Annotated in this window: 51 protein-coding genes, 1 pseudogene and 1 riboswitch (2 of these 53 cut by a window edge); of the genes and pseudogenes, 31 read left to right on the top strand and 21 right to left on the bottom strand. The window is 65.7% G+C overall.

From position 1 onward, the window contains the following. The 9 genes from murD to lpxC all read left to right on the top strand — a co-directional run. A protein-coding gene (gene murD / locus ACTJJX_RS07375; protein ID WP_003161468.1) for a UDP-N-acetylmuramoyl-L-alanine--D-glutamate ligase crosses the window boundary here: on the top strand, positions 1 to 455 show its end. Its footprint begins 892 nt before the window's first position; only the last 455 of its 1,347 coding nucleotides appear in the window; its start codon lies beyond the left edge, outside the window; its stop codon occupies positions 453 to 455. Then, positions 455 to 1,654, top strand: a complete 1,200-nt coding sequence (gene ftsW / locus ACTJJX_RS07370; RefSeq protein ID WP_003094125.1) for a putative lipid II flippase FtsW — start codon at positions 455 to 457, stop codon at positions 1,652 to 1,654. The genes murD and ftsW overlap by 1 nt, the downstream gene beginning before the upstream one ends. Then, positions 1,644 to 2,717 carry an undecaprenyldiphospho-muramoylpentapeptide beta-N-acetylglucosaminyltransferase gene (gene murG / locus ACTJJX_RS07365; RefSeq protein ID WP_003103107.1) on the top strand — a complete coding sequence of 358 codons (1,074 nt, stop codon included), beginning with the start codon at positions 1,644 to 1,646 and terminating at the stop codon, positions 2,715 to 2,717. Before ftsW ends, murG begins: the two co-directional genes overlap by 11 nt. Further along, complete coding sequence (gene murC, locus ACTJJX_RS07360) at positions 2,710 to 4,152, top strand: UDP-N-acetylmuramate--L-alanine ligase (protein ID WP_003094121.1); 1,443 nt, start codon at positions 2,710 to 2,712, stop codon at positions 4,150 to 4,152. The genes murG and murC overlap by 8 nt, the downstream gene beginning before the upstream one ends. Beyond that, positions 4,149 to 5,108: a D-alanine--D-alanine ligase gene (locus ACTJJX_RS07355; RefSeq protein WP_003103113.1), complete on the top strand. Its 960-nt coding sequence runs from the start codon at positions 4,149 to 4,151 to the stop codon at positions 5,106 to 5,108. The genes murC and ACTJJX_RS07355 overlap by 4 nt, the downstream gene beginning before the upstream one ends. Positions 5,109 to 5,111: 3 nt before the next feature. Next, positions 5,112 to 5,975, top strand: a complete 864-nt coding sequence (locus tag ACTJJX_RS07350; RefSeq protein WP_003094118.1) for a cell division protein FtsQ/DivIB — start codon at positions 5,112 to 5,114, stop codon at positions 5,973 to 5,975. Positions 5,976 to 5,996: 21 nt separating this feature from the next. Continuing rightward, entirely contained in the window at positions 5,997 to 7,250 is a 1,254-nt protein-coding gene (gene ftsA / locus ACTJJX_RS07345) for a cell division protein FtsA (RefSeq protein ID WP_003094115.1), read from the top strand. 50 nt (positions 7,251 to 7,300) lie between these two features. Continuing rightward, complete coding sequence (gene ftsZ, locus ACTJJX_RS07340) at positions 7,301 to 8,485, top strand: cell division protein FtsZ (RefSeq protein ID WP_003094113.1); 1,185 nt, start codon at positions 7,301 to 7,303, stop codon at positions 8,483 to 8,485. 112 nt (positions 8,486 to 8,597) lie between these two features. Continuing rightward, positions 8,598 to 9,509, top strand: a complete 912-nt coding sequence (gene lpxC / locus ACTJJX_RS07335; protein WP_003094111.1) for a UDP-3-O-acyl-N-acetylglucosamine deacetylase — start codon at positions 8,598 to 8,600, stop codon at positions 9,507 to 9,509. Between the two features lie 60 nt (positions 9,510 to 9,569). On the opposite strand, the gene ACTJJX_RS07330 is transcribed toward lpxC, so the two are convergent. Next, a complete protein-coding gene (locus tag ACTJJX_RS07330; RefSeq protein WP_003148130.1) occupies positions 9,570 to 10,031 on the bottom strand; it encodes a DciA family protein in 462 nt (153 codons plus the stop codon). A gap of 80 nt (positions 10,032 to 10,111) precedes the next feature. Here ACTJJX_RS07330 and ACTJJX_RS07325 point away from each other — a divergent pair, with 80 nt between their 5' ends. The 5 genes from ACTJJX_RS07325 to ACTJJX_RS07305 all read left to right on the top strand — a co-directional run bounded on the left by ACTJJX_RS07325 (position 10,112) and on the right by ACTJJX_RS07305 (position 17,040). Next, positions 10,112 to 11,035: a M23 family metallopeptidase gene (locus ACTJJX_RS07325; protein ID WP_003094103.1), complete on the top strand. Its 924-nt coding sequence runs from the start codon at positions 10,112 to 10,114 to the stop codon at positions 11,033 to 11,035. A gap of 133 nt (positions 11,036 to 11,168) precedes the next feature. Beyond that, complete coding sequence (gene secA / locus ACTJJX_RS07320) at positions 11,169 to 13,919, top strand: preprotein translocase subunit SecA (protein ID WP_003112752.1); 2,751 nt, start codon at positions 11,169 to 11,171, stop codon at positions 13,917 to 13,919. A 146-nt stretch (positions 13,920 to 14,065) separates the two neighbouring features. After that, the gene (gene argJ, locus ACTJJX_RS07315; RefSeq protein ID WP_440781965.1) at positions 14,066 to 15,283 is read left to right on the top strand and encodes a bifunctional glutamate N-acetyltransferase/amino-acid acetyltransferase ArgJ; all 1,218 of its coding nucleotides are present in this window, start codon (positions 14,066 to 14,068) and stop codon (positions 15,281 to 15,283) included. Positions 15,284 to 15,403: 120 nt separating this feature from the next. Beyond that, positions 15,404 to 16,039: a glutathione S-transferase family protein gene (locus ACTJJX_RS07310; protein WP_003116203.1), complete on the top strand. Its 636-nt coding sequence runs from the start codon at positions 15,404 to 15,406 to the stop codon at positions 16,037 to 16,039. Between the two features lie 53 nt (positions 16,040 to 16,092). Further along, positions 16,093 to 17,040 carry a Nudix family hydrolase gene (locus ACTJJX_RS07305; RefSeq protein ID WP_003112754.1) on the top strand — a complete coding sequence of 316 codons (948 nt, stop codon included), beginning with the start codon at positions 16,093 to 16,095 and terminating at the stop codon, positions 17,038 to 17,040. A gap of 70 nt (positions 17,041 to 17,110) precedes the next feature. Here ACTJJX_RS07305 and ACTJJX_RS07300 read toward each other — a convergent pair whose 3' ends face one another. From ACTJJX_RS07300 to ACTJJX_RS07285, 4 genes are read right to left on the bottom strand one after another with little or no spacing between them, the layout of a single operon-like run. Beyond that, complete coding sequence (locus ACTJJX_RS07300) at positions 17,111 to 17,689, bottom strand: cob(I)yrinic acid a,c-diamide adenosyltransferase (protein WP_003112755.1); 579 nt, start codon at positions 17,687 to 17,689, stop codon at positions 17,111 to 17,113. A gap of 4 nt (positions 17,690 to 17,693) precedes the next feature. After that, positions 17,694 to 19,790, bottom strand: a complete 2,097-nt coding sequence (locus ACTJJX_RS07295) for a sensor histidine kinase (RefSeq protein WP_003106517.1) — start codon at positions 19,788 to 19,790, stop codon at positions 17,694 to 17,696. Between the two features lie 50 nt (positions 19,791 to 19,840). Then, positions 19,841 to 20,752 (bottom strand): putative 2-dehydropantoate 2-reductase, encoded by a 912-nt coding sequence (locus ACTJJX_RS07290; RefSeq protein ID WP_003110160.1) that lies wholly within the window; start codon positions 20,750 to 20,752, stop codon positions 19,841 to 19,843. Positions 20,753 to 20,788: 36 nt separating this feature from the next. Continuing rightward, a complete protein-coding gene (locus tag ACTJJX_RS07285; RefSeq protein WP_003106524.1) occupies positions 20,789 to 21,889 on the bottom strand; it encodes a GGDEF domain-containing response regulator in 1,101 nt (366 codons plus the stop codon). 103 nt (positions 21,890 to 21,992) lie between these two features. Between ACTJJX_RS07285 and ACTJJX_RS07280 the strand changes: the two genes are divergently transcribed. Both ACTJJX_RS07280 and ACTJJX_RS07275 read left to right on the top strand, forming a co-directional pair. Then, positions 21,993 to 22,472 (top strand): YajQ family cyclic di-GMP-binding protein, encoded by a 480-nt coding sequence (locus tag ACTJJX_RS07280; RefSeq protein WP_016852106.1) that lies wholly within the window; start codon positions 21,993 to 21,995, stop codon positions 22,470 to 22,472. A gap of 232 nt (positions 22,473 to 22,704) precedes the next feature. Beyond that, positions 22,705 to 23,541: a mechanosensitive ion channel family protein gene (locus ACTJJX_RS07275; RefSeq protein WP_003094078.1), complete on the top strand. Its 837-nt coding sequence runs from the start codon at positions 22,705 to 22,707 to the stop codon at positions 23,539 to 23,541. Between the two features lie 55 nt (positions 23,542 to 23,596). On the opposite strand, the gene ampG is transcribed toward ACTJJX_RS07275, so the two are convergent. Beyond that, a complete protein-coding gene (gene ampG / locus ACTJJX_RS07270) occupies positions 23,597 to 25,381 on the bottom strand; it encodes an MFS transporter AmpG (RefSeq protein WP_003094076.1) in 1,785 nt (594 codons plus the stop codon). Between the two features lie 42 nt (positions 25,382 to 25,423). Next, positions 25,424 to 25,807, bottom strand: a complete 384-nt coding sequence (locus ACTJJX_RS07265; protein WP_003112757.1) for an MGMT family protein — start codon at positions 25,805 to 25,807, stop codon at positions 25,424 to 25,426. Between ACTJJX_RS07265 and ACTJJX_RS07260 the strand changes: the two genes are divergently transcribed. Together ACTJJX_RS07260 and ACTJJX_RS07255 are read left to right on the top strand one after the other, a co-directional pair. Continuing rightward, the gene (locus tag ACTJJX_RS07260; RefSeq protein WP_016852105.1) at positions 25,806 to 26,807 is read left to right on the top strand and encodes a DUF481 domain-containing protein; all 1,002 of its coding nucleotides are present in this window, start codon (positions 25,806 to 25,808) and stop codon (positions 26,805 to 26,807) included. The genes ACTJJX_RS07265 and ACTJJX_RS07260 overlap by 2 nt on opposite strands. 114 nt (positions 26,808 to 26,921) lie before the next feature. Continuing rightward, positions 26,922 to 27,929 carry a DUF481 domain-containing protein gene (locus ACTJJX_RS07255; RefSeq protein ID WP_003120892.1) on the top strand — a complete coding sequence of 336 codons (1,008 nt, stop codon included), beginning with the start codon at positions 26,922 to 26,924 and terminating at the stop codon, positions 27,927 to 27,929. A gap of 58 nt (positions 27,930 to 27,987) precedes the next feature. Here ACTJJX_RS07255 and ACTJJX_RS07250 read toward each other — a convergent pair whose 3' ends face one another. Continuing rightward, the gene (locus tag ACTJJX_RS07250) at positions 27,988 to 28,746 is read right to left on the bottom strand and encodes an SDR family oxidoreductase (protein WP_003094072.1); all 759 of its coding nucleotides are present in this window, start codon (positions 28,744 to 28,746) and stop codon (positions 27,988 to 27,990) included. Positions 28,747 to 28,854: 108 nt separating this feature from the next. Between ACTJJX_RS07250 and ACTJJX_RS07245 the strand changes: the two genes are divergently transcribed. The 4 genes from ACTJJX_RS07245 to groL all read left to right on the top strand — a co-directional run bounded on the left by ACTJJX_RS07245 (position 28,855) and on the right by groL (position 32,309). Further along, entirely contained in the window at positions 28,855 to 29,589 is a 735-nt protein-coding gene (locus tag ACTJJX_RS07245) for a HugZ family pyridoxamine 5'-phosphate oxidase (protein ID WP_003112758.1), read from the top strand. Positions 29,590 to 29,657: 68 nt separating this feature from the next. Beyond that, positions 29,658 to 30,125, top strand: coding sequence for an FxsA family protein (locus tag ACTJJX_RS07240; protein WP_003094066.1), 468 nt, complete (start codon positions 29,658 to 29,660; stop codon positions 30,123 to 30,125). Between the two features lie 196 nt (positions 30,126 to 30,321). Beyond that, positions 30,322 to 30,615 (top strand): co-chaperone GroES, encoded by a 294-nt coding sequence (locus ACTJJX_RS07235; protein ID WP_003094064.1) that lies wholly within the window; start codon positions 30,322 to 30,324, stop codon positions 30,613 to 30,615. A gap of 50 nt (positions 30,616 to 30,665) precedes the next feature. Then, positions 30,666 to 32,309 carry a chaperonin GroEL gene (gene groL / locus ACTJJX_RS07230; RefSeq protein ID WP_003094059.1) on the top strand — a complete coding sequence of 548 codons (1,644 nt, stop codon included), beginning with the start codon at positions 30,666 to 30,668 and terminating at the stop codon, positions 32,307 to 32,309. A gap of 55 nt (positions 32,310 to 32,364) precedes the next feature. Here groL and ACTJJX_RS07225 read toward each other — a convergent pair whose 3' ends face one another. Then, positions 32,365 to 33,051: a ParB-like protein gene (locus ACTJJX_RS07225; RefSeq protein ID WP_016852104.1), complete on the bottom strand. Its 687-nt coding sequence runs from the start codon at positions 33,049 to 33,051 to the stop codon at positions 32,365 to 32,367. 101 nt (positions 33,052 to 33,152) lie between these two features. Beyond that, a riboswitch (Fluoride riboswitch) is annotated at positions 33,153 to 33,215 on the top strand. Positions 33,216 to 33,279: 64 nt separating this feature from the next. Between ACTJJX_RS07225 and crcB the strand changes: the two genes are divergently transcribed. Continuing rightward, positions 33,280 to 33,663, top strand: coding sequence for a fluoride efflux transporter CrcB (gene crcB, locus ACTJJX_RS07220; RefSeq protein ID WP_003094051.1), 384 nt, complete (start codon positions 33,280 to 33,282; stop codon positions 33,661 to 33,663). 19 nt (positions 33,664 to 33,682) lie between these two features. Then, on the top strand, positions 33,683 to 34,012 hold the full coding sequence (locus tag ACTJJX_RS07215; protein WP_016852103.1) for a DUF190 domain-containing protein: 330 nt from the start codon (positions 33,683 to 33,685) through the stop codon (positions 34,010 to 34,012). Here ACTJJX_RS07215 and ACTJJX_RS07210 read toward each other — a convergent pair. Further along, positions 33,955 to 34,749: a phosphatase PAP2 family protein gene (locus tag ACTJJX_RS07210; RefSeq protein ID WP_003112760.1), complete on the bottom strand. Its 795-nt coding sequence runs from the start codon at positions 34,747 to 34,749 to the stop codon at positions 33,955 to 33,957. The two genes, ACTJJX_RS07215 and ACTJJX_RS07210, sit on opposite strands and share 58 nt — an antisense overlap. A gap of 216 nt (positions 34,750 to 34,965) precedes the next feature. On the opposite strand from ACTJJX_RS07210, the gene ACTJJX_RS07205 reads away from it, so the two are divergent. The 5 genes from ACTJJX_RS07205 to ACTJJX_RS07185 all read left to right on the top strand — a co-directional run bounded on the left by ACTJJX_RS07205 (position 34,966) and on the right by ACTJJX_RS07185 (position 38,628). Continuing rightward, a complete protein-coding gene (locus ACTJJX_RS07205; RefSeq protein ID WP_003094039.1) occupies positions 34,966 to 35,649 on the top strand; it encodes a response regulator transcription factor in 684 nt (227 codons plus the stop codon). Then, a complete protein-coding gene (locus ACTJJX_RS07200) occupies positions 35,639 to 36,919 on the top strand; it encodes a sensor histidine kinase (protein ID WP_003094037.1) in 1,281 nt (426 codons plus the stop codon). Before ACTJJX_RS07205 ends, ACTJJX_RS07200 begins: the two co-directional genes overlap by 11 nt. A gap of 79 nt (positions 36,920 to 36,998) precedes the next feature. After that, positions 36,999 to 37,682 (top strand): class I SAM-dependent methyltransferase, encoded by a 684-nt coding sequence (locus ACTJJX_RS07195; RefSeq protein ID WP_003094031.1) that lies wholly within the window; start codon positions 36,999 to 37,001, stop codon positions 37,680 to 37,682. 2 nt (positions 37,683 to 37,684) lie between these two features. Further along, positions 37,685 to 38,389, top strand: coding sequence for a lipopolysaccharide kinase InaA family protein (locus ACTJJX_RS07190; RefSeq protein ID WP_003094029.1), 705 nt, complete (start codon positions 37,685 to 37,687; stop codon positions 38,387 to 38,389). After that, a complete protein-coding gene (locus tag ACTJJX_RS07185) occupies positions 38,386 to 38,628 on the top strand; it encodes a hypothetical protein (RefSeq protein ID WP_003102660.1) in 243 nt (80 codons plus the stop codon). Before ACTJJX_RS07190 ends, ACTJJX_RS07185 begins: the two co-directional genes overlap by 4 nt. 124 nt (positions 38,629 to 38,752) lie before the next feature. Here the strand turns inward: ACTJJX_RS07185 and pncB are convergent, their stop codons facing one another. From pncB to ACTJJX_RS07150, 7 genes are all read right to left on the bottom strand, one after another. Beyond that, entirely contained in the window at positions 38,753 to 39,949 is a 1,197-nt protein-coding gene (pncB, locus tag ACTJJX_RS07180; protein WP_003102657.1) for a nicotinate phosphoribosyltransferase, read from the bottom strand. Positions 39,950 to 40,086: 137 nt separating this feature from the next. Then, positions 40,087 to 43,143, bottom strand: a complete 3,057-nt coding sequence (gene mexW / locus ACTJJX_RS07175; protein WP_016852102.1) for a multidrug efflux RND transporter permease subunit MexW — start codon at positions 43,141 to 43,143, stop codon at positions 40,087 to 40,089. A gap of 50 nt (positions 43,144 to 43,193) precedes the next feature. After that, a complete protein-coding gene (gene mexV, locus ACTJJX_RS07170; protein WP_003102651.1) occupies positions 43,194 to 44,324 on the bottom strand; it encodes a multidrug efflux RND transporter periplasmic adaptor subunit MexV in 1,131 nt (376 codons plus the stop codon). Positions 44,325 to 44,493: 169 nt separating this feature from the next. Then, positions 44,494 to 45,588, bottom strand: coding sequence for a DUF1513 domain-containing protein (locus tag ACTJJX_RS07165; protein WP_016852101.1), 1,095 nt, complete (start codon positions 45,586 to 45,588; stop codon positions 44,494 to 44,496). Between the two features lie 10 nt (positions 45,589 to 45,598). Next, positions 45,599 to 46,663 carry an imelysin family protein gene (locus tag ACTJJX_RS07160; protein ID WP_003102644.1) on the bottom strand — a complete coding sequence of 355 codons (1,065 nt, stop codon included), beginning with the start codon at positions 46,661 to 46,663 and terminating at the stop codon, positions 45,599 to 45,601. 9 nt (positions 46,664 to 46,672) lie between these two features. Continuing rightward, positions 46,673 to 48,094, bottom strand: coding sequence for a di-heme oxidoreductase family protein (locus tag ACTJJX_RS07155; protein WP_003102642.1), 1,422 nt, complete (start codon positions 48,092 to 48,094; stop codon positions 46,673 to 46,675). Between the two features lie 154 nt (positions 48,095 to 48,248). Next, on the bottom strand, positions 48,249 to 49,589 hold the full coding sequence (locus ACTJJX_RS07150) for an imelysin family protein (protein WP_003112765.1): 1,341 nt from the start codon (positions 49,587 to 49,589) through the stop codon (positions 48,249 to 48,251). 193 nt (positions 49,590 to 49,782) lie between these two features. On the opposite strand from ACTJJX_RS07150, the gene ACTJJX_RS07145 reads away from it, so the two are divergent. Together ACTJJX_RS07145 and ACTJJX_RS07140 are read left to right on the top strand one after the other, a co-directional pair. After that, positions 49,783 to 50,355, top strand: a complete 573-nt coding sequence (locus tag ACTJJX_RS07145; protein ID WP_003094011.1) for a LemA family protein — start codon at positions 49,783 to 49,785, stop codon at positions 50,353 to 50,355. 1 nt (position 50,356) lies between these two features. After that, the gene (locus tag ACTJJX_RS07140) at positions 50,357 to 51,259 is read left to right on the top strand and encodes a GIDE domain-containing protein (RefSeq protein ID WP_003116195.1); all 903 of its coding nucleotides are present in this window, start codon (positions 50,357 to 50,359) and stop codon (positions 51,257 to 51,259) included. On the opposite strand, the pseudogene bifA reads toward ACTJJX_RS07140, so the two are convergent. From bifA to ACTJJX_RS07120, 4 genes and pseudogenes are all read right to left on the bottom strand, one after another. Continuing rightward, positions 51,260 to 53,322, bottom strand: a pseudogene (gene bifA, locus ACTJJX_RS07135) (cyclic-di-GMP phosphodiesterase BifA). 180 nt (positions 53,323 to 53,502) lie between these two features. Further along, positions 53,503 to 54,084, bottom strand: coding sequence for a superoxide dismutase [Fe] (gene sodB / locus ACTJJX_RS07130; protein WP_003094005.1), 582 nt, complete (start codon positions 54,082 to 54,084; stop codon positions 53,503 to 53,505). Between the two features lie 347 nt (positions 54,085 to 54,431). After that, entirely contained in the window at positions 54,432 to 55,034 is a 603-nt protein-coding gene (locus ACTJJX_RS07125; protein WP_003094003.1) for a LysE/ArgO family amino acid transporter, read from the bottom strand. Between the two features lies 1 nt (position 55,035). Continuing rightward, positions 55,036 to 55,057 carry the 3' portion of an ACT domain-containing protein gene (locus ACTJJX_RS07120; RefSeq protein WP_003103830.1) on the bottom strand. Its footprint extends 380 nt past the window's final position, so 22 of the gene's 402 nt are visible here — the last part of the coding sequence; the start codon falls outside the window, past its right edge; the stop codon is at positions 55,036 to 55,038.

Raw genomic sequence — 55,057 nt, 5'->3', positions numbered from 1 at the left:
GCGCGCTGAAGGCGTTTTCCGGCCTGGCTCATCGCTGCCAGTGGGTACGCGAGCGGCAGGGCGTGAGCTACTACGACGATTCCAAGGCCACCAACGTCGGCGCCGCCCTGGCGGCGATCGAGGGGCTGGGTGCCGACATCGACGGCAAGCTGGTGCTGCTCGCCGGCGGAGACGGCAAGGGCGCCGATTTCCATGACCTGCGCGAGCCGGTCGCGCGCTTCTGCCGGGCGGTGGTACTGCTTGGCCGTGACGCCGAGCTGATTGCCCAGGCACTGGGCAACGCGGTACCGCTGGTGCGCGTCGCAACGCTGGACGAAGCAGTCCGGCAGGCCGCCGAGCTGGCCCGCGAAGGCGATGCGGTGCTGTTGTCGCCGGCCTGCGCGAGCCTGGACATGTTCAAGAACTTCGAAGAACGCGGACGCCTGTTCGCCAAAGCCGTAGAGGAGCTAGCGTGATGCTGTCGGTGTTGCGCCCCTTCCCGTCGCCGCTGTTGAGCCGGCACGGCATCGACCTGGACTTCCCGCTGCTGGCGGGTTGCCTGGCGCTGCTCGGCCTCGGCCTGGTGATGGTGACTTCCGCCTCTTCCGAGGTGGCGGCGGCGCAGTCGGGCAACCCGCTGTACTTCTCCGTCCGTCACCTGATCTACCTGGTGATCGGCCTGATTTCCTGCGGCCTGACCATGATGGTCCCGATGGCCACCTGGCAGCGTTGGGGCTGGAAGCTGTTGCTGGTCGCCTTCGGCCTGCTGGTGCTGGTGATCACCCCCGGTATCGGCCGCGAGGTGAACGGCTCGATGCGCTGGATCGGCTTCGGCCTGTTCAACATCCAGCCTTCGGAGATCGCCAAGGTCTGCGTGGTGATCTTCATGGCCGGCTACCTGATCCGCCGCCAGCAGGAGGTCCGGGAAAGCTGGATGGGCTTCTTCAAGCCCTTCGTGGTGTTGCTGCCGATGGCCGGCCTGCTGCTGCGCGAGCCGGACTTCGGCGCCACCGTGGTAATGATGGGCGCTGCCGCGGCCATGCTGTTCCTCGGCGGGGTGGGGCTGTTCCGCTTCGGCCTGATGGTGCTGCTGGCGGTCGGCGCGGTGGTCCTGCTGATCCAGACCCAGCCCTACCGGATGGCACGCCTGACCAACTTCACCGACCCCTGGGCCGACCAGTTCGGCGCCGGCTATCAGTTGAGCCAGGCGCTGATCGCCTTCGGCCGCGGCGGCTGGTTGGGCATGGGACTGGGCAACAGCATCCAGAAGCAGTTCTACCTGCCGGAGGCGCACACCGATTTCGTCTTCGCCGTGCTTGCAGAGGAGCTGGGCATCGTCGGCGCCCTGGCGACCGTCGCCCTGTTCGTGTTCGTCAGCCTGCGCGCGCTGTACATCGGCATCTGGGCCGAGCAGGCCAAGCAGTTCTTCTCCGCCTACGTGGCCTACGGCCTGGCCTTCCTCTGGATCGGCCAGTTCCTGATCAACATCGGGGTGAACGTCGGCCTGCTGCCGACCAAGGGCCTGACCCTGCCGTTCCTCAGCTACGGCGGCAGTTCGCTGGTGATCTGCTGTGCCTGTCTGGGGATGTTGCTGCGCATCGAATGGGAACGGCGAACCCACCTGGGTAGCGAGGAATATGAGTTCAACGAAGAGGACTTTGCCGATGAAAGGTAATGTCCTGATCATGGCGGGTGGCACCGGCGGACACGTGTTCCCGGCGCTCGCCTGTGCGCGGGAGTTCCAGGCGCGCGGCTATGCCGTGCACTGGCTGGGGACGCCGCGCGGCATCGAGAATGACCTGGTACCCAAGGCCGGCCTGCCGTTGCACCTGATCCAGGTCAGCGGGCTGCGCGGCAAGGGCCTGAAGTCGCTGGTCAAGGCGCCGCTGGAGCTGCTCAAGTCGCTGTTCCAGGCGCTGCGGGTGATCCGCCAGCTGAGGCCGGTCTGCGTGCTCGGCCTGGGTGGCTATGTCACCGGCCCGGGCGGCCTGGCTGCGCGCCTCAACGGCGTGCCGCTGGTGATCCACGAGCAGAACGCCGTGGCCGGCACCGCCAACCGCAGCCTGGCGCCGATCGCCAGGCGCGTCTGCGAGGCATTCCCGGATACCTTCCCGGCCAGTGACAAGCGTCTGACCACCGGCAATCCGGTGCGCGGCGAGCTATTCCTCGACGCGCACGCCCGCGCGCCGCTGACCGGCCGTCGGGTCAATCTGCTGGTGCTCGGCGGCAGCCTTGGCGCGGAACCGCTGAACAAGCTGTTGCCAGAGGCCCTGGCGCAGGTGCCGCTGGAAATCCGTCCGGCAATCCGCCATCAGGCCGGTCGTCAGCATGCCGAGATTACCGCCGAGCGTTATCGCACAGTGGCGGTCGAAGCGGACGTCGCGCCCTTCATCAGCGACATGGCCGCGGCCTATGCCTGGGCCGACCTGGTGATCTGTCGCGCCGGCGCGCTGACCGTCAGCGAGCTGACGGCGGCGGGATTGCCCGCCTTCCTGGTGCCGTTGCCTCACGCGATCGACGATCACCAGACCCGCAATGCCGAATTCCTGGTACGCAGCGGCGCCGGCCGCCTGCTGCCGCAAAAGTCTACCGGCGCGGCCGAACTGGCCGCGCAGCTGTCCGAGGTCCTGATGCATCCCGAAACCCTGCGCTCCATGGCAGACCAGGCACGCAGCCTGGCGAAACCCGAGGCTACCCGGACGGTGGTCGATGCCTGCCTGGAGGTGGCCCGTGGTTAAAGAACCGAATGGCGTCACCCGGACCATGCGCCGTATCCGCCGCATCCATTTCGTCGGCATCGGCGGCGCCGGTATGTGCGGGATCGCCGAAGTGCTGCTGAACCTCGGCTACGAGGTATCCGGCTCGGACCTCAAGGCCTCGGCGGTGACCGAGCGCCTGGAGAAGTTCGGCGCGCAGATCTTCATCGGCCACCAGGCGGAAAACGCCGACGGCGCCGACGTGCTGGTGGTGTCCAGTGCCATCAACCGGGCCAACCCGGAAGTGGCATCGGCCCTGGAACGGCGGATTCCGGTGGTGCCGCGTGCGGAGATGCTCGCCGAGCTGATGCGCTACCGGCACGGCATCGCGGTAGCCGGCACCCACGGCAAGACCACCACTACCAGCCTGATCGCCTCGGTGTTCGCCGCCGGCGGCCTGGACCCGACCTTCGTCATCGGCGGCCGGCTGAACGCCGCCGGGACCAACGCCCAGCTCGGCGCCAGCCGCTACCTGGTGGCCGAGGCCGACGAGAGCGACGCCAGCTTCCTGCACCTGCAACCGATGGTCGCGGTGGTCACCAATATCGACGCCGACCACATGGCGACCTACGGCGGCGACTTCAACAAGCTGAAGAAGACCTTCGTCGAGTTCCTCCACAACCTGCCGTTCTACGGACTGGCGGTGATGTGCGTGGATGATCCGGTTGTGCGTGAGATCCTCCCGCAGATCGCCCGCCCGACCGTGACCTACGGCCTCAGCGAAGACGCCGACGTGCGCGCGATCAACATCCGCCAGGAAGGCATGCGCACCTGGTTCACCGTGTTGCGCCCGGAGCGCGAGCCGCTGGACGTCTCGGTGAACATGCCCGGCCTGCACAACGTGCTGAATTCCCTGGCGACCATCGTCATCGCTACCGACGAGGGCATCTCCGACGAAGCCATCGTCCAGGGGCTGTCCGGCTTCCAGGGCGTAGGCCGGCGCTTCCAGGTCTACGGCGAGCTGCAGGTCGAGGGTGGCAGCGTGATGCTGGTGGACGATTACGGCCACCATCCGCGCGAAGTCGCCGCGGTGATCAAGGCGATCCGTGGCGGTTGGCCGGAGCGTCGCCTGGTGATGGTCTACCAGCCGCATCGCTATACCCGTACCCGCGACCTGTACGAAGACTTCGTGCAGGTGCTGGGCGAAGCCAACGTGCTGCTGTTGATGGAGGTCTATCCGGCCGGCGAAGAGCCGATCCCGGGAGCCGACAGCCGCCAGCTGTGCCACAGCATCCGCCAGCGCGGCCAGCTTGACCCGATCTACTTCGAGCGTGACGCCGACCTGGCGCCGCTGGTCAAGCCGCTGCTGCGCGCTGGCGACATCCTGCTTTGCCAGGGCGCTGGCGATGTCGGCGGCCTGGCCCCGCAACTGATCAAGAACCCGCTGTTCGCCGGCAAGGGAGGGAAGGGCGCATGAACCTTTGCCTCGATAGCCTGCTGAACGGCACCCAGGATCCCAAGGCGTTCGGCCGTGTCGCCGTGCTGTTCGGCGGCAAGAGCGCCGAGCGCGAGGTGTCGCTGAAGTCCGGCGCGATGGTCCTGCAATCCCTGCTGGCCGCCGGGGTCGATGCCTTCGGCATCGATGTCGGCGAAGACCTGCTGCAACGCCTGGTCGAGGAGAAGATCGACCGTGCCTTCATCATTCTCCACGGTCGTGGCGGCGAGGATGGCAGCATGCAGGGCCTGCTCGAGTGCGCGGGCATTCCCTACACCGGCAGCGGCGTGCTGGCCTCGGCGCTGGCGATGGACAAGCTGCGGACCAAGCGGGTCTGGCTCAGCCTCGGCCTGCCGACCCCGGACTACGCGGTGCTGGCCAGCGAGGATGACTGCCGCGAAGCGGCGCAGCGACTGGGTTTCCCGCTGATCGTCAAGCCGGCTCACGAAGGCTCGAGCATCGGCATGGCCAAGGTCGGCGGGCTCGACGAATTGATCGCGGCGTGGCGCGAAGCGGCCCGCTACGACTCGCAGGTGCTGGTCGAGCAGTGGATCAGCGGCCCGGAATTCACCGTGGCGACCTTGCGCGGGCAGGTGCTGCCGGCGATCCGCCTGGGCACGCCGCACACCTTCTACGACTACGACGCCAAGTACCTGGCCAGCGATACCCGCTACCAGGTGCCCTGCGGTCTCGACGAGGCCAAGGAACGCGAGCTGAAGGAACTCACCGCGCGCGCCTGCGACGCCCTGGGCATCCAGGGCTGGGGGCGGGCGGACGTGATGCAGGACGCCGAAGGGCGTTTCTGGCTGCTTGAAGTCAACACCGCACCGGGCATGACCGACCACAGCCTGGTGCCTATGGCCGCGCGGGCCGCCGGCCTGGATTTCCAGCAACTGGTGCTGGCGATCCTGGCCGATAGCCGCGAGGCGAGGGGATAAGCCATGAATGGCGTACTGCTCCGTCATCAGCAACCCGGTGGACTCGGCCGCGCTCCGCGCAAGCCGATGCCGCGCGGCGCCAGCCGTCTGGTGGCCAAGGAACCGCTGAGCGTGCGCCTGCCGAAAGCCGACTTCAGTTTCCTCAAGTACCTGGCCTGGCCGCTGTTGCTGGCCGTTCTCGGCTATGGCGCCTATCGCGGCGCCGAGTACATCCTGCCGTACGCCGACCGGCCGATCGCCAAGGTCAGTGTCGAGGGCGACCTCAGCTACATCAGCCAGCGCGCGGTGCAGCAGCGGATCTCCCCGTACCTGGCGGCGAGCTTCTTCACCATCGACCTGGCGGGCATGCGCGGGCAACTGGAACAGATGCCCTGGATCGCCCACGCCGAGGTGCGCCGGGTGTGGCCGGACCAAGTGGTGATCCGCCTGGACGAGCAACTGCCGATCGCGCGGTGGGGCGACGAAGCGCTGCTGAACAACCAGGGACAGGCTTTTACGCCAAAGGAGCTGGCGAATTATGAACATCTGCCCCGCTTGCATGGTCCACAGCGGGCGCAACAGCAGGTGATGCAGCAATACCAGTTGCTCAGCCAGTTGCTGCGTCCCCTCGGGTTCTCCATCGCCCGCCTGGAAATGAGCGATCGCGGCGGTTGGGCGCTGACCACGGCCCAGGGCGTCGAGATCCAGATCGGGCGCGACCACGTGGTAGACAAAATTCGCCGCTTCGTAAGCATCTACGACAAGGCACTCAAAGATCAGATTTCGAACATTGCGCGGATCGACCTGCGTTACCCCAACGGCCTCGCCGTTGCGTGGCGCGAGCCGGTCACGCCCGCGACGGTGGCCACGGCCAGCGCCGTGCAGTGAGTTGAGGAGACAGTAATAACCATGGCAAGCGTGCAGAGCGGCAAGATGATCGTCGGCCTCGACATCGGTACCTCCAAGGTGGTGGCGCTGGTGGGCGAGGTGACGGCCGATGGCCAGCTGGAGGTCGTTGGCATCGGTACTCATCCGTCCCGCGGCCTGAAGAAGGGCGTGGTGGTGAACATCGAGTCCACCGTGCAGTCGATCCAGCGCGCCATCGACGAGGCCCAGCAGATGGCCGGTTGCCGTATCCACTCGGCGTTCGTCGGCATCGCCGGCAACCACATCCGCAGCCTCAATTCCCACGGCATCGTGGCGATCCGCGATCGCGAGGTGAACCCGGCGGATATCGAACGGGTACTGGATGCCGCCCAGGCGGTGGCGATCCCGGCGGACCAGCGGGTGCTGCATACCCTGGCCCAGGATTACGTGATCGATAACCAGGAAGGCGTGCGCGAGCCGCTGGGCATGTCCGGGGTGCGCCTGGAAGCCAAGGTGCACGTGGTGACCTGCGCGGTGAATGCTTCGCAGAACATCGAGAAGTGCGTGCGCCGCTGCGGCCTCGAGGTCGACGACATCATCCTCGAGCAGTTGGCCTCGGCCTATTCGGTGCTGACCGAGGACGAGAAGGAACTGGGCGTGTGCCTGGTGGATATCGGCGGCGGCACCACCGATATCGCGATCTTCACCGAAGGCGCGATCCGCCATACCGCGGTGATCCCGATCGCCGGCGACCAGGTCACCAATGACATCGCCATGGCCCTGCGTACGCCGACCCAGTACGCGGAAGAGATCAAGATCCGCTACGCCTGCGCCCTGGCCAAGCTGGCCGGTGCCGGCGAGACCATCAAGGTGCCCAGCGTCGGCGACCGGCCGCCGCGCGAACTGTCGCGCCAGGCCCTGGCCGAAGTGGTCGAGCCTCGTTACGACGAGCTGTTCACCCTGGTCCAGGCCGAGCTGCGCCGCAGCGGCTACGAGGACCTGATCCCGGCAGGGATCGTCCTCACCGGCGGCACCTCGAAGATGGAAGGCGCGGTCGAGCTGGCCGAGGAAATCTTCCACATGCCGGTACGCCTCGGCGTGCCGTATAGCGTGAAGGGCCTCACCGACGTGGTGCGCAACCCGATCTATTCGACGGGCGTCGGCCTGCTGATGTACGGACTGCAGAAGCAGTCCGATGGCATGTCGATGTCTGTGTCAGGCAGCAGCTACAGCAGCGACGAACCCAAGGCACCTGTCCTGGAGCGGCTCAAACGCTGGGTCCAGGGCAATTTCTGATTCAACGCGGTAACAGTAGGCGACAAAACTAGAAAGGAAGGAGAGGGGAAATGTTTGAACTGGTCGATAACATCGCACAAACCGCCGTCATAAAAGTGATCGGTGTAGGTGGTGGTGGCGGCAACGCCGTCAATCACATGGCCAAGAACAACGTCGAGGGCGTCGAGTTCATCTGCGCCAACACCGACGCACAAGCGCTGAAGAACATCGCGGCGCGCACCGTTCTGCAACTCGGCCCGGGCGTCACCAAGGGGCTGGGTGCCGGCGCCAATCCGGAAGTCGGTCGTCAGGCGGCTCTGGAAGATCGCGAGCGCATTTCCGAAGTGCTGGAAGGCGCCGACATGGTCTTCATCACCACCGGCATGGGTGGCGGCACCGGTACCGGCGCCGCGCCGATCATCGCCGAAGTGGCGAAGGAAATGGGCATCCTCACCGTCGCGGTGGTGACCCGCCCGTTCCCGTTCGAAGGTCGCAAGCGCATGCAGATCGCCGACGAGGGCATCCGCGCGCTGGCCGAGAGCGTCGATTCGCTGATCACCATCCCGAACGAGAAGCTGCTGACCATCCTCGGCAAGGACGCCAGCCTGCTGGCCGCCTTTGCCAAGGCCGATGACGTGCTGGCCGGTGCCGTGCGCGGTATCTCCGACATCATCAAGCGTCCGGGCATGATCAACGTCGACTTCGCCGACGTGAAGACCGTCATGAGCGAAATGGGCATGGCGATGATGGGTACCGGCTGCGCCAGCGGTCCGAACCGTGCCCGCGAGGCCACCGAGGCGGCAATCCGCAACCCGCTGCTGGAAGACGTCAACCTGCAGGGCGCGCGCGGCATCCTGGTGAACATCACTGCGGGTCCGGACCTGTCCCTGGGCGAGTACTCCGATGTCGGCAACATCATCGAACAGTTCGCTTCCGAGCACGCCACTGTGAAGGTGGGCACCGTGATCGACGCGGACATGCGCGATGAGCTGCACGTCACCGTAGTCGCCACCGGCCTGGGCGCGCGCCTGGAGAAACCGGTGAAGGTCGTCGACAACACCGTGCAGGGCAGTGCAGCCCAGGCAGCCGCTCCGGCCCAGCGCGAGCAGCAGTCGGTGAACTACCGCGACCTCGACCGTCCTACCGTGATGCGCAACCAGTCTCACGGCAGCGCGGCGACCGCGGCCAAGCTGAACCCGCAGGATGACCTGGATTACCTGGATATCCCGGCGTTCCTGCGTCGTCAGGCCGATTGAAGTAATTAATCAGGAGTAGAGATGTGATTGGTGTTCAGCAAAGGCCGGTTCTGCTATCATCGCCGGCCATTGTTGAAAACAGTTCGCAGTCAGCGCTTAAGCGGCCAAAGCCATGATCAAACAACGCACCTTGAAGAACATCATCCGGGCTACTGGCGTCGGTCTGCACTCGGGGGAAAAGGTTTACCTGACCCTGAAACCGGCGCCGGTGGACACCGGTATCGTGTTCTGCCGCACCGACCTGGATCCGGTCGTGGAAATCCCGGCCCGGGCCGAGAACGTCGGCGAAACCACCATGTCGACCACCCTGGTCAAGGGTGACGTCAAAGTGGATACGGTGGAGCACCTGCTCTCGGCCATGGCCGGCCTGGGCATCGACAACGCCTACGTCGAGCTGTCCGCTTCGGAAGTGCCGATCATGGATGGCAGCGCTGGTCCGTTCGTATTCCTGATCCAGTCCGCCGGATTGCAAGAGCAGGAAGCTGCCAAGAAGTTCATCCGCATCAAGCGCGAAGTCAGCGTGGAAGAGGGCGACAAGCGCGCCGTCTTCGTTCCGTTCGACGGCTTCAAGGTCAGCTTCGAGATCGATTTCGATCATCCGGTCTTCCGTGGTCGCACCCAGCAGGCCTCGGTCGATTTCTCCAGTACTTCCTTCGTCAAGGAGGTCAGCCGCGCCCGTACCTTCGGGTTCATGCGCGACATCGAGTACCTGCGTTCGCAGAACCTGGCACTCGGCGGTAGCGTGGAGAACGCGATCGTGGTCGACGAGAACCGCGTGCTCAACGAAGACGGCCTGCGTTACGAGGACGAGTTCGTCAAGCACAAGATCCTGGATGCCATCGGCGACCTGTATCTGCTCGGCAACAGTCTTATCGGCGAGTTCCGTGGCTTCAAGTCCGGCCATGCCCTGAACAACCAACTGCTGCGTACGTTGATCGCAGACAAGGATGCTTGGGAAGTGGTGACCTTCGAAGACGCGCGTACCGCGCCTATTTCCTATATGCGCCCGGCGGCGGCAGTGTAGGAAAACTCTCCTTTCCATATTTGGAGGCCACCTCAGGGTGGCCTCTTTTTATTTCGGGATTTATTCTTGCCGGCTTTTCTCGGCGCGGCTTGCCAACCGCTCGAGCGCTTCCCGCAGGCGTGGATTGCCGACGATCTCGGCGGATTCGCGAAGGTTTTCCGCCGCGACGGCAGACAGGGTCAAGCTGCGACGTGCCGCACGTTGTGTGGACGTGGTGGGTTGCACCTTGAAAAGGATTTTCGCTAAGTTCGCGAATTCTTCGAAAGCCTGCAGCTGCCGCTGCAGGCGCCGCTGCTGATAGCGCAGGCGTGTGGCCCAGTGGCCATCGGTGACGATCAGCAGCAGGCAACCGCCGCGCCACGAAGCCACATGGCAGTACGGGCGCGCCGCCGGTTGCAACTGGCTTTCCAGCAGTTGCTGCAGGCGGCAGATGCGCTGGGCTTCGGCGAACAGCATCTGCAGCGGCCTGGCCTGGCGCAGCAACTGGGTCGATGCCTGGGCGGGCAAGGGACGAAAAGACATGGCGGGAAGCCTGGGGGTTACTGAGTCGGAATGGTAGCAGAAAGCGTTTCGCTACTGCCGGCCCGTATGAAGGATAAGTCATGCACATCATTTTTCTGAGCCGGCACCATGGGGCCGCTCGCTCCGTCCATCTGCAGCCGCGGTTGCTGATGCTGGCCGGGGCCTGCGTGGTCGGTGCCAGCCTGTTGGCCGGGGGCTTCATGGGCGCCTGGCTGTTCCGCGCGCCGGCTCCGGTGGCCGGCATCGAAGTCGATGCCGCGCTGCAGGCGCAGAGCGCCGAGATCAGCAGCGCCCGCGAGGACGCGCAGCGGCAGATGGACGCACTGAGCGTGCATCTCGGCGAACTGCAGGCGCGCCTGGTTCGGCTGGATGCCCTCGGCGAACGTCTCACCGAGCTGGCCGACGTCGACCCCGACGAGTTCGACTTCTCCCTGAGCGTCGGCCAGGGTGGCGTCGACGAACCGCTGGAGGGCAGCGCCTATGCCCCGCCGTCGTTCATGGCGACGCTGGACGAACTGGCGGCACGCCTGGATACCCGCGAGCAGCAGCTCGAGGTGCTGGAGCAACTGCTCGCCGACAAGCACATCAGCCAGTCGACCTACCTGGCCGGCCAGCCGGTGCGCCAGGGCTACATCTCCTCGCCGTTCGGGCGCCGGGTCAATCCGGTGAGCGGCCGCCTGAGCATGCACAAGGGCATCGACTTCGCCGCGCCGGCTGGCAGCGACGTGGTGGCCGTGGCGGCGGGGGTGGTGACCTGGTCCGGGCGCAAGAACGGCTATGGCAACGTGGTCGAGGTCGGGCACGCCGATGGCTACACCACGTTGTATGCCCATAACCAGAAGAACCTGGTCGAGGTCGGTGACCTGGTCAAGCGCGGCCAGGTGCTGGCCAAGGTCGGCAGCACCGGACGCTCCACCGGCTACCACGTACATTTCGAAGTGATGAAGGATGGCCGGGTAATGAATCCGCAAAGCTTCATCGCACGCGCGTCTGTTTCCGAGTGAGCGACGCGCATTGATCTGCTGTACTTTTCTCATACCCGTTTCCGGGTAGAATGTTCCCTTTCATGCCGTTGATCGGCACGGGCCGCCGGATGGGTGAGCCTTCCATTCCCCACGTGTGGATGACCAAGTCGATATGTTTGCGCCTTTGTTGAAGAAACTCTTTGGAAGCAAGAACGAGCGTGATGTAAAGCGCATGGCCAAGGCTGTACAGGCCATCAATGCGCTCGAGCCCCAGATGGTGGCGCTCTCCGACGAGCAGTTGAAGGCGAAAACGGCTGAATTCCAGCAGCGCTACGCCAAGGGCGAAACGCTCGACCAATTGCTGCCCGAGGCCTTCGCCGTGGTTCGCGAGGCTGGCAAGCGGGTGATGGGCATGCGCCACTTCGACGTCCAGCTGATCGGTGGCATGACCCTGCACGACGGCAAGATCGCCGAAATGCGTACCGGCGAGGGCAAGACCCTGGTGGGCACCCTGCCGGTCTACCTCAACGCGCTGTCCGGCAAGGGCGTGCACGTGGTCACGGTGAACGACTACCTGGCGCGCCGCGACGCCAACTGGATGCGCCCGCTGTACGAGTTCCTCGGCCTCAGCGTCGGCGTGGTCACTCCCTTCCAGCCGCCGGAAGACAAGCGCGCCGCCTACGCCGCCGACATCACCTACGGCACCAACAACGAATTCGGCTTCGATTACCTGCGCGACAACATGGCCTTCAGCCTGGACGACAAGTTCCAGCGCGAGCTGAACTTCGCCGTGGTCGACGAAGTGGACTCGATCCTCATCGACGAGGCGCGTACCCCGCTGATCATCTCCGGCCAGGCCGAAGACAGCTCCGAGCTGTACATCAAGATCAACAAGCTGATCCCGCGTCTCAAGCGCCAGGTCGAAGAGGTCGAGGGCAAGCCGACCGAGGAAGGCCACTACAGCATCGACGAGAAGACCCGCCAGGTCGAACTCAACGAGCAGGGCCACCAGTTCATCGAGGACCTGCTGAGCCAGAACGGCCTGCTCGGAGAAGGCGAGAGCCTCTACTCGGCGCACAACCTGAGCCTGCTGACCCACGTTTACGCAGCGCTGCGCGCGCACACCCTGTTCCACCGCAACGTCGAGTACATCGTCCAGGGCGACCAGATCCTCCTGATCGACGAGCACACCGGCCGCACCATGCCTGGCCGTCGCCTGTCCGAGGGCTTGCACCAGGCCATCGAGGCGAAGGAAGGCCTGCCGATCCAGGCCGAGAGCCAGACCCTGGCCTCCACCACCTTCCAGAACTATTTCCGCCTGTACAACAAGCTGGCCGGCATGACCGGCACCGCCGATACCGAGGCCTTCGAGTTCCGCCAGATCTACGGTCTCGACGTGGTGGTGATCCCGACCCACCGGCCGATCGCGCGCAAGGACTTCAACGACCTGGTCTACCTGACCCAGGAAGAGAAGTACGCGGCGATCATCACCGACATCAAGCAGTGCCAGGCCCTCGGCCGGCCGATCCTGGTCGGCACCGCGTCGATCGAGAGTTCCGAGTACGTTTCCAAGCTGTTGCAAGAGGCAGGCATCGAGCACAAGGTGCTCAACGCCAAGTACCACGAGAAGGAAGCCGAGATCATCGCCCAGGCTGGCGCGCCCGGTTCGGTGACCATCGCCACCAACATGGCCGGCCGCGGTACCGACATCCTCCTCGGCGGCAACTGGGAAGTCGAAGTCGCGGCCCTGGAGAACCCCACCGAGGAGCAGATCGCCCAGATCAAGGCCGAATGGCAGAAGCGCCACCAGCAGGTGATCGAGGCGGGCGGCCTGCACGTGATCGCCTCCGAGCGCCACGAATCCCGCCGGATCGACAACCAGTTGCGCGGCCGTGCCGGTCGTCAGGGCGACCCGGGTTCCAGCCGCTTCTACCTGTCGCTGGAAGACAACCTGATGCGGATCTTCGCCTCCGACCGGGTGAAGAACTTCATGAAGGCGCTGGGCATGCAGTCCGGCGAGGCGATCGAGCACCGCATGGTGACCAACGCCATCGAGAAGGCCCAGCGCAAGGTCGAAGGGCGCAACTTCGACATCCGCAAGCAACTGCTGGAATTCGATGACGTAGCCAACGAGCAGCGCAAGGTGATCTACCACATGCGCAATACCCTGCTGTCGGCAGAGGACGTGGGCGAGACCATCAAGGAATTCCGCGAGGAAACCCTCAGCGCCACCATCAACCAGCACATTCCGCCGCAGTCGCTGCCCGAGCAGTGGGACATCGAAGGCCTGGAGGCTGCGCTGTACAGCGACTTCGCCGTGCGCCTGCCGATCCAGCAGTGGCTGGACGAAGACGACAAGCTGTACGAGGAAACCCTGCGTAGCAAGATCCTCGAGCAGATCGTCGCCGCCTACTACGAGAAGGAAGAGCTGGCCGGCGCCGAAGCCCTGCGCGCCTTCGAGAAGCAGATGCTGCTGCGGGTGCTGGACGACCTGTGGAAGGACCACCTGTCGACCATGGACCACCTGCGGCACGGCATCCACCTGCGTGGCTACGCGCAGAAGAATCCGAAGCAGGAATACAAGCGCGAGTCCTTCACCCTGTTCCAGGAGCTGCTGGACTCGATCAAACGCGACACCATCCGCGTGCTGTCCCACGTCCAGGTCCGTCGCGAAGACCCGGCCGAAGAGGAGGCCCGCCTGCGTCGCGAGGCCGAGGAACTGGCCAAGCGCATGCAGTTCCAGCACGCCGAGGCTCCCTCGATGGAGCAGGCCGTGGCCGGCGAGGAAGAAGAGCTTCCCGAGGGCCCGGCTCCGGTCGTGCCGCTCGAGCCTGTGCGCAACGAGCAGAAGATCGGCCGCAACGAGCCTTGCCCGTGCGGTTCCGGCAAGAAATACAAGCACTGCCACGGGCAGCTGGACTAAGCTTCCCGCCTGGTTCACCAACGCCGCGACCGGTCCTGCCGCTCGCGGCGTTTGTTCGAATTGGCGCCAGCCCGGCGCCGATGCGTTTTCCGTCACGCCGTCGCAGACGGTATCGAGTCCACTGTTTGGTAAAGGAGCGCGTTCCCATGGCTGTCGGTCTTGGCCCCCTGTCCACCCTGCACCCGGTCCCCGGTTTCGAACTCGGCATCGCTTCCGCCGGCATCAAGCGACCGGGGCGCAAAGACGTGGTGGTCATGCGCTGCGCCGAAGGCTCCAGCGTGGCCGGGGTGTTCACCCTGAACGCGTTCTGTGCCGCGCCGGTGACCCTGGCCAAACAGCGTTTCCTCGGTGAGGTGCGCTACCTGCTGACCAATACCGGCAACGCCAACGCCGGTACCGACGAGGCCGGCCTCGCCGCCGCCGCGCAAACCTGCGCCAAGCTCGCCGAACTGGCCGGGGTCGCCGAGACTTCGGTGCTGCCATATTCCACCGGGGTGATCGGCGAGCCCCTGCCGGTGGCCAAGATCGAGGCGGCGTTGCCTGCGGCCCTGGCCGACCTGGCCGAGGACCGCTGGGCCGAAGCTGCCGCGGGGATCATGACCACCGATACCCTGCCCAAGGGCGCCAGCCGCCAGTTCGTGCACGATGGCGTGACCGTGACCGTCACCGGGATCAGCAAGGGCGCCGGGATGATCAAGCCGAACATGGCGACCATGCTCGGTTATATCGCCACCGACGCCAAGGTCGCCCAGGGCGTGCTGCAGGATCTGTTGCGCGACGCCGCCAACAAGTCCTTCAACCGCATCACCATCGACGGCGATACCTCCACCAACGACTGCTGCATGCTGATCGCCACCGGTCGCGCGGCGCTGCCGGAAGTCACCCAGGCCAGCGGCGCGCTGTTCGCCGCGTTGAAGCAAGCGGTACTGGAGGTTTCCATGGAGCTGGCCCAGGCCATCGTTCGCGACGGCGAGGGCGCGACCAAGTTCGTCACTGTTCAGGTCAACGGCGGCGCCACCCACCAGGAGTGCCTGGATGTCGGCTATGCCGTGGCCCACTCGCCGCTGATCAAGACCGCGCTGTTCGCCTCCGACCCGAACTGGGGACGCATTCTCGCCGCGGTCGGACGTGCCGGCGTGGCCAATCTGGACGTGAGCAAGATCGACGTGTTCCTTGGCGACGTCTGTATCGCCAGCCGTGGCGGCCGGGCGGCCAGTTACACCGAGGAACAGGGCGCGGCGGTGATGGCCCAGGCCGAGATCGGCATCCGCATCGAACTGGGACGCGGCACCTGCAGCGAGACCATCTGGACCACCGACCTGTCCCACGAATACGTGAAGATCAACGCAGAGTACCGCACCTGAAGCCAGGCATTCCGATCCTTCATCGATGGATGAAAATCGGGAATTTGCCATCGGTCCGTGCGCCTCTTAAGTTCTCTGGTGCATGGCCGTCCGCGTCGGGCGGCCGAAGAGGAGAGGCGCATGGCCCTGACCATCGTGATTGGCAATCGCAATGACTCGTCCTGGTCGCTGCGGGGCTGGCTGGCCCTGCGCATGAGCGGGGCGGCGTTCGACGAGATCCTCGTCCCGCTGGGGCGGCCCGATACCCGGGAGCGGATCCTGCAATATTCGCCGACCGGCAAGGTGCCCTTGCTGAAAAGCGAGGATGGCGACATCTGGGATTCCCTGGCCATCGCCGAGTACCTCGCCGAGCGCTTCCCCGAGGCCCACCTGTGGCCGCGCGGCGAGGCGGCGCGGGCGCTGGCCCGTTCGGTTTGCGCGGAAATGCACAGCGGTTTCGCCGCGTTGCGCGGCGAGCTGCCGATGGACCTGCGGCGCCAGCAGCCATTGGTGGAATTGTCCGAGGCGACACGACAGGATATTCAACGTATCTGCGAAGCCTGGGCGGATTGCCGGCGGCGCTTCGGCCAGGACGGTCCGTTCCTGTTCGGCCACGCCAGCCTGGCGGATGCGTTCTACGCACCGGTGGCGGCGCGTTTCCGCAGTTATGCGGTGGAGTTGCCGGATATCGCCCGGACCTATGTCGAGACGATTTATCAGTGGCCTGCGTTCCGCGCCTGGTACGACGCGGCATTGCGCGAGCAGGCCGGTAGTTGATGGCCGTCCGCCGCTTCCGGCGGTGCGTGACGGCAGTAGCGAGGAGATGATCCGTGAAACGAGTACATGTCGCCGCGGCCGTGATTCGTGGCTCCGATGGCCGGGTGCTGATCGCCCGGCGGCCGGAAGACAAGCACCAGGGCGGCCTGTGGGAGTTTCCCGGGGGCAAGGTGGAGGACGGCGAGCCGGTGCGCGCGGCGTTGGCCCGTGAGCTGGAAGAGGAACTGGGCATCCGTGTCGAGCGGGCCCGGCCGCTGATCCAGGTCCGGCACGACTATGCCGACAAGCACGTCCTGCTCGATGTCTGGGAGGTCGACGGGTTTTCCGGCGAAGCCCACGGCGCCGAGGGCCAACCGCTGGCCTGGGTGGAGCCGCGCGAGCTGGCCGACTACGAGTTCCCCGCCGCCAACGCGCCGATCGTCCAGGCCGCGCGCCTGCCGGCGCACTACCTGATCACCCCGGACGGATTGGAGCCGGGCGAGCTGATCAGCGGCGTACGCAAGGCGGTGGAGGCGGGCATCCGCCTGATCCAGTTGCGCGCGCCGAACATGTTCAGTCCCGAATACCGCGATCTCGCCATCGATATCCAGGGACTCTGCGCCGGCAAGGCGCAACTGATGCTGAAAGGCCCGCTGGAGTGGCTGGGCGACTTCCCGGCTGCCGGTTGGCACCTGACCTCCGCTCAACTGCGCAAATACGCCAGCGCCGGTCGGCCGTTCCCCGAAGGGCGCCTGCTGGCCGCCTCCTGCCACGACGCGGAGGAACTGGCCCTGGCTGCCTCGATGGGAGTGGAGTTCGTCACCCTTTCGCCGGTACAGCCGACCGAGAGCCATCCCGGCGAGCCGGCGCTGGGTTGGGACAAGGCCGCCGAACTGATCGCCGGCTTCAACCAGCCGGTCTACCTGCTGGGTGGCCTCGGTCCGCAGCAAGCCGAGCAGGCTTGGGAGCATGGAGCCCAGGGCGTGGCGGGTATCCGTGCGTTCTGGCCGGGCGGCCTTTGACGGTGGAATGAAGAAAAAAGGAGGCTTCGGCCTCCTTTTTTTCGTCTCGATGCCGAGCCCTCGCTCGCCGTCAGTCCGGTTTTGCCGCCGCCTCCCAGAGAATCTCCGCCACGCCCTGGCGCCGGGCGATGGCGCGGGCGGCGACGAACAGCAGGTCGGAGAGCCGGTTCAGGTAGCGCAGGCCGACGCCCTCCAGCGTTTCCTCCTGGTCCAGCGCCTGGCAGCGCCGTTCGGCACTGCGCGCCAGGCTGCGGCAGACATGGGCCTGGGCGACCGGGCGGGAACCGCCGGGGAGGATGAAATTCTTCAGCGGGCCCAGCTCGTCGTTCCAGCGGTCGATGCAGCTTTCCAGGCGTGCCACTTCCGTCTCGTCCAGGGCCCGATACTCCGGCATCGCCAGCTCCCCGCCGAGGTCGAACAGGCGGTGTTGCACCGGCGCCAGCGCCTGGACGATCTCCTCCAGGCCGGGATGTGCGCCACGCGCTTCCAGCAGCTCGGCAAGGAGCAGGCCCAACTGGCTGTTCAATTCGTCCACCGCGCCGATCGCCTCGATGCGTGGATGGCTCTTGGGCACCCGGCGTCCGCCGGCCAGGCCGGTCTCGCCGCGGTCGCCGGTACGGGTGTAGATCTTCGACAAACGATTGCCCATGGTTTCAACCTTCCTCTTCGTCGCCCCGCCGCAGGCTGCTACCGGGTTGCGGCAGAGCGGGCGGCAGGGCCTTGGCTTGTGCCGGGGCGACCGCTTCGGAGCTTTCCAGCGGCAGGCGGATGCTGAAGCAGGTGCCGCGGCCCAGTTCCGAGCGTACTTCCATCTGGCCCTTGTGATTGTTGGTGATGATGAAATACGAGACGGACAGGCCGAGACCGGTGCCCTGGCCGACTTCCTTGGTGGTGAAGAACGGCTCGAAGATACGCTTGCGCACCAGTTCGGGCATGCCGCTGCCGTTGTCTTCCACCTGGACTTCCGCCCAGGGCGGCGTCAGGCGCGTGCGCAGGACGATCCGGCCCTGTTCGCCTTCCTCTTCGTCGTCGCGCTGGTGGATGGCCTGGGCGGCGTTCTTCAGCAGGTTGAGCAGGACCTGCTCGACCTCGTTGGCGATCACCGGCACCGGGCCGAGGTTGGGGTCGAACTCGTGGACGATCTGCAACGACTTGAAGTCGAAGCCTTCGGCCAGGTCGAAGTCGTTACCGGCGATTTCCACCGCCTGTTCGAGCAGTGCGGGCAGTTCGCAAGCGGTCATCTGCCGGTGGCTGCGGCGGCTGAAGGCGAGCATGTGGGTGACGATCTTCGCTGCCCGCGAGCCGGCGTGCTGGATGCCTTCCAGCAGGCGCGGGATGTCGCGGCCGTCGAGGTAGTGATTGATGTCTTCCAGCGGCACTCCGACCTCGGCCGCCAGCTCGACGTTCTTCGCCAGCTCCGGGGACAGGCGCCGCTTGATGTTCTGCACGTTGTGCAGGATCGCGCCGAGCGGGTTGTTGATCTCGTGGGCCATGCCGGCGGCGAGGCTGCCGACCGAGAGCATCTTCTCCGATTGCACCATCACTTCTTCCAGGCTCAGCCGCTGGGTGATGTCGTCGATGCGGATCACCGCGCCGCGGCCGGTGCCGCCCATCAGCGGGTAGAAGGTCAGGGCGTAGTGGCGTGGCGTGTCGATCAGCGCCCAGGTGACCCGTTCGACACGCTCCACGCTGTGCTTCTCGGCAGCCCGGGTGAGCTGCGGAAGGAACGGCTTGAGCGAGGGAAAGGCGAGGAACACCGGCTGGTTGACCGCATCGTCCAGGCTGGTGCCGGAAAGCTGGCTGGCCTCCTGGTTCCACTGCGTGACGTAGAGTTGCTCGTCCACCGCGATCAGCGCCGAAGGCATGGAGTCGATGATGCTGTTGAGGTAGTGCTGGAAACCGGTGAGCTTCTTCTCGATCTTGCTGCGCACCTGCACTTCCAGCTCCAGCTTGCGGTTCGAGCGGCGGGTTTCCTCGGCCAGGCTCTGGGCCTGCTCGACCGCTTCCTGGGCATCGTCGCGGGCGCGCTTGAGCTGCTGCTCGCGGGCCTCGATGCGGGTCAGCATGGTGTTGAACGCGTCGGCCAGGCGGCCGATCTCGTCGCCGTTGCCGCGCTGGGCGCGGAGGGCGTAGTTCTCCTCGCGGGTGACCTGCCGCGACAGTTCCTCGAGATCGCGGATCGGCCGGGTGATCAGGCGGCGTATCTGCTGCGCCACCAGCAGCCAGAGCAGCACGCTGACGCCGAGGATCGCCAGGCTGGCGGTGAGGGTTCCGGTGTAGAACGCGCTTGGCAGTTCACCGCTGGCCACCAGCAGCAGGTAGCCGGGGCGGGCGTTTTCCTGGGGCAGTTCGATCAGCGCATTGAGGCGGTACTCGCCGCGCCTCCAGTGCTCCAGGCGGTCCAGGCGGGCCGGCAGCTTGAGGGTGTCGCCGCGTTGCAGGTCGGCCAGCATCAGCCCATTGCTGTCGTACAGGGCCGCGGCGCGCAACGGCTGGTAATCGTTGAGCTGGCGCAGCAGGACCTCGGCGGTCTGCGGCGAACTGAGTGCCGGCTGGCTTAGCGCCGGGTTGGCGATCAGCCGGCCGATGGTCTGCATCGCCTGGGGGGCGACGCTCTCCTGGGAAATCCAGTAGGCGGCGCTGATGAACGCCAGGTTGGCCACCAGCAGCACGGTAGCCAGCAGGATCAGCAGGGCGGCGAGCAGTTTCTGCCCTACGGGCAGGTTGTCGAGGCGCTGGCGCAGGTTCATGGGCTCTGGCGGTCCGCGGCGAAAAGGAATGGCGGGCAGGGTAACGCGCTTTAGCGGTCGGGCAAACCGCGCTGGCGCAGATGGGCCTGGAGGCGGGCGAGCAAGGTTCCCAGGCGCGGCAGCGGTAGTCCCAGGCGCTGCCCGTGCTGGCAGGCGTAGCCGAGCAGGTAGCCGATTTCCGTGCGCCGGCCGCGGGTGACGTCCTGATGCATCGAGGAATAGTTGGCCGCGGTGGCGTCGATCACCGCCCGGACATCCTCCAGCAGGCTCCTGGCGGCGGCGTCGTAGCCGCTGGCGTGGAGCAACTGGCCGAGTTCGTCGCAAAGCGCGGCGATCTCTTCCGGGTGCTGCCGCAGGCCGCCGTTGCGGCAATCGTGGAGGACGGTCAGCGGGTTGATCGCGCAGTTCAGGGCCAGCTTGCGCCACAGCCGTTCGAGGATGTCGTCGCTCCAGCTGTGCGGGATCCCGGCCTGGGACAGCTGCGCCAGCCAGGCGGGGGCGCTTGTGTCGCGCGGATCGCCGAGCCAGGTGTGCCCCCGGCCGGCGAAGACCACGCGGAAATCGCCATCGCGGAACGCGCCTTCGGTGCTGGAGGCGAACAGGCAGCGGCTGCGCGGCAGGCGGGCGGCGACCGCCTGCTGGCTGCCCAGGCCGTTCTGCAGCAACAGCAGTTCGGCGTTGCCGGCCAGGCGATGGGCCACGCTGGAGGCGGCTTCCTCCGCGTCGTAGGCCTTGCAGGCCAGCAGCAGGCGCTGGATGGGTTGCCCGCCGTCCGGGGTTTCCGCGGCGATCGGGTAGAGGCTGGCCTGGCCGTCTTCCACCAGGCTCAGTCCGCCGGCCTGTTGGTAGCGGCGCAGGCGCTGGCGGTCGCGCAGGATCAGGCGGACGGGCAGGCCGGCGCGCCCGAGGCGCGCGGCCCAGAGGCTGCCGAGGCTACCGGCGCCGAGGATATGCCAGGTCATGGTGGCTACTGCGAATGGCTGACGATAGGGCGAAGTCTAGCGCAGTGCCGGTAGCCGGCAGGTTGCGATCCTGCCGCTGGCATAGGCATCGGGCAACAGGGCCTCGGTGCGCTGCAGCAGTTCGTCGATGCCCAGCGGCAATGCCCCGCTGTCGAGGCCGAGCATGGCGATGCCGGCTTTCAGGCTGATGAAGCCTTCGCTGGTCTTGAAGGCCTTCAGGTTGAGCCCGTCGTGCAGCCGCTTGAAGCTGCTCGACGAGCATTCGTGCAGGTCCTCCACCAGGGTGATCAGGGCGAAATGCTGCTCGTCCAGGCGCACCAGCACATCCAGCGGCCGGACCAGCTGTTGCAGGCGCCTGGCCACGCCGAGCAGCAGCTCGCGATGGAAGGCCTCGCCGTGCCGCTGGCGCAGGACCGGTGCCTCGGGCATGCCGACCAGCAGGTAGCACAACGCTCCACCGCGGGTTTCCACCTGGCGCAGGCTGTCGGCCAGCTTCTGTCGCAGGTAGCGGGGATTGCCGAGGCCGGTGAGGGTATCCACCAGGTTGCGTTCTTCCATCCGCGCGATGTTTTCGGTGAGCAGGCGGTTTTCCACCAGCAACCGTTGCAGGGTGTTGCACAGGCGGTCGGCTGCGTAGATGCGCGGCACCAGTTGCTCGTTCATCGCGGCCTTGCTGACGAAGTCGTCGACGCCGCGGTCGAAGGCCTCGCCGAGGACGTTCTCGCCTTCCTTGCCGGTGAGCAGGACGATGTAGGTGTAGTGGTTGATGCTTTCGTCCAGTTGGCGGACCCGGGCGGTCAGTTCCAGGCCGTCCATCTCCGGCATCAGCCAGTCGGCCAGGAGCACGCTGACCGGGCGTTGTTCGAGCTGCTGCAGGGCCTCGCTGGCGCTGCTGGCGAAGCGGATGTCCTGGTAGCCGGCCTGGCTGAGGGCGCGGCCGATCATGGCGCTGGAAAACTTGGCGTCGTCGACGACCAGGATGCTGAGATCGGGGTTGGGCATGAACGGACTCGAGAAGAGGATGGGCGCCGGTACGCTGCCGGCAAGGGCCCGGTTCGTCGCGGGAGGCCGGGTCCCGGCCGCGGTCGCGCGCGCCATCGGGAAGAAATCGTCGGTCTCCGCCACACCGGCGGGCATTCGCTCGCGAGGGCTCGGTTATAATGGGCGGGCATTTTTTACCGTCAAGCCAGGCGCGGTTCCGTCTGTGAACCCTGTCGCGCCGTCCATCTGGAGAGATGACATGCCTTCGTTCGACGTGGTGTCCGAACTGGACAAACACGAGTTGACCAACGCCGTGGACAACACCATCAAGGAACTGGATCGCCGTTTCGACCTGAAAGGCAAATGCAGTTTCGAAGCCAAGGACAAGTCGGTGACCCTCACCGCCGAAGCCGATTTCATGCTCGAGCAGATGCTCGACATCCTGCGTTCCAACCTGGTCAAGCGCAAGGTCGACAGCCAGTGCATGGAGATCAAGGATGCCTACCCGTCGGGCAAGGTGGTCAAGCAGGACGTCAACTTCCGCGAGGGCATCGACAAGGACCTGGCGAAGAAGATCGTTGGTCTGATCAAGGAGCGCAAGCTCAAGGTCCAGGCCGCCATCCAGGGCGAGCAGGTGCGCGTCACCGGCAAGAAGCGTGACGATCTGCAGGAGGCCATCGCCCTGCTGCGCGGCGAATCCCTCGGCATGCCGTTGCAGTTCACCAACTTCCGCGATTGACGAGGTTTTTCGGAACCTCTCGCCATCCCGGGCATCGCAATAGGGAGTAGCGCCGCCGCGACCTCTCCCGCGTTGTCCGCCCCTGTCGGCGCAGCGTCGGTTCGTCCGCGCTGCGCCGATTCGTATCCAGGCCCGGAAACGTCGCCCCACGGCGTCCGGGCAGGAATCTGCAAGCCCGTCCCGTTTCCGTTGCGGAAGGGAGGGGTGTTTTTTCGAGAAATGGAGGTAATGCATGGAATTGAACTACGACCGACTGGTGCAGCAGACCGAGTCCTGGCTGCCGATCGTGCTGGAGTACAGCGGCAAGGTCGCCCTGGCGCTGCTGACCCTGGCGATCGGCTGGTGGCTGATCAACACCCTGACCGGCCGGGTCGGCGGCCTGCTCGCCAGGCGCAGCGTCGACCGCACCCTGCAAGGCTTCGTCGGCAGCCTGGTGAGCATCGTCCTGAAGATCCTGCTGGTGGTCAGCGTGGCTTCCATGATCGGCATCCAGACCACCAGCTTCGTCGCCGCCATCGGCGCCGCCGGCCTGGCCATCGGCCTGGCCCTGCAAGGCAGCCTGGCTAACTTCGCCGGCGGCGTGCTGATCCTGCTGTTCCGCCCGTTCAAGGTCGGCGACTGGATCGAGGCACAGGGCGTGGCCGGCACCGTGGATTCGATCCTGATCTTCCACACCGTGCTGCGTAGCGGCGACAACAAGCGGATCATCGTGCCCAACGGGGCGCTGTCCAACGGAACGGTGACCAACTACTCCGCCGAGCCGCTGCGCAAGGTGATCTTCGACGTCGGCATCGACTACGACGCCGATCTGAAGAATGCGCAGAACATTCTTCTGGCCATGGCCGACGATCCGCGGGTTCTGAAGGACCCGGCACCGGTGGCGGTGGTTTCCAATCTCGGCGAAAGCGCGATTACCCTGTCCCTGCGGGTCTGGGTGAAGAACGCCGACTACTGGGACGTGATGTTCATGTTCAACGAAAAGGCCCGCGACGCGCTGGGCAAGGAAGGTATCGGCATTCCCTTCCCGCAGCGGGTGGTCAAGGTTGTGCAGGGCGCGATGGCCGACTGAGGTCCGTACGATCCACGAAAAAGGCCGGCGAATGCCGGCCTTTTTCATTCTCGCCTCAGTGCTGCTCGGCGTTCTGGTGTCCCGGCGCCGGCGTCTCGCTGGACGGCGCGCGGCGCAGCCACAACCAGCCGATCAGCAGCAGGGTGGGAATGCCCATCACCGCGGTGACGTAGAAGAAGTGCTCGTAGCCGAGGCTCTCGACCATGGTTCCGGAGTAGCCGCCGATGAAGCGCGGCAGCAGGAGCATGGTCGAGCTGAGCATGGCGTACTGGGTGGCGGAGAACTTCAGGTTGGTCAGGCTCGACAGGTAGGCGACGAAGGCCGAGGCGGCGAGGCCGCCGCTGAAGTTGTCGAGGGTGATGGTCATCACCAGCATCAGCACGTGCGGCTCGAGCGCCATCACCAGGCTGATCACGTCATGGCTGGGCAGGGCCTCGGCGTGCAGCGGGCCGAGCTGGGCGAGCATGGCGAACAGCAGGTTGGTGGCAGCCGAAGCGGCACCGCCGATGAACAGGATGGAGAGGATGCTGAAGCGGGCGATCAGCACCCCGCCGGCGGCGGCGCCGATCAGGGTCATGAGTACGCCGAAGACCTTGCTGACACTGGCGATGACTTCCTTGGAGAAGCCCATGTCGATGTAGAAGACCCCGGCCATCACCCCCATCACCGTGTCCGACAGGCGATAGGTGGAGATCAGGCCGAGCAGCAGCAGGGCCTGCCAGCGATAGCGCTGGACGAACTCGGTGATCGGCGTCAGCACCGGGGCCATCAGCAGGCGTCCGGGTGCCGACAGGCAGGACGCGGCGATCAGCAGGAACAGCGTGCCGCGCGGCCAGGCGCCGGAGTAGTAGGCGCGGCACATGGCGGTGACGGTGACGAGGAGGATGATCAGCACCATCACCGAGACCGCCTGGTGGACGAAATCGAACAGCGGCACTTCCTTGCCGCGCGCCGCCACCAGCAGCGGCCTGCGCACGGTGGCGAGCAGTTCGCGGACCGGGCGGATCTGCTGGCGTCCCCACGGCGACAGGCAGATCCCCATGAGCAGCGCGTAGAGGCCGGCGCGCGGCCAGGCGCGGTCGAGGAGGGCGGTGATCATCGCCGGCAGCGAGATCAGCAGGATCAGCAGCAGGAGCACCGAGAGCAGTTGGTGGTTGAAGTCGAAACGCGACGGGTTGACGTGGATCGGCACGTCCACCGCCGGCTCGCGGATCAGCAGGCTGGTGACCAGCCCAGGCAGGATCAGCAGGGCGAACAACGCATAGGTCAGGCCCCAGGCCGACTGGCTGTAGTTGAGGCTGGTGGAGCCGAACCATTCGGCGAGAATCAGCGCGCCGGCGCTGGCCAGCAGGATCGCCGCGCGGTAGCCGGTCATGTAGCAGGCAGCGAGGGCGGCCTGGCGGCTATCCTCGGCGATTTCCAGGCGGTAGGCGTCGATCGCGATGTCCTGGGTGGCGGAGGCGAACGCCACCAGCAGGGCCAGGCCGATCAGCCAGGGCAGGTGGCTCTGCGGATTGCACAGGGCCATGCCGAGCAGTCCCAGGGCGATCAGCACCTGCGAGAACACCAGCCAGGAACGGCGCCGGCCGAGACGGCCGACGAAGGGCAGGCGCCACTGGTCGAGCATCGGCGACCAGACCCACTTGAAGGCGTACACCAGCCCCAGCCAACTGGCGAAACCGATGGTATCCCGCGCCACGCCGGCTTCGCGCAGCCACACCGACAGGGTGTTGAACACCAGCATGGTCGGCAGGCCGGCGGCGAAGCCGAGCAGCAGGAGGGCCAGGCTGGCGGGAGACTTGTAGGCGACCAGGGCCTCTCGCCAGGATTGCTGAGTCATGGGGTAACCGTTCCGCAAAAAATAACGCGCACTCTAACCGCTCTACTTCGCTGTAAGCCAGCCATGCCGACGTATGTCCACCCTGTCGTTGTGCAGGAGAACGCCTTCCTCGCGCAAGCGTGCGCGTTGTTCGCGACCGCCGGGACTGTCCGCCGGCAGGCTGATGCGACCGCCGGCGCCGAGAACCCGATGCCAGGGCAGGCGGGTATCCACCGGCAACTGGCTGAGCGTCCTGCCGACCCAGCGGGCGGCGCGGCCTAGGCCGGCCAGTTCGGCCAGTTGCCCGTAGCTGACCACCTGCCCCGGCGGCACCTGCGCCAGCACCAGGTACAGGGCCTCGCGGCGCGCCTGGGCACTTGCCGGGTCGCTGCCGGCCCATGCATGCTCATCGGTTTTCCCTTTCCTGTCCGCCTTGTGAACGCCCATGTCGCTCAGAGCCCTCTGTTCAATCGTCGTGATGCTCCTGGCCGGCCCCGCGCTGGCCGACACCGTATGGCTGGACAACGGCGACCGCCTGTCCGGCGAGATCGTGCTGATGGACGGCGGCAAGCTGGCGCTGAAGACCCGTTATGCCGGCCAGGTGCTGATCGATTGGAAGGATATCGACACCATCAGTTCCGACAAACCCCTGCTGATCAAGCAGCAGGGCGTATCCGGGCAGCGTAGCCGAACCCTGGAGGCGGCGGGCAAGGGCATGGTGCGGATCGTCGATGGCGGCAGCCATACCGTCCCGCTGGCCAGTATTCGCCAGATGGTGCCGCCGCGACCGCTGGTGGAGGACCTGGTCTGGGAGGGCAATCTCGACGTCAAGCTGGATAGCAAGCGCAACGACAGCGACAAGGACGAATGGAAGCTCAAGGGCGATACCCGGCTTCGCCACGGTGCCTGGCGCCATGTGCTGGCGGGGGAAGTGGAGCGGGAAAAGAAGGACGGGCGCAAGGTCGAGGACAACTGGGAGCTGGACTACGACCTCGATCGCTTCTTCGGCGAACACTGGTTCTGGCGCGGCAGCTATTCGCAGAAGCACGATGCGATCGACAACCTGGAGCGCCAGAGCGCGCTGGGAACCGGCCCCGGCTACCAGTTCTGGGACGACGAACTCGGGCGTTTCGACCTGGTCGCCGAGATCAGTCGCTGGCAACTGGAGTGGCGCGATCAGCCGCGCGAGGATTTCACCTCCTATTCGCTGGAGTGGGACTACAAGCGGCTGCTCGCCGGCACCCGGCTGGAGCTGTACAGCAAGGGAACCGTGCTGGTTCCCGGCATCGAGCGGATCGACTACCTGCTCGACAGCGAATACGGCCTGCGCTATCGCCTGAACAGTTGGGCGCGTCTTTCGTTCCTCTATGAACTGGACCAGTTGCGCACCGAGGGGGGCACCCAGTCCGACCGGCATTACCTGATCGGGGTCGGCGTCGGCTGGTGACGCGGCTCACCTTTCGGTCGATCCGGCTGAACTTTACCGCCCGTGCCCCGGTCCTTGCTCTGCCGCCCGGCATTTGGATAATGCCGGCCTCTTCGAACCCAACTCAGTTGATTTGTGCTCATGTTGTCGAGAATCCTGCTGTGCCTCGCTGCCCTTGCAAGTTCCACCTCTGCCCTTGCCGATACGGTCTGGATGAAGAACGGTGACCGCCTTACCGGCAAGATCACCCTGTTCGACGGCGGCAAGCTGCTGCTGAAGACCGACTATGGCGGCGACATCACGCTCAAGTGGGACAAGATCTCCACCTTCGAGAGCGAGCAGAACCTGCTGGTCAAGCAGGATGCCGAGACTGGCGAGCACTCCAAGGGCATCAAGGCCGCCGGGCCGGGCCAGGTGACCCTGGTCAACGGCGAGCCGAAGACCGTGGAGCTGGCCAGCATCCAGCAGATGATGCCGCCCAAGCCGATCCTCCAGGACTGGGTATGGAACGGCAACGTCGATTTCTCGCTGGACCGCAAGCAGGCCGAGAACGATGTGTCCGACTACGACATCGATTTCAAGACCAACGCCCGCCACGGACTCTGGCGCCACAACGTGCAGGGCGAGTACAACCGCGAGAAGAAGAACGGCCAGGTCAGCACCGACAATTATTCCGGCCAGTACGCGCTGGACCGCTTCATCGACGACCACTGGTTCTGGCAGGGCCAGGTCGCCTACAAGCGCGACATGATCGAGGACCTGGCGAAGAAGCGTACCGTCGGTACCGGCCCCGGCTACCAGTTCTGGGACAACGAGCTGGGCGCGTTCTCCATCGCCACCCTGGTCAACCGCAACGACTACGAGTTCGCCGATGGCGAGAAGGAGCACTTCTATTCGTCGAGCTTCAAGTGGGACTACAACCGCTACCTGCTGGCCAAGCAGTTCGAGCTGTTCACCAACGGCGAGGTCAGCAAGCCGCTGCAATCCGGCCTGGACTACGAGCTGCAGACCGAGGCGGGGATCCGCTACAAGCTGACCAGCTGGGCTTCGCTGAGCATGAAGGCGGAATGGGACAAGTTCAGCGGCAACGACGGCAACGTCAACCAGCGCCGCTATACCTTCGGCCTCGGGGTCGGCTGGTAAGCCGGCCTGCACGAAAAAGCCCCGCGATAGCGGGGCTTTTTCCTTGCGGGGCCGGGGCCTACAGGCGCAGGCCGCCGTCCAGTTCGAGAACGCGGCCGGTGTAGTAGTCGTTCTCGAAGATGTAGGCCACCGAGTGGGCGATCTCCACCGGCTTGCCCATACGCTTGAGGGGGATGCCGGCGGTCATCTTCTCCAGCGCCTCGGGTTTCATCCCGGCGGTCATCTCGGTCTCGATGAAGCCCGGCGCCACGCCGGCCACGCGGATGCCGTAGCGCGCCAGTTCCTTCGCCCAGACCACGGTATCCGCGGCCACCCCGGCCTTGGCTGCCGAGTAGTTGGCCTGGCCCATGTTGCCGGCGCGGGAGATCGAGGAAATGTTGACGATCGCGCCTTCGTTCTTCAGCTCGATCATCTTCGCCGCCACTTCGCGGGTGCAGAGGAACACACCGGTGAGGTTGACGTCGATCACCGATTGCCATTGGGCCAGGCTCATCTTGCTCAACTGGCCGTCCTTGACCTTGATGGTCAGGCCGTCGCGGAGGATGCCGGCGTTGTTGACCAGGCCGTTGATCGCGCCGAAGTCGCTGGCGACCTGGGCCACCATGTGGGTAACCTGTTCCTCGTCCGCCACGTTGCACACGTAGGCGCGAGCGTCGCCGCCGGCGGCCTTGCAGGCAGCGACGGCTTCGTCGAGACGTTCGCGGTTGAGATCGACCAGGGCCAGCCTGGCGCCCTTGCCGGCGAGATATTCGCCCATTGCCCGGCCGAGCCCCTGGCAGCCGCCGGTGATGATGATGACCTTGTCTTTCAATTGCATTGCTTGGAACCCCACGAGCAGTTTCTGGAAGCGGACCTTGCCGGCACCTGCGAACGTACTTTGATATGCCCGTCCGTTTACGACGGATTCTATGCAAGGAGTCATAAATTGAGCGTTGAAGCTGCAAAGAATGCCCGAGAATTGCTGCTCAAGGAATACCGTGCGGTCCTTTCCACCCACTCGAAGAAATGGCCGGGCTTTCCTTTCGGCTCGGTGGTTCCCTATTGCCTGGATGCCGAAGGCCGGCCGCTGATCCTGATCAGCCGGATCGCCCAGCACACCCACAACCTGCAGGCGGACCCGCGCTGCTCGATGCTGGTAGGCGAGCGCGGCGCCGAGGATATCCAGGCTGTCGGCCGCCTCACCCTGCTGGCCGAGGCGCGGCAATTGGCGGAGGAGGAGGTCGCCGCGGCGGCCGAGCGTTACTACCGCTATTTCCCCGAGTCCGCCGACTACCATCGGGTCCACGATTTCGACTTCTGGGTGCTGCAGCCGGTCCAGTGGCGTTTCATCGGCGGTTTCGGCGCGATCCACTGGCTGGCCGCCGAGCGCGTGCCGCTGGCCAATCCGTTCGCCGGAGAAGCCGAGCGCGGCATGGTCGAGCACATGAACAGCGACCACGCCGCCGCCATCGCCCACTATGTGGAACTGGCCGGACTGCCGGCGCATGCCGCGGCGCAGCTGGCGGGAATTGATACAGAAGGTTTCCACCTGCGCATCGGCCAGGGCCTGCACTGGCTGCCGTTCCCCGCCGCCTGCGGCAACCCCGGGGCCGTGCGCCAGGCGCTGGTGCAATTGGCCAGGGCCGAGCGCTGGCCTACCGTCGAGCCGGAGCAGGGTTGAATTCTTCCCCGGCTGGCGCCAACTACTGGTGGTACCGGGGGCAAACGGGCCCCGCCAAGGACTCTGAAATGCGCGCTTTCCTCTTTCTGCTGTTGCTCTTCCCGCTGGTCGAGCTGGCCGTCCTGATCAAGGTCGGCAGTGTCATCGGGGTCGGCTGGACCCTGTTCCTGATCGTCGCCAGCGCCTTCATCGGTGCTGCATTGTTGCGCGTGGCCGGCGTGGCCACCGCCTGGCGCGCCCGCGAACGACTGGCCCGTGGCGAACTGCCGGAGCAGGAAATGCTCGAAGGCCTGTTGATCGCCGTCGGCGGCGGCCTGCTGATGCTGCCGGGTTTCATCAGCGACATCTTCGGCATCCTCTGCCTGATTCCTTTCACCCGTCGCCTGATGCTCGGCGGCCTGCGCCGCCGCGTCGAACAGCAGGCGCTGCGCCGGCGCGCCTTCGCCGACGACCTGAACGCCCGCTACGGACAGGGTCCGTCGCGGCCGAACGTCATCGAGGGCGAGTACGAGCGCCGCGACGATTCGCGCAACTGAAAAAAAAATTTCACTGCATGCCCTTGAAATGGCTTGTGGCGACCTTATGTAACGGTCACCGCAAGGTCCCTGCCACAAGGGCAGGCTGTCTTACGCGGCTCGCGCGTCGAGTCGCAACCCGGCAACGCCGGCTTCAACAAAACCCGCCGGACTTCGATCCGGCCGTTGGAAACCACTGTTTGGGAGAGTTACGACTATGAAGCTTCGTCCTCTGCATGATCGCGTCGTTATCCGTCGCAGCGAGGAAGAGACCAAGACCGCAGGCGGCATCGTGCTGCCGGGTTCCGCCGCCGAGAAGCCGAACCGCGGTGAAGTGGTAGCCGTAGGTACCGGTCGTGTACTGGACAACGGCGAAGTGCGCGCTCTGGCAGTGAAGGTGGGCGACAAGGTGGTCTTCGGGCCTTACTCCGGCAGCAACGCCATCAAGGTCGATGGCGAGGAACTGCTGGTGATGGGCGAGTCCGAAATCCTCGCCGTCCTGGAAGACTGATCGGTCTCACCACTCCGTTTTCACCGAATTCGATTTAGAGGAAAGAGAACATGGCTGCCAAAGAAGTTAAGTTCGGCGATTCCGCTCGCAAGAAAATGCTGGTCGGCGTGAACGTGCTGGCCGATGCCGTCAAGGCCACCCTCGGCCCGAAAGGCCGCAACGTGGTTCTGGACAAGTCCTTCGGCGCTCCGACCATCACCAAGGACGGCGTTTCCGTCGCCAAGGAAATCGAGCTGAAAGACAAGTTCGAGAACATGGGCGCGCAACTGGTGAAAGACGTTGCCTCCAAGGCCAACGACGCTGCCGGTGACGGCACCACCACCGCGACCGTCCTGGCCCAGGCCATCGTCAACGAAGGCCTGAAGGCCGTTGCCGCCGGCATGAACCCGATGGACCTGAAGCGTGGCATCGACAAGGCCACCGTGGCCATCGTCGCCCAGCTGAAAGAGCTGGCCAAGCCCTGCGCCGACACCAAGGCCATCGCCCAGGTAGGCACCATCTCCGCCAACTCCGACGAGTCCATCGGCCAGATCATTGCCGAAGCCATGGAAAAAGTCGGTAAAGAAGGCGTGATCACCGTCGAGGAAGGCTCGGGCCTGGAAAACGAACTGTCCGTCGTCGAAGGCATGCAGTTCGATCGCGGCTACCTGTCCCCCTACTTCGTGAACAAGCCGGACACCATGGCTGCCGAGCTGGATAGCCCGCTGCTGCTGCTGGTCGACAAGAAGATCTCCAACATCCGCGAAATGCTGCCGGTGCTGGAAGCCGTCGCCAAGGCCGGCCGTCCGCTGCTGATCGTCGCCGAGGACGTCGAGGGCGAAGCCCTGGCCACCCTGGTGGTGAACAACATGCGTGGCATCGTCAAGGTCGCGGCTGTCAAGGCTCCGGGCTTCGGCGATCGCCGCAAGGCCATGCTGCAGGACATCGCCATCCTCACCGGCGGTACCGTGATCAGCGAAGAAGTCGGCCTGAGCCTGGAAGGCGCTACCCTGGAGCACCTGGGCAACGCCAAGCGCGTCGTGATCAACAAGGAAAACACCACCATCATCGATGGCGCCGGTGTGCAGGCTGATATCGAAGCCCGCGTCCTGCAGATCCGCAAGCAGATCGAGGAAACCACTTCCGACTACGACCGCGAGAAGCTGCAAGAGCGCCTGGCCAAGCTGGCCGGCGGTGTTGCCGTGATCAAGGTAGGCGCTGCCACCGAAGTCGAGATGAAAGAGAAGAAAGCCCGCGTCGAAGACGCCCTGCACGCTACCCGTGCAGCGGTGGAAGAGGGCGTGGTTCCCGGCGGCGGCGTAGCCCTGGTTCGTGCCCTGCAAGCCATCGAAGGCCTGAAGGGTGACAACGAGGAGCAGAACGTCGGTATCGCCCTGCTGCGTCGCGCCGTCGAATCGCCGCTGCGCCAGATCGTGGCCAACGCCGGCGACGAGCCGAGCGTAGTGGTCGACAAGGTCAAGCAGGGTTCCGGCAACTACGGCTTCAACGCTGCTACCGGCGTGTACGGCGACATGATCGAGATGGGCATCCTGGACCCGGCCAAGGTCACTCGTTCCGCTCTGCAGGCTGCGGCCTCCATCGGCGGTCTGATGATCACCACCGAAGCCATGGTTGCCGAGATCGTGGAAGACAAGCCGGCCATGGGCGGCATGCCTGACATGGGCGGCATGGGCGGCATGGGCGGCATGATGTAAGCCGACCGGCCCCTGTGGTTGGAAAAGCCCCGCTTCGGCGGGGCTTTTTTATTCCTCAGTGCGGGCAGTCCTGGCGGTAGCCCGGCAGCTCCCTTGCCGCCGGTTCGCAGGCCAGGCGCAGTGCCTGCTTCAGGTCGTCGGGCAGAGTGGCGCGGCTGATCGGCCGCCAGTGCATGCGTTCGCCGAAATAGCGCGCCCAGTGGAATTCGATGAAATAGCTCTGCCGATCCTTGTCGAAGGCGTTCTCGTCCTCGGCGTAGCCGGCCAGGGCGCGGTAGGGATCGTCGCCAAGCCCGGCGAGAGCGTTCGGCAGGGCCTCGGGCGGGATCTCCGCGCCACGCGCATCGTGCAGCCAGACCCAGTGGTTTTCCTGCATCTTCTCCCAGAAGTCGCTGGCCTGGGGTAGCCGGCCGATCACCTTCACCGGCACGCCCTGTTTCGGGGCCAGGCGCCAGAGCGCGCTACTCAGGTGATGGCGATCGGTGAGGTAGAAGCGGCCGCCGGGGCCGATCACCACCGGAATCTCCTTCTTGCGCAAGTAGCGCTCGAGAGCCTTGGGCTTCTTCCCGGCGAGCTTGGCCTGGTCATCCTCGACCTGCAGCAGGCCGACATTCTGCTGGGTCGGGTGGAGAGCCGCGAGCGGCAGCTCGCACCAGCTACCGACGGAGGTTTGCGGCGAGCAATCCTCGGCCTGGGCGGTGGCGGACAGGAACAGGCAACAAAGCAGCAGGACTGGGCGCATGGGGGCTCCGGCGAAGGAAGGGGAAAGGTTCCCTAGACTGGCACGCTTCGGGCGATCCGGCGTACTCCGGCCTTTGATAGGTGCCTCGCTTTGTGCCAATCTTGCCGACAGGAGATGGCATTCCTCCTTCAACCGCCCCTGGGGCTGATGATGCCTACGCATGAACCTGGAAAGGCGCGTAGGCGCTCGCCTGCCGCCTGTCCGAATCGCTCCTACAAGGACAGGACTATGTGGAAATCCATTCTCGCCATCGCCCTCGGCGCCGCCCTGGGGGCGTTGCTGCGCTGGTTCCTCGGGCTCAAGCTGAACAGCCTGCTGCCCAGCATTCCCCCCGGCACGCTGCTGGCCAACCTGGTCGGCGGCTATGTCATCGGCGCGGCGATTGCCTATTTCGCCCAGGCGCCGGGCATCGCTCCGGAATGGCGGCTACTGATCATCACCGGGTTCTGCGGCGGCCTGACCACTTTCTCCACCTTTTCCGCCGAGGTCGTCAGCCTGCTTCAGGAGGGCCGCCTGGGCTGGGCCGCCGGGGCCATCGCGACGCACGTCAGCGGCTCGTTGCTGATGACCCTGCTGGGGTTGTTCTCGATGAACTGGATGCTGGGCAAATAGCGCAGCGGGAGGACCGACCATGCAAGGCTATCAACTGACCTTCATCACCCAGCAGGGGCGCCGCCACCAGGGCCAGCCGATCTGCGACTGGCTGCTGGAAGAGGCGCGCCGCCTGGGCGTGCGCGGTGCCACCGCGCTGGCTGCCAGCGAAGGCTTCGGCCAGAGCGGCCGGCTGCATTCGATGCACTTCTTCGAGCTGGCCGACCAGCCGCAGGAAACCCTCATGGCGGTCGATCCCGAGCAGGCAGAACGGCTGTTCGAGTCGATCCGCCAGGCCGGCGTGCGGCTGTTCTACATGAAGGTGCCCATCGAGTTCGGCGTGCTGGGAGCGGACGAATCGTCTTCCTGAACGCGGTTTTCGTCGGCGCCGCCGTTGCGCTGTCCCCGCGTCTCCGGTCGGTAGAGCATCAGGCGGTACAGGCCGAGGCAGATCAGCCAGTCGAACAGCATCGTCCACAGGTTGTGCGAGAGGAAGTGCGCACCTTGCAGCATGCGCGACAGCGATAGCAGACAGCCCATGGCGAAGGCGAAGGCCAGGGCGTAGCGCGCCAGCCTGGGCTTGCGGTCGCGCAGGGCGAAGAACAGCGCGAACAGGACGAATCCGGACGATGCGTGCCCGCCCGGCCAGCAGCGTCCGGGGTGCTCGGTCGGCGGCCGTGGGCTGAGCAGCGAACTATAGGTTTCCTCGCCGCCGAACTGCGCCAGACTCCAGGGGCACTGCACGGCGGTGAGCGCCTTGAGCGGAGTGACTATGCTGGCTGCAAGGCTCATGGCGAGGAACACATAGGCCAGCGGCCTGCTCAGTGCGCGCCATGGCCGGTGGAACAGTCCGGCGATGGAGACCAGCAGGCCGAGGACGCTGATGGCGATCACCAGTTGCTTGACCCGGTCGTGCAGGATGTTCTCCAGGAACCAACTGTGCCGGCCGATGAAGCCGGCGCCCGGGTCGTACATCAGGTTGGCCAGGGCGAGGTCGAGGGTCACCGGCTCGAAGGCCAGCAGCAGTGCCGCCAGGCCCAGCGGCAGGGCGAGGAACAGCCAGGGGTTGAATGGACGGGAAGGGGAATGGACGGCGGCCTGGGTCATGCGATCTCCAACGCTGGCGTTGACGTTCTCTTGACTTCGACGCTGGTTAAATCCACCGCCGGGGTTCGTGCGCATCCGCAAAGCCGCTATGATCGGCGGCCATGGAAGACGCCATGCAGTCTCTGGTGGCGAGCGTAGAGCCGGTGTGAATCGCCGGTGAAGAATCCGTAAATGCGCGAGAGGCGCTCAATCGGTCTTCCTGCGAAGGAGTGGGACATGCGAATACTGGTGGTCGAAGACAACCGCGACATCCTGGCCAACCTGGCCGATTACCTGTCGCTCAAGGGCTATACCGTGGATTGCGCGCAGGACGGGCTGTCCGGCCTGCACCTGGCGGCCACCGAGCACTACGACCTGATCGTGCTCGACGTGATGCTGCCGGGAATCGACGGCTATGCCCTGTGCCGGCGCCTGCGCGAAGACGCACGGCGCGACACCCCGGTGATCATGCTCACCGCCCGCGACCAGTTGGACGATCGCCTGCAGGGGTTTCGTTCCGGAGCCGACGATTACCTGGTCAAGCCCTTCGCCCTTTCCGAACTTTCCGCACGCATCGAGGCGGTGCTGCGTCGCGCCCAGGGTGGCGGCCGCCGCGAGCTGAGCGTGGCCGATCTCAGCTATGACCTGGACACCCTGGAGGTCAAGCGCGCGGGCAAGTCGCTCAAGCTCAATCCGATCGGCCTAAAGCTGCTCGCAGTGCTGATGCAGAAGAGCCCCCATGTGGTGCGCCGGGATGCCCTGGAAGAAGCGGTCTGGGGCGACGACTGCCCGGACAGTGACAGCCTGCGCAGCCACGTCCATCAACTCCGTCAGGTGATCGACAAGCCATTCTCCGTGGCCTTGCTGCATACGGTGCATGGCGTCGGCTACCGCCTGGCGGAGGAGCCGAATGGAGTATAAGCAGAGCCTCGCCCGCCGGATCGTCATCGCCTTCATGCTGATGACGGTCGCCGTGGGGGGACTGTTCTCCGCCGGCATCGTCGGCGTGGTCCACATCATCGAGGAGCGCCTGATTTCCCGCGACCTGGGCGGCGAGCTGGAGCGCATCCTGCGCGACGACCTGGCCCAGGGACGCAACCCGGTGCTCGATCCCGGCATGCGCTTCTTCATCAGCGACGGCCAGGGCTCCTACGCCATGCCGCCGGCGCTGGACCAACTGGATGTCGGTTTCCACGAAGTGTTCGAGGGCGACTTGTCGTTCCATGCGCTGGTGCGCGACATCGATGGTCGCCGCTTCGTCCTGCTGCAGGACCAGAGCGATTTCGAAGCGCGCGAGCAGGTGCTCTACGCCTCGGTGCTGACCGGCTACGTGCTGAGCATCGCCCTGGCCGGCCTGCTTGGCTGGATGCTCGCGCGCAAGGTGATGGAGCCGGTGGTGCGCCTGGCGCGCCAGGTGCGGCATCGCGAACAGTTGCTCGGTCTGGCGCCGCCGTTGGCGCCGGACTACGCCAACGACGAGGTCGGCGAGCTGGCCGCTTCCTTCGACGAGACCCTTGGCCGCCTGCGCGACGCGCTCAAGCGCGAGCAATTGTTCACCAGCGACGTCAGTCATGAGTTGCGTACGCCGTTGATGGTCATCGCCACCTCATGCGAACTGCTGGCCGAAGAACCCAGCCTCGGCCCGCGCGCCCGTGGCCAACTGGAGCGGATGACCAAGGCCACCGAGGAGATGCGCGACCTGGTGCAAACCTTCCTGTTGCTGGCGCGTGCGCAGAAGGGCGAGGAAAGCCTGGCGCCCCACGGTAGCCTGGAGAGCATCGCCGACGACCTGGTCCAGGTCTGGCGCGAACAGGTCGAGGCGCGAGGACTGACCCTGCACTACCGCAACGAAGGTGCCTGCGCCGGCCAGTTCAACGCGCCACTGCTGCGCGCGGTGATGGGCAACCTGTTGCGCAACGCGACCCACTACACCGATGCCGGGAGCATCACGCTGACCCTCGACGAGCATGGTTTCAGCGTCGAGGACACCGGGGCGGGCGTCCCGGAAGAACAACGCGAACGCATTTTCATGCCCTTCGTTCGCGGCAGTTCCAGCTCCGGGCGCGGCGAAGGCCTTGGCCTCGGGCTCTCGCTGGTGAAGCGGATCTGCGCCGCCGAGGGCTGGAGCGTAACCCTCAGCGCGGTGGAGCCGCATGGCTGCCGGTTCGAAGTTTTACTCGATGTTGCTTGACGAAAAATTCACCACCCCTTGACCCGAGCTTGACGGCTGGATTCATACCGTTCGTCTCATGAATCCTGGAGTTCTCGTCATGAACAATCCGCCTGTCGACCTCGACTTTTCTCACAAGTATGATCGCGAGCATGCTGAGGCCTACCTGAAGAAGCATCAGGACGGCCTCGCCCGGAAACTTTCCCACCGGCGCGACGTCCAACTCGCCCGGCACGCGCTGAAGCTCGCGGGGCAGCCCAACCTGGTGCTCGACCTGCCCTGCGGCGCCGGACGCTTCTGGCCGCTGCTGGCGGAAAAGGACAACCGGGTGATCATCGGCGCCGACAATTCCGCGGACATGCTGGCGGTCGCCTGCGCCGGCCAGCCGGACGGTGTGGTGAAACGGGTACGGCCCTTGCAGACTTCCGCTTTCGCCATCGACCTGCCGGACAGCTCGGTGGACAATATCTTCTGCATGCGGCTGCTCCACCACATCGGCGAGGCGGACGATCGACGCGTCCTGCTCCGCGAGTTTCACCGGGTCACGCGGGACAGCGTGATCCTTTCCCTCTGGGTCGATGGCAATTTCAAGGCCTGGAAGCGTAGGCGCATGGAGGCACGGCGGGTAGCGAACGGGGAACAGACCGGCTACCAGAACCGCTTCGTATTACCAGCCGAAACGGTCGAGCGCGAGTTCCGCGACGCCGGCTTCGTCGTCCAGAAGCATCTCGATTTCATCCCGCTGTATCACATGTGGCGGGTCTATATCTTGCGAAAGGAATAACGATGGCTCCCGATCTGGCATCCCTGCAACGTATCTCCGGCGACTCCGCCATCGACCAGTGGTTGCAGGTACCCGGCAGCTGGGTCGAGGAGCCCAACGAGCGCCGTGGCGGGGCCAGCGGCGTGCAGCGGGTGTACACCGGCGATGGACGGCTGCTCTATCGCAAGCAGCAGACCGGCCACGTCTACCGCGACTGGCAGCGCCCTTTCGGCTATCCCACCGCCATGCGCGAGCGCGATGCGCTACGGGCCTTCGAGTCGCTCGGTATACGCGTGCCGCGCCTGGTCTATTCCGGCTGCCGCAAGGTCGACGGGCAATGGCAGGCGCTGCTGGTGACCGAAGCCCTGGAGGGTTTCTCCAGCCTCGACGAGTGCTATGCGCGCGGTGACCAGGACCGCTGGGGCGAAGCGAAGCACCAAAGAATTCTGCAACAAATCGGCGCTACCATTGCCCGGATGAATCTCGCCCACTGGCAGCACGGTTGTCTCTATCCGAAGCACATCTTCGTCCGCGTCGAGGGTGAGGCCATCGAAGTAGCGCTGATCGACCTGGAGAAGAGCCGCCGCCGCCTTACGGTGAACAAGGCGTCCCAGCACGACCTGAAGCAGTTGAAGCGCCGTTCGTCGTGGACTGGCGCGCAGTGGCAAGCCTTCATCTATGGTTACCAGACGGCGTTTGGCAGCGCCATCAAAGGGTTGCAGACATGAAATTAGAAATCACTCGAGGTTTGTTGCTGGTCGGCGCTCTCGCCGTGGCTACAGCCGCGGCTGCCGCCTGGCACGAACCCGCGCCGAACGTGGTGCAGATGAGCGGCGGTCATGAGTACTGCCCGACGCCTTCGGCGCTCAAGGCCGAGCGGCCGACGCGTCAGGAGGTCCAGCCGAACAAGGACATCCTGCTGCTGATGTTCGGTCTTTCCCAGGGGGGAGCCAGCCTGTCGCGCTGAGTCTCCTTGTCGAAAAAGCCCCGCCTTGGCGGGGCTTTTTCATGGGCGATGAGATCGTCGGAGGCATGGGCCGAATAAGGACCAGGCCTCATGCGCCACCCTGCCGCAGCGCGCCAGGCTTGCCCTAGGCGACCTGGAACACGTGCTTGAGGTAGTGGATGAAGTCAGGGTCCCGGCATTGCGCCTTGCCGGGCGTATCGGAGATCTTCGCCACCGGATGGCCGTTGCAGGCGCTCATCTTCACCACGATGTTCATCGGCTCGACGCCCGGCAGGTCGCAGGTGAAATGCGTGCCTATGCCGAAGCTGACGTTGATCCGGCCCTGCAGCGCGCGATAGATCTTCAGGGCCCGCGGCAGGTCGAGGCCGTCGGAGAACACCAGGGTCTTGGTCAGCGGGTCGATGCCCAGCTTGAGGTAGTGGGCGATGGTCTTTTCCGCCCACAGCAATGGGTCGCCCGAGTCGTGGCGGAGGCCGTCGAAGAGCTTGGCGAAATAGAGGTCGAAGTCGCGCAGGAAGGCATCGGTGGTGATGCAGTCGGTCAGCGCGATGCCGAGCAGCCCACGGTATTCGCGGACCCAGCAGTCCAACGCGGCACTCTGGCTGTCGATCAGGCGCGGACCGAGCTGCTGGTGGGCCATCAGCCATTCGTGGGCCATGGTGCCGAGGGGCTTGAGGTCGAGCTTGCGTGCCAGGTGGACGTTGCTGGTGCCGACGAAGCAGCCCGGAAAGTCCTCCTTCAGACCGCTCACCACCGCCTCGTGGACCCGATAGGAGAAGCGGCGGCGGGTACCGAAGTCGGCCATCTTGAAGCCGGCCAGTTCCTCGGCGCTGGCCTCCCGGCGCAGCCAATCGAACTTTTCCTGCAGGCGTTCGCGCGCCTGCTCGACGGTGGCGGCCGGGTAGCGGGCGCGGTTGCGCACCTCGCTGATCATCGCCAGCAGCGGCACTTCGAAGAGGATCACGTGCAGCCAGGGACCTTTCAGGCGCAGGAAGAATTCGTCGTTCTCGATGCCGGTCTGCACGTAGCGCGGGTTGAAGCGGAACAACCCGAGGAAGCGGATGAAGTCCGGCGCGAGGAAGGGAATCCGTTCGAGGAAGGCCAGTTGCTCGTCGCTGATCGCCAGGCCCGCCAGGTATTCCAGTTGTTCGCGGATGGCCGGCAGGTACAGGCGCAGGTCTTCCTGGTTGCGGCAGCGGAACTCCCACTCCACCTCGGCGTTGGGATAGTTGTGCAGCACCGCCTGCATCATGGTCAGCTTGTAGAAGTCGGTATCCAGCAGGTTCTGCACGATACGTTCGGAAAAAGCGCTCTCGGCCATGCTCGTCTCACCACTGCGTTTCAGCGGGCAGTCTACTGGAGGCGGCTGCCGGCGGACATAGGATCGCGCCCGGAGGGCTGTGGGATGGGGCGACAGCGCCGGCGGACAGCGCTGTTGTCGCTGTCCGCCGTTTCCGATCAGTGTGCGTTTGCCGCTTGCGTCACGCCTGGCGGGGCATCCGGCCTGGCCACCAGGGTGTAGATGCACGGCAGGACGAACAGGGTGAAGAGGGTGCCCACCGACATGCCGGTCGCGATCACGATGCCGATGTCGAAGCGACTGACCGCCCCGGCGCCGGTGGCGAGGATCAGCGGGATCACCCCGAGCACCATCGCCGCGGTGGTCATCAGTACTGGCCGCAGGCGGATCGCGGCGGCCTGCTCGATGGCCTCGCGACGCCCCAGCCCCTGTTCGTGGCGCAACTGGTTGGCGAACTCGACGATCAGGATGCCGTGTTTGCTGATCAGGCCGATCAGTGTCACCAGGCCGACCTGGGTATAGATGTTCAGGCTCGACACGCCGAGGAACAGCGGTATCAGCGCACCGCAGATCGACAGCGGCACGGTGACCATGATCACCAGCGGATCGCGGAAGCTTTCGAACTGTGCGGCGAGGACCAGGAAGATGATCGCCAGGGCCAGTCCGAAGGTGACCAGCAATGCGCTGCCTTCCTGCACGTATTGCCGGGAAGCGCCGGCGTAGTCGACGGCGAAGCCACGCGGGGCTTCCTCGCGGGCGATCTGCTGAACCGTCTCGATGGCCTCGCCCATGCTGACGATGGGGAAGCCGGAGATGATCGCCGAGTTGAGCTGCTGGAACTGGTTCAGTTGCCGTGGCCGTGCCCGTTCGTGGGTCTCGATCAGGGTCGAGAGGGCGACCAGTTGGCCGTTGCGGCTCTTCACGTAGTAGCTGCCGAGCCAGCCGGGATTGTCGCGATAGGGGCGTTCGACCTGGGCGATGACCTTGTAGCTGCGCCCGTCGATGGTGAAGCGGTTGATCTCGCCCTCGCCGAGCAGGCTGGCCAGCGCCACCCCCAGGTCCTGCATGGAGACGCCCATCTGCGCGGCCTTCTCGCGGTCGATGTCGACCACCAGCTCGGGTTTGTCGAACGCCAGGTCGAGATCGAGGAAGGCGAACTTGCCGGACTCGCTGGCGCGCTGCTTCACCCGTTGCGCCACTTGCAGCAGCGACTCGTAGTCGTTGGCGGTGTTGAGCACGAACTGGAATGGCAGGCCCTCGCCGGTGCCCGGTAGCGACGGCAGGTTGAAGGCGAAGATCTGCACGCCGGGAATCTCGTTGAGCTTCGCCTGCACCGCATGGAGCAATTCCATCTGGCTCTTTTCGCGTTCGTCCCAGGGCTTGAGCAGCATGCCGCCGATGCCGGCCTGGACGCCGTTGTAGCCGTTGATCTGGAACGCCGAGTAATACTCCGGGAAGCTGCGGAAGATGCCTTCGAACTCGGCGGTGTAGTGATTCAGGTAGTCGAGGTTGGCGGTTTGCGGCGAGTTGGTCATGAGGAACACGATGCCCTGGTCCTCTTCCGGCGCCAGCTCCTTCTTGGTGAACATCAGCAGTACCGGGATCAGCGCCAGTACCAGCACGGCGAACACCAGGACCACCGGACGGGTGTCCAGGGTGCCGTGGAGGGCGCGCTGGTAGCGTTGCTTCAGGCCCTCGAAGATCAGGTCGAGGCGATGCGCCAGGCCCGAGGGATTCTCCTCGTGGCGCAGCAGGCGCGAGCACATCATCGGCGACAGGGTCAGGGCGACGATCCCGGAAATGATCACCGCGCCGGCCAGGGTGAAGGCGAACTCCTTGAACAGGGCGCCGGTGAGGCCGGTGAGGAAACCGATCGGCGCGTAGACCGCGGCGAGGGTGATGGTCATGCTGACCACCGGTACGGCGATCTCCCGCGCGCCCTCCAGGGCGGCCTCGAAGGGCGGCTTGCCCTCCTCGATGTGGCGGTGGATGTTTTCCACCACCACGATCGCGTCGTCCACCACCAGCCCGATGGCCAGGACCATCGCCAGCAGGGTCAGCAGGTTGATCGAGTAGCCCATGGCCTGCATGAAGAACAATACGCCGATCATCGACAGCGGAATGGTCACCACCGGGATCAGTACCGAACGGAACGCGCCGAGGAACAGGAACACCACCACGATGACGATCAGCACCGCCTCGCCGAGGGTCTTCACCACTTCATCGATGGAGGCCTGAATGAAGCGCGTGGCGTCGTAGGCGATGGACACCTTGAGGTTGGGCGGCAATTGCTCTTCCAGTTCGGGCATCTTCGCCCGCACTTCCTTGATCACGTCCAGCGGGTTGGCGCTGGGCGTGCCCTTGATGCCGATGTAGACCGAGGGAATCCCATTGAACGAACTGATCGCGTCGTAGCTGGCGGCGCCCAGCTCGACCCGTGCGACATCACCCATCAGCACCCGGCGGTCGCCGTCGGTCTTCACCGGGATGGCGGCGAAGGCCTGGGGCGACTTGAGGTCGGTGGAAGCATTGACGCTGGTGACCACCAACTGGCCCTTCACCTCGCCGGCGGCGGCGAGGAAGTTGTACTGCTGCACCGCCTGGTTGATCTCGCCGGCGGTGACGCCGAACGCGGCCATCTTCACCGGGTCCAGCCACAGGCGCATGGCGAACACCTGGTTGCCGAGGATCTCCGCCTCGGCGATACCGGGCAGGGTCGCCAGCTTGGGCTGGATCACCCGCGACAGGTAGTCGGTGATCTGCGGGTTGTTCATCTGCTCGCTGTAGAAGCTGATGTACATCAGCGCCGAGGCGTCCGCGGCCTCCTTCTGCAGCACCGGGTCCTCGGCGTCCGGCGGCAGCTGGCTCTTCACTTCGTTGGACTTGGCCAGCAGCTCGGTGACCAGGCGATCGGTATTGGCGCCGATCCGCGCGTAGATGGAGATGGTCGAATAGTTCTGCCGGCTCACCGAGGTCATGTAGTCGATGCCTTCGGCGCTGGCCAGGCTCTGCTGCAGCGGCTGGGTGATGTAGCCCTGGATGGTTTCCGCGTTGGCGCCGGCGTAGAGCGTGGTCACCGTGATCAGCGCGTTCTCCATTTGCGGATACTCGCGGATCACCAGCTTGCTGAAGGCCTGCATGCCGAGCAGGACGATCAGCAGGCTGACCACGCTCGCCAGGACCGGACGACGGATGAACGGATCGGTAAAAGCCATGTTTCAGTCCCTTGGCAAGCCTTCCGCCACGGAGTGGGAAGGCGCGCGACTCAGTGCTCTTGCTGGAGGTCCCGCTCGGCGACGATGGCCACCGCGGCGCCGTTGTCGAGCTTCAGTTGCCCGGAAGTCACTACCTGCTCGCCGCCCTCCAGGCCTTCGAGCACCACCGCCAGGCCTTCGCGGCGTTCGCCGATCCTGACGAAGCGGCGCTCGACGACCCGTTGCGGCTGGCCCTTGTCATCCTTCGACACCTGGCCCTGCTCGTCCTTCTTCTGCCCGACGACGTAGATCGAGTCGCCGTAGAGGGTGAAGGTGATCGCCGTCTCCGGCACCACGACGCGTTGTTCCTCGCCAGGCAACATCACCTCGAGGTTGGCGAACATGCCCGGCAGCAGCTTGCCGTCCGGGTTCTCCAGGGCAGCGCGGACCTGCAGGTTGCGGGTCTCGTTGTCGACCTTGGGGTTGATGGCGGCGATCTCGGCGTCGAACACCTGGCCGGGGTAGGCGGCGACCCGGACCTTCACCAGCTGGCCGCGGCTGAGCAGGGGGAAGTCCTGCTCGGGCAGGTGGAAATCCAGGAGCAGGGTGGAAAGGTCCTGCAAGGTGGCGATCGGCGTCCCGGGCGAGACGTAGTCGCCGACGTCCACCTGGCGGATGCCGATGGTCCCGGCGAAGGGCGCGAGCACGCGCTTCTTCGCCAGCGCCGCCTTCAGCTCGGCGACGGTGGCGCTGGTCTTGGCCCACTGCGCGGCGAGACGATCGAATTCGCTTTTCGAGATGGCCTTGCTGCCGATCAGTTCGCGGCCGCGCTGGTACTCGGCCCTGGCCAGGCCGAGATCGGCCTCGGCAGTGCGCAGGGTGGCTTCCTCGACGTCGCTTTCCAACTGGATCAGCGGTTGGTCCAGCTTCACCTGGTCGCCGGAAAGGAACAGTACGTCGCGTACCGTGCCGGAGACTTCGGCGGTGAGGGTCACGCCCTGGAATGCCTTGAGGCTGCCGATGGCTGGCAGGCGGCTCTGCCAGGGACGCTTTTCGGCCAGGCTGGCGGTCACGCTGATCGGCGGTTTCGGTGCGCTGAAAAGGGCGATCTGCTGACGGATGGAGTAGACCTTGTAGCCGGCGAGAATCGCCACCACGGCGATCACCGCGGCGAGCATGATCAACATGCGGCGGAGCAACATAATCCTGGTCCCTGGTATGCCGAGAGCGCCCCGTTTCGGGGCGAATCCGACACATTACGTGCAGCTTTCAGGGCTTGTCAAAGCACAGGATTGGCGAAAGATTTCAAGCGTGTTGCAGGTCGCTTCCGACTTTCGCGGACCGGTATGGCGAGAGGTTGATGCCGTGCTCTCAGGCCAGGTGCAGGTGGTTGTCCCAGAGGCCGGCAGGCAGCTCCAGCGGTTGCGCGGCGATGCGCTCGCCCTGGCAGTCGTAGAAGCGGCAACGGCCCTGTCCGGACGTGACGACGAAGCCGTTCTTCACCGCGCCCACGCCGGCGCAGTCCGGCAACGGCGCGTCGAGGCGTACGGCACCGCTGTCCAGGTCCCAGATGAAGAAACGGTTGCCGCGCGGGGCGGTCAGGGCCACCAGGCGCAGGTCGTCGTGGATCGCCACGCTGGCGGTGTACTGGGCCATCGCCAGGCGCTGCTCCTCGGCCACCGGGAAGGCTTCGAAGGGACGGCCGGGGCGCTTGATCGCCAGCAGGTCGGCATGTTCGTGGGCATCGCCCATGAACTGCTGGCCGGCGACGATGGTGCCGTCGCGACCGATCGCCAGGTGGCGGACGCTGTTCATCTGCTGCGCCAGGGTTTCCTTGGACAGCAGGTTGCCGTCGCGGCGCATCAGCACCAGGCTGGGCTCCATGGCGTCGAGGTTCATCTCGACCCGGCTTTCCGCCTCGGTGCGAATGCCGCCATTGGCCACTACCAGGGTCTCGCCGTCGGGCATCCAGGAAACCTGGTGCGGCCCGAGGCCGTGGGTGGAGATCTCGCCGCTGTGCTGCAGTCGCTCGCCGTCGAAACGGTAGACGCCGAGCACGCCGCGACCGGGATCGGTAGTGTCGTTCTCGGTGGCGTAGAGCCACTCGCCGCTCTGGTGGAACACGCCGTGGCCGTAGAAGTGGCGGTCTTTCTGCGAGACCAGGGTCTGCAGCAGGCGACCGTCGTTCAGGTCGATCAGGTAGCTTTCGGTGCCTGGCCGGCGGGCGACGAACAGCGCCAGCGGCAGGCTCGGGTGCTGGACGATGTCGTGGCAGCGCTGGGCCACGCGGGTGGCGAACTGGCACTTGCCGTCCAGGCGGTAGCCCACCGCGTAATGCTGGCCATCGGCGTCGTCGCGCGCCGATAGCACCAGCGGTTGGCTACCCAGGCGGCTGAAGCTCCAGCCGCCGAAGGACAAGGCGCCGAGCAGCAGGCTGCCCAGGCCGATCACATGACGTCGCAGCATGGTGCCGACCTCAGTCGCCATCGTTGGCGTTGAAGCCCAGTTGCACGCCGAGGGCGCGGGCCAGATCGCCTTCGTGCAGGCGGTGGACCACGTTCAGGCTGTCATAGAGGGCGTTGAGCTGGTTGCGCCCGTCTTCGCTGGCGAGCAGTTCGGAGAGCGGTTTCTGTTCCAGCGCCGCCAGCTTCGCGTGGCTGTCGGCGTAGGCGGCGTCGATCTTGCCGGCCAGGTCCTTCTGTTCGGCCGGCAGCAGGGTCTTCAGGCCCTTGCCGTCGATACCTTCCCAGAGCGCCTGGGCGCCGCTCAGGCTGGCGTCCAGGCTGGCCAGCGAGGCGTTGCTGCGCCAGGCCTCGGCCTGGTAGGGCTGGGGAATGCCCTTGCTCTGCCGGCCCAGCGGAGTACCGAGTTTCTTCTTCAGCATGTCCAGGGCGGTGACCTGGACCCGCAGCAGCTCGGCGATCGCCTCGTGGGCGTCGGCGTAGCGGTCGTTGGGGAACTTGCTCATCTGGGTGAGCATGCCGCCGTCGTTCTTCCAGCGCGCCAGGATGTCCTGGGCCAGTTGCTGCTGGTGGGTGCCGATGGCTTCCAGCAACGGGCAATAGCGGGCCTTGGTGGCGGCGTCGGCGAGGTCGATCTTGCTGTCGAAGAGGATGTATTCGTAGGCGGAGAGCCCCTGCACCACCACGCTGGCCTTGGCCAGGGCCGCGGCGTCGACCTGCGGGTTGTTCTTCAGCAACTGTTCGACCTGGCGCCCGACCAGGTCCTTCTTGTCCGGCCAGAACTGCACCTGCCAGGCGCGGTTGCCCTCGGCCAGCGGGCCGATCAGCAGCGGTTGCAGCTCGGCCCAGGCCTTCTGCGCGGCGTGGAACGCGTCGCGGGCCTTGGCCAGGTCTTCCTTGCCCTGGCAGTAGGCCAGGGCGCTGCTGGCCAGGGCCTGGTCGGCCTCCACCCAGCGGCTGTAGGTCGGCAGGATCACCTGTTGCGCCAGGGCGGCACTGGTGACGGCCTGCGGGTCTTGCGGCGAGCAGGCGCCGAGGGCGATGGCGAGGCTGGTCAAGAGCAGTCGTGGGCGGAACATGTGGGCTCCTCAGAGTGAATTCAGGAAGGCCAGCAGGGCGCTGCGCTGGTCGGCGTCGAAGCCGAGTACGTGCCGCTTGGCCGCTTCGGCTTCGCCGCCGTGCCAGAGGATCGCCTCCAGCAGATTGCGGGCGCGCCCGTCGTGGAGGAACTGGGTGTGGCCGTTGACCGTTTCGGTCAGGCCGATGCCCCATAGCGGCGGGGTTCGCCAGTCCCGCCCGCTGGCGAGAAATTCCGGGCGATTGTCCGCCAAGCCGTCGCCCATGTCATGCAGCAACAGGTCGGAATAGGGACGAATCCGCTGGTTGGCCAGCTCCGGCTCGCTGGCGTCGGAACCGGTAGTGAAGGCGGGAACGTGGCAGGCCACGCAGTTGGCCTGGGCGAACAGGCGCTTGCCGGCCAGCACCTGCGGGTCGTCCACCTTGCGCCGCGCCGGGACCGCCAGGTTGCGGCTGTAGAACAGCACCTGGGCGAAGATGTTGTCGCTGACTTCCGGCTCGCCGCCGTCGGGCGCCCGGCGGCACTCGACCTGGGCGGCGCTGCAGTCGTCGTGGGGCAGCAGGCTGCTGGTCAGGCCCATGTCGTTGGCGAAGGCGTGCGCGTTCTGCTGCGGGATATCCGGCTGGCCGGCCTTCCAGCCGAAGCGGCCGAGCGCGGTGCGCTGCCGCGCTGCATCCCAGACCTGGTTGGCGCGCCCGCGGATACCGTCGCCGTTGCGGTCGTCCGGATCGGCATTGGCCAGGATCGCCTCTTCGGGAATCGCCTCGAGCAGGCCGAGCCCGATCATCGGCGGGGCGACGCGGGCGGAAAACATCGTCTGCGGATGCATCGGCCCATAGCCGAGCTGGCTGATACGCAGGATCGGCTTGCGCAGTTCGACCTCGGTGCCGTCCTCGAACCTCACCTTCAGCGGCTCGTAGTCCACCCGCACCTTGCCTTCCGGGGCGACGCCGGGAATGCCGACGTCCTGCAACTGGCCGCCGTAGGTCGGCTCGGGAATCACCCCCTGGTGCAACAGGGTCTTGCCGTCCGCAGGGCCGGCCGGGATCGACAGGCGTACCAGCATCGACACCGCGCTGACCGCGTCCGCTCCCGGCGGGTGGCCGCGGCCGTCCTTCACATGGCAGTTCTGGCAGGCGTTGGTATTGAACAGCGGTCCCAGACCGTCGCGCGCGGTGGTGGAGGAAGGGGCGATGACCCAGGGGTTGCGGAAGAAACTGTTGCCCACGCTGAAGTCCAGGCGCCGGCTCGGGGCGAGGTTGGCGGAGGGCAGGGAGAAGGCGTTGCGGTCGCTTTGCAGCACCGTGGTCGCGCCCCCGGACAGGTGTTCGCCGGGCTCGGCGCGCAGCGGTTCGTCGTCGGCGCCGCATCCGCCCAGAAGGAGCGCCGTCAGGAGACAGGCGAGCGGCATGGAAGGTGACGGCAACGACATCGGCGAACATCCCGGACTGCGTAGAAACAGCCCGCAAGCTTACCAGTTGGAGCTAATCAAAATAAGAGGGATTTGCGTTTGTAAAGGCCCGCGAAGTCCGCTTTCGAGGCCCTGAAACGCAGCGTGCGGNGCACGCTGTTGGCGCAGGAAGGAATCAGAACTCGTGGTCGGCGTTGTCCGGCTTCAGGTCCTGGATACCCAGCTTGCCCGCGGCCTGCTCGATGGCGCCGGTCTGCTTGACCAGGGCGGCGATGGCGTCGCGGATCTTCTGCTGGCCGTCCTTGTTGTCCGGAGCGATCATCTGGTCGAAGTGCACGCCATCCTTCTCGGCGCTGTCGACGATGGCCTGCAGCTTGGCCTCGGTGTCGGCCAGGTCGGCCTTCAGGGTGTCGTTGGCGGCGGCGTCGGCCTTGGCGACCAGGTCGGCCAGGCTCGGGCCCTTGACCACGCTGCCGTCGATGCGCTTGTACTCGCCGAGGTAGATGTTGCGGATGCTCTTGCCGTTGAAGAACAGGGTGTGGTGGGTGTCGTCGCTGAAGCAGTCGTGCTCGTCTTCGGTGGAGTTGGCCTCCAGCGCGACCTTCATGCGCTCGCCGGCCAGTTCGCCGAGGGACAGGCTGCCCATGCCGAAGAACATCTTGCGCAGGCCGGTATCCACCGGTTCGGCCTCCAGCTTGGCGCGGTAGTTGTCGGCGACGCCGGCTTTCCACTGTCCGGCCATGTATTCGAGGTCGCTGACCAGCAGGTCGGTGACGGCCTTCAGGTAGGCGGCGCGACGGTCGCAATGGCCGCCGGTGCAGTCCTTGCCCTGGGCATAGTCGGTGGCCGGACGATTGCCGGCGCCGGGACCGGTGCCGTTCAGGTCCTGGCCCCAGAGGAGGAACTCGATGGCGTGGTAGCCGGTGGCGACGTTGGCTTCGGAACCGCCCAGCTCGTTCAGGCTGGCCAGTTTCTCGCCGGTGATTTCCTTGACGTCGATCTTGTCTTCGCCGACCTGGATCTCGGTGTTGGCGACGATGTTGGCGGTGGCGCCGGGGTTGCCCAGGGCGTGCTGGTAGTCCTTGGCGACATAGTCGATCAGGCCTTCGTCCAGCGGCCAGGCGTTAACCTGTCCTTCCCAGTCGTCGATGATCGCGTTGCCGAAGCGGAAGGCTTCGCTCTGGGAGTAGGGGGTACGAGCGGCGAACCAGGCTTCCTTGGCGGCTTTCAGGGTCTCCGCGTCAGGCTTGGCGAGGAACGCGTCGATGGCTTTCTGCAGGTCCTTGGCGGTGCTCAGGGCATCGGCGAAGGTGGCTTCGGCGAGGTCCGCGTAGTTCTTGATCACCGCCTTGGCGGCGGCCTCGTCGACCTTGGCGGCCGGGGCGGCGGCGGGCGCGGCGGGCTGCGTGCTGGCCGCCGGTGTTGCGGGCGCTTCGGCTTTCTTGTCGTCGCCGCAGCCGGCGAGGGAGATGGCGAGGGCCAGCAGACTGGCGGTGGCCAGGGGCATACGAGTCATGGCGGATTCCTTTGCTTTATTGGTGGCGTGCCGAAGCGGCGTGCGCTTGTCGGAAACACCCGCGAGGGCGTTAAAAAACCGCCACATAATGCGAAAGATTTGCATTTTTGAAAAGGGCGCAGCGTGATCGCCGTCGTGCCTGGACATGTCGGGCGCAGCTAGAATGCCAGTATCTTCGTCCGGAGCTCCGTCCATGAGTCTGACCGCTATCGCTTTCTGGGTTGTCCTGCTGCTGCTCGCCGGCTACGCGGTGGTGCTCTACAACGGCCTGGTACGGCTGAAGCACGCCGTGGGCAAGGCCTGGGCCAACATCGACGTGCTCCTCAAGCAGCGCCATGACGAGTTGCCGAAGCTGGTCGAGGCCTGCAAGCAATACATGCAGCACGAGCGCGCCACCCTGGAGCGGGTCATCGCCGCCCGCAACGCCGTCGCCAGCGCCCGCGAGCGCGCCGACGTGAATGCCCTGGGCAAGGCCGAGAGCGGCCTGCGCGCCGGCCTGGGGCAGCTCTTCGCGCTGGCCGAGAACTACCCGCAGCTCAAGGCCAACGAAAGTTTCCAGTTCCTTTCCCAGCGCATCAGCGGCCTGGAGAACGGGATCGCCGATCGCCGCGAGCTGTACAACGAGGCGGTGAACCTGAACAACGTGCGCATCGAGCAATTTCCCGACCTGCTGATCGCTCGTGTCGCTGGCTTCAAGGCCGCCGAGCTGTTGCAGTTCAGCGAGGCGGAGAAGGCCGACGTCGATCTCAAGGCCCTGTTCGGCTGAGATGGACTTCGACCTGCGCTGGCTGTTCATCGCCGCCAGCCTGGGGCTCTGCGCCTGGGCCGGCTGGCAGTTCGTGCACCGCCTTGCCCGGGCGCGCCTGCTCGGCGACGTACCGACCTCGCGGATCCGTTCGGCGGCGCAGGGTTTCGTCGAACTCTACGGGGTGCTCGAGGAGGGCCCGGAAGGCCCGCTGCAGGCTCCCTTGACCGGCAAGCCGTGCCTGTGGTGGCGCTACCGCATCGAAGTCGAGGAAAAGCGCAGTGGCCGCGAGAAGGCCTGGCGCACCGTCGACAAAGGTGCCAGCGAGTCGCCATTCGGCTTGCGCGATGCCACCGATGCCTGCCTGGTCGACCCACGCGGCGCCGAGGTGCGACCCTTGACCCTGCAGCGCTGGGAGGCTTTTCGCGAAGCACCGATCGATACCCTGCGACTGCTGGAGAGCTTCGGCACCCTGGTCGGCGGAGAGCGGCTCTACCGCTACACCGAGGAGCGCCTGCATGCCGGCGAGCCGCTCTATGCGCTGGGCGAATTCCGCAGCAGCGGTGGCGGTCGCCAGGGACTCGATGCCGAACGGGCGCAGGGTGCGGTGATCCGTGAATGGAAGGGCGATTTCCACGGCCTGCTGGCGCGCTTCGACAGCGACGGCAACGGCGAGCTGGACGAGCGCGAATGGAACCGGGTGCGCCTGGCGGCACGGCTGGAGGCCGAGGATCGGCATCGGGCAAGCAGCGCCGCGCCGACCCGCCACCGGCTCGGCAAGCCGGGGGAGGCGCATCCCTTCATTCTCTCCAGCCAGGGCGAGGACGATCTCGCCGTGCAACTGCGCCGCCAGGCGGCGGGGGCCGCGTTGCTCTGCCTGGGCAGCGCGCTATTGGCGGGCTGGCTGTTCAGCCGCCTGTTCTGATCAGGGCCGTTCGCTGCTGGTGGCCTGGCTCAGGCGTCGCGCCTGCTTGAGGTACTGGGTCAGTTCCCTGGCCGGCAGCGGCTTGCTGTACAGGTAGCCCTGACCTTCGTTGCAACCTTCGGCGATGATGTACGCCTCCTGCTCGGCGGTTTCCACGCCCTCGGCGATCACCTGCATGCCCAGGCTCTTGCCGAGCTGGATGATGGCGCGAACGATGGTCGCGTCGTCCTCGTCCTGCAGCAGGTCCTGGACGAAACTCTTGTCGATCTTGATCTTGTCCAGCGGCAGGCTCTTCAGGTAGCTCAGCGAGGAATAGCCGGTGCCGAAATCGTCGATGGCATCAGCGCGCCGGCGCGGCGCAGGCTGAGGAGGTGCTGGGCGGCAGTGGAGATGTCCTCCATCAGGCCGGTCTCGGTGACTTCCAGCTCCAGGCTGCGCGCCGGCAGGCGGTAGACCTGCAGCAGGTTGCTGACCACCCGTGGCAGGGCGTTGTGGTGGAGCTGCACGGTGGAAAGATTGACCGCCATGCGCAGGTCGTCGAAGCCCTGGTCGTGCCATTCGCGCAACTGCCGGCAGGCCTGGTCGAGCACCCACTCGCCGATGCTGAAGATGCTGCCGTTCTGTTCCGCCAGCGGGATGAACAGGTCCGGCGGGACGAAGCCGTGCAACGGATGTTGCCAGCGCAGCAGCGCCTCGACGCCGACCACGCGGTGGTCGCGGTAGTCCACCTGCGGCTGGTAGACGAGGTGCAGCTCGTGGCGCTGCAGGGCGTCGCGCAGGTCCTTTTCCAGTTCCCGGCGGCGACGCATCTCGCTGTCCACGCTGGCGATGTAGAACTGGTAGCGGTTGCGCGAGCGGGTCTTGGCCAGGGTCATGGTCTGCTCGGCCTTCTGCAGCAGTTTCTCCGTGGTCTCGCCGTCCTCGGGGAACAGGGTGATACCGATGGTGGCGCGCAGGCGCACCTCGTGCTGGTCGATCTCGAACGGCGCTTCCAGGCCGTCGAGGATGCTCTGCGCCAGTTCGGCCGCCTCGTAGGGTTGCTCGATGTCGGCCTGGACCAGGGCGAACTGGTCGCCGCCCAGGCGCGCCAGCGAACCGAGCCGCGCGCTGTGCCCGCGCAGGCGGTCGGCGAGGGCGATCAGCAGCTGGTCGCCGAGCTGGTAGGTGTACTGCTCGTTGATCCCCTTGAAATCGTCGAGGCCCAGGCACAGCACTGCCACCCGGCGCTGCTGGCGGCCGGCGCCGTCGAGGATCTGGTCGAGTTGCTGCTGCAGCAACTGGCGGTTCGGCAGGCCGGTGAGGAAGTCGTACTGGGAAATGCGCAGCAGGTTGTCCTCGGCCTCGCGGCGCAGGTGGCTGTTGCTTTCGATCGAGGCGAGCAACTGGTTGGCGGTGGTCACCCAGAGCCCCAGCTCGTTGCGTTCGTGCCCCTTGAGCAGCGGCAACTGGTGCTGGCTGGGGCGGTCGGGATTGATGCTGACCAGGTGCTCGATGATCTTCGACAGCGGCTTGGTCAGCATCCAGTGGTAGACCAGGAACAGCACCAGGCCCATGGCCAGGGCGCGGAGAATGCCGGAGATGAAGATGATTTCCGAAGTGGTGACGAAGTTCTCGCCGTAGGGCGCGGTGTCCAGGGTGATCTTCAGGTCGCCGTAGTATTCGCTATAGGGCGGGCGGCCGATCAGTCGAATGCTGAAGGTGCGTTCCTGGCCGAGGATCGGGTCGGTCAGCCAGCGCGTCGGCAGGTCCAGCAGCGGCCTGGATTTCTCCGCCAGCATTGGCTCGCCGGGATGGCCGATGCTCGCCTGGCGCACCGCCTCGTGCTGGAACAGGCCTTCGAGGACCTGCATCGCCATTTCCCGGTCGAGGCTGTAGACCGCCTGGGTGGAAGGGTCGCGGACCATCGCGAGGATGCGTTGGGCGTCGCTGCTCACCGCCTGCTTGGCCTTGTAGGCGTCGAAGACGATCTGCGCGCAACTGAGCACTACGCCAACGGCTAGCGCCGCCAGTAGCACGACACGCAGCAGCTTGAGCGAGAGGCTGTGTCGGGAGTCCAGTTTCAAGGGGCCTTCCTTGTTCGTCGCCAGGGCGAAAGACAAGCCGGTAGGAAGAGCTTGTTTACCTCAAGAGGCTATCACGAGCGAAGGTCTACCAGTTCCTGAGGGTAGACGATGGCTCCTGGACCGCAGATTAAAACGAAAAAGCCCGGCGAATGCCGGGCTTTTTCGTGGTTCTGATCAGACTCAGGCAGCGAAATTCTTCGCTACGAAGTCCCAGTTGACCAGGTTCCAGAACGCCTCGACGTACTTCGGACGCAGGTTGCGGTAGTCGATGTAGTAGGCGTGTTCCCAGACGTCGCAGGTCAGCAGCGGGGTGTCGCCGCTGGTCAGCGGGTTGCCGGCACCGATGGTGCTGGCCAGGGCCAGGGAGCCGTCGGCCTTCTTCACCAGCCAGCCCCAGCCGGAACCGAAGGTGCCGACGGAAGTCTTGGTGAACTCTTCCTTGAACTTGTCGAAGGAGCCGAAGGCGGCGTTGATGGCGTCGGCCAGGGCGCCGGTGGGCTGGCCACCGCCGTTCGGGCTCAGGCAGTTCCAGTAGAAGGTGTGGTTCCACACCTGGGCGGCGTTGTTGAAGATGCCGCCGGAGGAGCTCTTGACGATCTCTTCGAGGCTCTTGCCTTCGAACTCGGTGCCCGGGATCAGGTTGTTCAGGTTCACCACGTAGGTGTTGTGGTGCTTGTCGTGGTGGTACTCCAGGGTTTCTGCGGAAATGTGCGGCTCAAGGGCGTTCTTTTCGTAAGGCAGCGGCGGCAATTCGAAAGCCATGGTGTCTCTCCTATTCTTCCTCAGGTCAGGACTGGCGCGGCTAGCGCGCGACCGGTTCACGGGGCCGGTCCGATGCCTGTCCGGGAGCCCGTCCTGGATCCCCGGGGGGGACGTTCGGCGGAGCGCTCCGGAAAGGGCGCCGGGTGCGACTCGGAGCCTAGGCTCCCAGTGCCGCGAACTCCGGATCATAGCACCCGTGTCGGGGCATATCCACGCAGCAACTGTAGGGGCAAAGGCCGGCGGCGGCGCGCTGCGACGGGCTTCTGCAAGCTCGCCGGCGAACACCGCCACATTCTCTCTGGACTGCCTGGCGGCGCGAGGGTTCGCTCGGGAAGACAGAAACCGCGTTATCCCCGGAACAGCAGTTGCGCGGCCATGCCCAGCATCATGGCCGCCACCATCAGGTCGAGCAGGCGCCAGGTGGCCGGGCGCGCCAGCCAGGGGGCCAGCCATGCCGCGCCGAGGGCGAGGGCGAAGAACCACATCAGCGAGGCGCTGGCCGCGCCGAGGGCATAGGCGCCCGGCGCGGCCTGCTGGGCGCCGAGCGAACCGATAAGAAGTACGGTATCGAGATAGACGTGGGGGTTGAGCAGGGTGACCGCCAGTGCCGCCAGAAGCACCGCCTTGCGCGAGCGTGGCCCGGTTTCCGCGGCGTTGCCGAGGGCGTCCGGGCGCAACGCGCGAAGCAGCGCCTTGAGCCCGTACCAGGTCAGGAAGGCGATCCCGCCCCAGCGGGCGATGGCCAGCAGCGTCGGGTTTTCCAGCAGCAGCTTGGCCAGGCCGAACACGCCGAGGCTGACCAGCACCGCGTCGCAGAACACGCAGAGCGCGGCTACCGAGAGGTGATGCTCGCGGCGCAGGCTCTGCGCGAGGACGAAGGCATTCTGCGCGCCGATGGCGATGATCAGGCCGGCAGCCACCAGGATGCCGTTGAGATAGCTCTGCCACATGTCAGTGTGCCTCCGCCGCCAGC

The sequence above is a fragment of the Pseudomonas sp. 22490 genome (assembly GCF_052044465.1).
In the GTDB taxonomy this organism is placed as follows: domain Bacteria; phylum Pseudomonadota; class Gammaproteobacteria; order Pseudomonadales; family Pseudomonadaceae; genus Pseudomonas; species Pseudomonas aeruginosa.
The sequence above is the reverse complement of the archived record's forward strand: the minus strand, read 5'-3'. Positions and strand labels throughout refer to the sequence as shown.

What these genes read in the sequence shown, in the direction of transcription:
- ftsW (WP_003094125.1), top strand. Translation starts at nt 455, where the DNA reads ATGCTGTCGGTGTTGCGCCCCTTCCCGTCGCCGCTGTTGAGCCGGCAC.
- murG (WP_003103107.1), top strand. Translation starts at nt 1,644, where the DNA reads ATGAAAGGTAATGTCCTGATCATGGCGGGTGGCACCGGCGGACACGTG.
- ACTJJX_RS07355 (WP_003103113.1), top strand. Translation starts at nt 4,149, where the DNA reads ATGAACCTTTGCCTCGATAGCCTGCTGAACGGCACCCAGGATCCCAAG.
- ACTJJX_RS07350 (WP_003094118.1), top strand. Translation starts at nt 5,112, where the DNA reads ATGAATGGCGTACTGCTCCGTCATCAGCAACCCGGTGGACTCGGCCGC.
- ftsA (WP_003094115.1), top strand. Translation starts at nt 5,997, where the DNA reads ATGGCAAGCGTGCAGAGCGGCAAGATGATCGTCGGCCTCGACATCGGT.
- ftsZ (WP_003094113.1), top strand. Translation starts at nt 7,301, where the DNA reads ATGTTTGAACTGGTCGATAACATCGCACAAACCGCCGTCATAAAAGTG.
- lpxC (WP_003094111.1), top strand. Translation starts at nt 8,598, where the DNA reads ATGATCAAACAACGCACCTTGAAGAACATCATCCGGGCTACTGGCGTC.
- ACTJJX_RS07330 (WP_003148130.1), bottom strand. Translation starts at nt 10,031, where the DNA reads ATGTCTTTTCGTCCCTTGCCCGCCCAGGCATCGACCCAGTTGCTGCGC.
- ACTJJX_RS07325 (WP_003094103.1), top strand. Translation starts at nt 10,112, where the DNA reads ATGCACATCATTTTTCTGAGCCGGCACCATGGGGCCGCTCGCTCCGTC.
- secA (WP_003112752.1), top strand. Translation starts at nt 11,169, where the DNA reads ATGTTTGCGCCTTTGTTGAAGAAACTCTTTGGAAGCAAGAACGAGCGT.
- argJ (WP_440781965.1), top strand. Translation starts at nt 14,066, where the DNA reads ATGGCTGTCGGTCTTGGCCCCCTGTCCACCCTGCACCCGGTCCCCGGT.
- ACTJJX_RS07310 (WP_003116203.1), top strand. Translation starts at nt 15,404, where the DNA reads ATGGCCCTGACCATCGTGATTGGCAATCGCAATGACTCGTCCTGGTCG.
- ACTJJX_RS07300 (WP_003112755.1), bottom strand. Translation starts at nt 17,689, where the DNA reads ATGGGCAATCGTTTGTCGAAGATCTACACCCGTACCGGCGACCGCGGC.
- ACTJJX_RS07295 (WP_003106517.1), bottom strand. Translation starts at nt 19,790, where the DNA reads ATGAACCTGCGCCAGCGCCTCGACAACCTGCCCGTAGGGCAGAAACTG.
- ACTJJX_RS07290 (WP_003110160.1), bottom strand. Translation starts at nt 20,752, where the DNA reads ATGACCTGGCATATCCTCGGCGCCGGTAGCCTCGGCAGCCTCTGGGCC.
- ACTJJX_RS07285 (WP_003106524.1), bottom strand. Translation starts at nt 21,889, where the DNA reads ATGCCCGCCGGTGTGGCGGAGACCGACGATTTCTTCCCGATGGCGCGC.
- ACTJJX_RS07280 (WP_016852106.1), top strand. Translation starts at nt 21,993, where the DNA reads ATGCCTTCGTTCGACGTGGTGTCCGAACTGGACAAACACGAGTTGACC.
- ACTJJX_RS07275 (WP_003094078.1), top strand. Translation starts at nt 22,705, where the DNA reads ATGGAATTGAACTACGACCGACTGGTGCAGCAGACCGAGTCCTGGCTG.
- ampG (WP_003094076.1), bottom strand. Translation starts at nt 25,381, where the DNA reads ATGACTCAGCAATCCTGGCGAGAGGCCCTGGTCGCCTACAAGTCTCCC.
- ACTJJX_RS07260 (WP_016852105.1), top strand. Translation starts at nt 25,806, where the DNA reads ATGTCGCTCAGAGCCCTCTGTTCAATCGTCGTGATGCTCCTGGCCGGC.
- ACTJJX_RS07265 (WP_003112757.1), bottom strand. Translation starts at nt 25,807, where the DNA reads ATGGGCGTTCACAAGGCGGACAGGAAAGGGAAAACCGATGAGCATGCA.
- ACTJJX_RS07250 (WP_003094072.1), bottom strand. Translation starts at nt 28,746, where the DNA reads ATGCAATTGAAAGACAAGGTCATCATCATCACCGGCGGCTGCCAGGGG.
- ACTJJX_RS07240 (WP_003094066.1), top strand. Translation starts at nt 29,658, where the DNA reads ATGCGCGCTTTCCTCTTTCTGCTGTTGCTCTTCCCGCTGGTCGAGCTG.
- ACTJJX_RS07235 (WP_003094064.1), top strand. Translation starts at nt 30,322, where the DNA reads ATGAAGCTTCGTCCTCTGCATGATCGCGTCGTTATCCGTCGCAGCGAG.
- groL (WP_003094059.1), top strand. Translation starts at nt 30,666, where the DNA reads ATGGCTGCCAAAGAAGTTAAGTTCGGCGATTCCGCTCGCAAGAAAATG.
- ACTJJX_RS07225 (WP_016852104.1), bottom strand. Translation starts at nt 33,051, where the DNA reads ATGCGCCCAGTCCTGCTGCTTTGTTGCCTGTTCCTGTCCGCCACCGCC.
- crcB (WP_003094051.1), top strand. Translation starts at nt 33,280, where the DNA reads ATGTGGAAATCCATTCTCGCCATCGCCCTCGGCGCCGCCCTGGGGGCG.
- ACTJJX_RS07215 (WP_016852103.1), top strand. Translation starts at nt 33,683, where the DNA reads ATGCAAGGCTATCAACTGACCTTCATCACCCAGCAGGGGCGCCGCCAC.
- ACTJJX_RS07210 (WP_003112760.1), bottom strand. Translation starts at nt 34,749, where the DNA reads ATGACCCAGGCCGCCGTCCATTCCCCTTCCCGTCCATTCAACCCCTGG.
- ACTJJX_RS07205 (WP_003094039.1), top strand. Translation starts at nt 34,966, where the DNA reads ATGCGAATACTGGTGGTCGAAGACAACCGCGACATCCTGGCCAACCTG.
- ACTJJX_RS07200 (WP_003094037.1), top strand. Translation starts at nt 35,639, where the DNA reads ATGGAGTATAAGCAGAGCCTCGCCCGCCGGATCGTCATCGCCTTCATG.
- ACTJJX_RS07195 (WP_003094031.1), top strand. Translation starts at nt 36,999, where the DNA reads ATGAACAATCCGCCTGTCGACCTCGACTTTTCTCACAAGTATGATCGC.
- ACTJJX_RS07190 (WP_003094029.1), top strand. Translation starts at nt 37,685, where the DNA reads ATGGCTCCCGATCTGGCATCCCTGCAACGTATCTCCGGCGACTCCGCC.
- ACTJJX_RS07185 (WP_003102660.1), top strand. Translation starts at nt 38,386, where the DNA reads ATGAAATTAGAAATCACTCGAGGTTTGTTGCTGGTCGGCGCTCTCGCC.
- pncB (WP_003102657.1), bottom strand. Translation starts at nt 39,949, where the DNA reads ATGGCCGAGAGCGCTTTTTCCGAACGTATCGTGCAGAACCTGCTGGAT.
- mexW (WP_016852102.1), bottom strand. Translation starts at nt 43,143, where the DNA reads ATGGCTTTTACCGATCCGTTCATCCGTCGTCCGGTCCTGGCGAGCGTG.
- mexV (WP_003102651.1), bottom strand. Translation starts at nt 44,324, where the DNA reads ATGTTGCTCCGCCGCATGTTGATCATGCTCGCCGCGGTGATCGCCGTG.
- ACTJJX_RS07165 (WP_016852101.1), bottom strand. Translation starts at nt 45,588, where the DNA reads ATGCTGCGACGTCATGTGATCGGCCTGGGCAGCCTGCTGCTCGGCGCC.
- ACTJJX_RS07160 (WP_003102644.1), bottom strand. Translation starts at nt 46,663, where the DNA reads ATGTTCCGCCCACGACTGCTCTTGACCAGCCTCGCCATCGCCCTCGGC.
- ACTJJX_RS07155 (WP_003102642.1), bottom strand. Translation starts at nt 48,094, where the DNA reads ATGTCGTTGCCGTCACCTTCCATGCCGCTCGCCTGTCTCCTGACGGCG.
- ACTJJX_RS07150 (WP_003112765.1), bottom strand. Translation starts at nt 49,589, where the DNA reads ATGACTCGTATGCCCCTGGCCACCGCCAGTCTGCTGGCCCTCGCCATC.
- ACTJJX_RS07145 (WP_003094011.1), top strand. Translation starts at nt 49,783, where the DNA reads ATGAGTCTGACCGCTATCGCTTTCTGGGTTGTCCTGCTGCTGCTCGCC.
- ACTJJX_RS07140 (WP_003116195.1), top strand. Translation starts at nt 50,357, where the DNA reads ATGGACTTCGACCTGCGCTGGCTGTTCATCGCCGCCAGCCTGGGGCTC.
- sodB (WP_003094005.1), bottom strand. Translation starts at nt 54,084, where the DNA reads ATGGCTTTCGAATTGCCGCCGCTGCCTTACGAAAAGAACGCCCTTGAG.
- ACTJJX_RS07125 (WP_003094003.1), bottom strand. Translation starts at nt 55,034, where the DNA reads ATGTGGCAGAGCTATCTCAACGGCATCCTGGTGGCTGCCGGCCTGATC.